The sequence below is a fragment of the Streptomyces sulfonofaciens genome (assembly GCF_014656295.1).
In the GTDB taxonomy this organism is placed as follows: Bacteria; Actinomycetota; Actinomycetes; order Streptomycetales; family Streptomycetaceae; genus Streptomyces; species Streptomyces sulfonofaciens.
On record NZ_BNCD01000034.1, the window covers coordinates 1 to 57,671 of the forward strand.

47 protein-coding genes, 1 rRNA gene, 1 pseudogene and 2 riboswitches (1 of these 51 running past the window's edge) are annotated in these 57,671 nt (G+C 72.4%); of the genes and pseudogenes, 23 read left to right on the forward strand and 26 right to left on the reverse strand.

The genetic code is table 11. The features are described 5' to 3' along the window. The 11 genes from rrf to IE313_RS32585 all read left to right on the forward strand — a co-directional run. Positions 1–65, forward strand: a 5S ribosomal RNA gene (rrf, locus tag IE313_RS36650); the annotation flags it as partial. A 230-nt stretch (positions 66–295) separates the two neighbouring features. Continuing rightward, positions 296–904 (forward strand): cardiolipin synthase ClsA, encoded by a 609-nt coding sequence (gene clsA / locus IE313_RS32540; protein WP_189938639.1) that lies wholly within the window; start codon positions 296–298, stop codon positions 902–904. Positions 905–1,018: 114 nt separating this feature from the next. Next, on the forward strand, positions 1,019–3,514 hold the full coding sequence (locus IE313_RS32545; RefSeq protein WP_189938641.1) for a mannose-1-phosphate guanyltransferase: 2,496 nt from the start codon (positions 1,019–1,021) through the stop codon (positions 3,512–3,514). A gap of 108 nt (positions 3,515–3,622) precedes the next feature. Then, positions 3,623–4,528 (forward strand): DUF881 domain-containing protein, encoded by a 906-nt coding sequence (locus IE313_RS32550; protein ID WP_189938643.1) that lies wholly within the window; start codon positions 3,623–3,625, stop codon positions 4,526–4,528. Next, positions 4,525–4,857 (forward strand): small basic family protein, encoded by a 333-nt coding sequence (locus IE313_RS32555; RefSeq protein ID WP_019708255.1) that lies wholly within the window; start codon positions 4,525–4,527, stop codon positions 4,855–4,857. Before IE313_RS32550 ends, IE313_RS32555 begins: the two co-directional genes overlap by 4 nt. A 5-nt stretch (positions 4,858–4,862) precedes the next feature. After that, a complete protein-coding gene (locus tag IE313_RS32560; RefSeq protein WP_229925141.1) occupies positions 4,863–5,873 on the forward strand; it encodes a DUF881 domain-containing protein in 1,011 nt (336 codons plus the stop codon). 499 nt (positions 5,874–6,372) lie between these two features. After that, a complete protein-coding gene (locus tag IE313_RS36260) occupies positions 6,373–6,906 on the forward strand; it encodes an FHA domain-containing protein (RefSeq protein ID WP_308439243.1) in 534 nt (177 codons plus the stop codon). Between the two features lie 14 nt (positions 6,907–6,920). Next, positions 6,921–7,694 carry a transcriptional regulator FtsR gene (gene ftsR, locus IE313_RS32570; RefSeq protein WP_189938645.1) on the forward strand — a complete coding sequence of 258 codons (774 nt, stop codon included), beginning with the start codon at positions 6,921–6,923 and terminating at the stop codon, positions 7,692–7,694. An 85-nt stretch (positions 7,695–7,779) separates the two neighbouring features. Further along, complete coding sequence (locus tag IE313_RS32575; RefSeq protein ID WP_006123076.1) at positions 7,780–8,253, forward strand: bifunctional nuclease family protein; 474 nt, start codon at positions 7,780–7,782, stop codon at positions 8,251–8,253. A 185-nt stretch (positions 8,254–8,438) separates the two neighbouring features. Continuing rightward, positions 8,439–9,071: a MerR family transcriptional regulator gene (locus IE313_RS32580; protein WP_189938647.1), complete on the forward strand. Its 633-nt coding sequence runs from the start codon at positions 8,439–8,441 to the stop codon at positions 9,069–9,071. Positions 9,072–9,282: 211 nt separating this feature from the next. After that, complete coding sequence (locus tag IE313_RS32585) at positions 9,283–10,722, forward strand: DNA polymerase IV (protein ID WP_189938649.1); 1,440 nt, start codon at positions 9,283–9,285, stop codon at positions 10,720–10,722. A gap of 40 nt (positions 10,723–10,762) precedes the next feature. Here IE313_RS32585 and IE313_RS32590 read toward each other — a convergent pair whose 3' ends face one another. Then, a complete protein-coding gene (locus tag IE313_RS32590; protein WP_189938651.1) occupies positions 10,763–11,134 on the reverse strand; it encodes a PRC-barrel domain-containing protein in 372 nt (123 codons plus the stop codon). Positions 11,135–11,247: 113 nt separating this feature from the next. Beyond that, positions 11,248–11,344, forward strand: a riboswitch (glycine riboswitch). Then, positions 11,345–11,458: riboswitch (glycine riboswitch) on the forward strand. It abuts the riboswitch before it with no gap. A gap of 59 nt (positions 11,459–11,517) precedes the next feature. On the opposite strand from IE313_RS32590, the gene gcvP reads away from it, so the two are divergent. Then, complete coding sequence (gene gcvP / locus IE313_RS32595) at positions 11,518–14,430, forward strand: aminomethyl-transferring glycine dehydrogenase (protein ID WP_189938653.1); 2,913 nt, start codon at positions 11,518–11,520, stop codon at positions 14,428–14,430. A 340-nt stretch (positions 14,431–14,770) separates the two neighbouring features. Here the strand turns inward: gcvP and IE313_RS32600 are convergent, their stop codons facing one another. Next, positions 14,771–15,004 carry a DUF5999 family protein gene (locus tag IE313_RS32600; RefSeq protein ID WP_189938722.1) on the reverse strand — a complete coding sequence of 78 codons (234 nt, stop codon included), beginning with the start codon at positions 15,002–15,004 and terminating at the stop codon, positions 14,771–14,773. A gap of 244 nt (positions 15,005–15,248) precedes the next feature. Further along, positions 15,249–15,830: a hypothetical protein gene (locus IE313_RS32605; protein ID WP_189938654.1), complete on the reverse strand. Its 582-nt coding sequence runs from the start codon at positions 15,828–15,830 to the stop codon at positions 15,249–15,251. Between the two features lie 543 nt (positions 15,831–16,373). On the opposite strand from IE313_RS32605, the gene IE313_RS32610 reads away from it, so the two are divergent. After that, the gene (locus tag IE313_RS32610; protein ID WP_189938655.1) at positions 16,374–17,897 is read left to right on the forward strand and encodes a glutamate-cysteine ligase family protein; all 1,524 of its coding nucleotides are present in this window, start codon (positions 16,374–16,376) and stop codon (positions 17,895–17,897) included. Between the two features lie 365 nt (positions 17,898–18,262). Continuing rightward, complete coding sequence (locus IE313_RS32615) at positions 18,263–19,072, forward strand: CPBP family intramembrane glutamic endopeptidase (protein WP_373317113.1); 810 nt, start codon at positions 18,263–18,265, stop codon at positions 19,070–19,072. A 152-nt stretch (positions 19,073–19,224) separates the two neighbouring features. On the opposite strand, the gene IE313_RS32620 is transcribed toward IE313_RS32615, so the two are convergent. The 8 genes from IE313_RS32620 to IE313_RS32655 all read right to left on the reverse strand — a co-directional run bounded on the left by IE313_RS32620 (position 19,225) and on the right by IE313_RS32655 (position 31,793). Continuing rightward, entirely contained in the window at positions 19,225–20,427 is a 1,203-nt protein-coding gene (locus tag IE313_RS32620; RefSeq protein ID WP_189938656.1) for a M20 metallopeptidase family protein, read from the reverse strand. Between the two features lie 74 nt (positions 20,428–20,501). After that, positions 20,502–21,566, reverse strand: a complete 1,065-nt coding sequence (locus IE313_RS32625) for a DMT family transporter (protein WP_229925143.1) — start codon at positions 21,564–21,566, stop codon at positions 20,502–20,504. A 45-nt stretch (positions 21,567–21,611) separates the two neighbouring features. Further along, positions 21,612–22,436, reverse strand: a complete 825-nt coding sequence (locus tag IE313_RS32630; RefSeq protein ID WP_189938657.1) for a methyltransferase domain-containing protein — start codon at positions 22,434–22,436, stop codon at positions 21,612–21,614. Next, positions 22,433–27,847, reverse strand: coding sequence for a non-ribosomal peptide synthetase (locus tag IE313_RS32635; RefSeq protein WP_189938658.1), 5,415 nt, complete (start codon positions 27,845–27,847; stop codon positions 22,433–22,435). Before IE313_RS32635 ends, IE313_RS32630 begins: the two co-directional genes overlap by 4 nt. Then, positions 27,844–28,671: a class-II aminoacyl-tRNA synthetase family protein gene (locus tag IE313_RS32640; protein ID WP_189938659.1), complete on the reverse strand. Its 828-nt coding sequence runs from the start codon at positions 28,669–28,671 to the stop codon at positions 27,844–27,846. The genes IE313_RS32635 and IE313_RS32640 overlap by 4 nt, the downstream gene beginning before the upstream one ends. After that, a complete protein-coding gene (locus IE313_RS32645) occupies positions 28,668–28,901 on the reverse strand; it encodes an acyl carrier protein (RefSeq protein WP_189938661.1) in 234 nt (77 codons plus the stop codon). The genes IE313_RS32640 and IE313_RS32645 overlap by 4 nt, the downstream gene beginning before the upstream one ends. Further along, positions 28,898–29,794, reverse strand: coding sequence for a diiron oxygenase (locus IE313_RS32650; protein WP_189938663.1), 897 nt, complete (start codon positions 29,792–29,794; stop codon positions 28,898–28,900). The genes IE313_RS32645 and IE313_RS32650 overlap by 4 nt, the downstream gene beginning before the upstream one ends. Before the next feature lie 13 nt (positions 29,795–29,807). After that, positions 29,808–31,793: an AMP-binding protein gene (locus IE313_RS32655; RefSeq protein ID WP_189938665.1), complete on the reverse strand. Its 1,986-nt coding sequence runs from the start codon at positions 31,791–31,793 to the stop codon at positions 29,808–29,810. A 715-nt stretch (positions 31,794–32,508) separates the two neighbouring features. Here IE313_RS32655 and IE313_RS32660 point away from each other — a divergent pair. Next, a complete protein-coding gene (locus IE313_RS32660; RefSeq protein WP_189938667.1) occupies positions 32,509–33,342 on the forward strand; it encodes a hypothetical protein in 834 nt (277 codons plus the stop codon). A gap of 117 nt (positions 33,343–33,459) precedes the next feature. On the opposite strand, the gene IE313_RS32665 is transcribed toward IE313_RS32660, so the two are convergent. From IE313_RS32665 to IE313_RS32685, 5 genes are all read right to left on the reverse strand, one after another. Then, positions 33,460–34,317: an HAD family hydrolase gene (locus IE313_RS32665; protein ID WP_189938669.1), complete on the reverse strand. Its 858-nt coding sequence runs from the start codon at positions 34,315–34,317 to the stop codon at positions 33,460–33,462. A gap of 43 nt (positions 34,318–34,360) precedes the next feature. Further along, on the reverse strand, positions 34,361–34,741 hold the full coding sequence (locus IE313_RS32670) for a hypothetical protein (RefSeq protein WP_189938671.1): 381 nt from the start codon (positions 34,739–34,741) through the stop codon (positions 34,361–34,363). Positions 34,742–34,777: 36 nt separating this feature from the next. Next, on the reverse strand, positions 34,778–35,467 hold the full coding sequence (locus tag IE313_RS32675; RefSeq protein WP_189938673.1) for an SDR family oxidoreductase: 690 nt from the start codon (positions 35,465–35,467) through the stop codon (positions 34,778–34,780). Between the two features lie 130 nt (positions 35,468–35,597). Continuing rightward, on the reverse strand, positions 35,598–36,308 hold the full coding sequence (locus IE313_RS32680; RefSeq protein ID WP_189938676.1) for a phosphoribosylaminoimidazolesuccinocarboxamide synthase: 711 nt from the start codon (positions 36,306–36,308) through the stop codon (positions 35,598–35,600). 1,159 nt (positions 36,309–37,467) lie between these two features. Beyond that, complete coding sequence (locus IE313_RS32685; RefSeq protein WP_189938677.1) at positions 37,468–38,673, reverse strand: MFS transporter; 1,206 nt, start codon at positions 38,671–38,673, stop codon at positions 37,468–37,470. A 528-nt stretch (positions 38,674–39,201) separates the two neighbouring features. On the opposite strand from IE313_RS32685, the gene IE313_RS32690 reads away from it, so the two are divergent. Further along, positions 39,202–42,054 carry a CHAT domain-containing protein gene (locus tag IE313_RS32690; protein ID WP_189938679.1) on the forward strand — a complete coding sequence of 951 codons (2,853 nt, stop codon included), beginning with the start codon at positions 39,202–39,204 and terminating at the stop codon, positions 42,052–42,054. A 26-nt stretch (positions 42,055–42,080) separates the two neighbouring features. Here IE313_RS32690 and IE313_RS32695 read toward each other — a convergent pair whose 3' ends face one another. The 7 genes from IE313_RS32695 to IE313_RS32725 all read right to left on the reverse strand — a co-directional run bounded on the left by IE313_RS32695 (position 42,081) and on the right by IE313_RS32725 (position 47,178). Beyond that, complete coding sequence (locus IE313_RS32695; protein ID WP_189938681.1) at positions 42,081–42,272, reverse strand: hypothetical protein; 192 nt, start codon at positions 42,270–42,272, stop codon at positions 42,081–42,083. Positions 42,273–42,311: 39 nt separating this feature from the next. Then, complete coding sequence (locus IE313_RS32700; protein ID WP_229925144.1) at positions 42,312–43,034, reverse strand: DUF6338 family protein; 723 nt, start codon at positions 43,032–43,034, stop codon at positions 42,312–42,314. 3 nt (positions 43,035–43,037) lie between these two features. Further along, on the reverse strand, positions 43,038–43,481 hold the full coding sequence (locus tag IE313_RS32705) for a hypothetical protein (protein WP_189938683.1): 444 nt from the start codon (positions 43,479–43,481) through the stop codon (positions 43,038–43,040). Positions 43,482–43,849: 368 nt separating this feature from the next. Then, complete coding sequence (locus IE313_RS32710) at positions 43,850–44,659, reverse strand: PhzF family phenazine biosynthesis protein (protein ID WP_189938685.1); 810 nt, start codon at positions 44,657–44,659, stop codon at positions 43,850–43,852. Positions 44,660–44,862: 203 nt separating this feature from the next. Then, a complete protein-coding gene (locus IE313_RS32715) occupies positions 44,863–45,054 on the reverse strand; it encodes a DUF1059 domain-containing protein (RefSeq protein WP_189938687.1) in 192 nt (63 codons plus the stop codon). A 44-nt stretch (positions 45,055–45,098) separates the two neighbouring features. After that, the gene (locus tag IE313_RS32720; RefSeq protein ID WP_308439244.1) at positions 45,099–45,917 is read right to left on the reverse strand and encodes a methyltransferase domain-containing protein; all 819 of its coding nucleotides are present in this window, start codon (positions 45,915–45,917) and stop codon (positions 45,099–45,101) included. Positions 45,918–45,921: 4 nt separating this feature from the next. After that, positions 45,922–47,178: an MFS transporter gene (locus tag IE313_RS32725; RefSeq protein ID WP_189938689.1), complete on the reverse strand. Its 1,257-nt coding sequence runs from the start codon at positions 47,176–47,178 to the stop codon at positions 45,922–45,924. A gap of 416 nt (positions 47,179–47,594) precedes the next feature. On the opposite strand from IE313_RS32725, the gene IE313_RS32730 reads away from it, so the two are divergent. The 4 genes from IE313_RS32730 (at position 47,595) to IE313_RS32745 (ending at position 51,453) form a co-directional block, all read left to right on the forward strand. Further along, entirely contained in the window at positions 47,595–48,197 is a 603-nt protein-coding gene (locus IE313_RS32730; RefSeq protein WP_189938691.1) for a PadR family transcriptional regulator, read from the forward strand. 343 nt (positions 48,198–48,540) lie between these two features. Next, complete coding sequence (locus tag IE313_RS32735; RefSeq protein WP_189938693.1) at positions 48,541–49,080, forward strand: Clp protease N-terminal domain-containing protein; 540 nt, start codon at positions 48,541–48,543, stop codon at positions 49,078–49,080. Positions 49,081–49,203: 123 nt separating this feature from the next. Then, entirely contained in the window at positions 49,204–50,217 is a 1,014-nt protein-coding gene (locus IE313_RS32740; RefSeq protein ID WP_189938695.1) for an EamA family transporter, read from the forward strand. A gap of 276 nt (positions 50,218–50,493) precedes the next feature. Next, positions 50,494–51,453 (forward strand): DMT family transporter, encoded by a 960-nt coding sequence (locus tag IE313_RS32745; RefSeq protein WP_189938697.1) that lies wholly within the window; start codon positions 50,494–50,496, stop codon positions 51,451–51,453. A gap of 94 nt (positions 51,454–51,547) precedes the next feature. Here IE313_RS32745 and IE313_RS32750 read toward each other — a convergent pair. Then, positions 51,548–52,211 (reverse strand): annotated as a pseudogene (locus IE313_RS32750) (pyridoxamine 5'-phosphate oxidase family protein). A 116-nt stretch (positions 52,212–52,327) separates the two neighbouring features. Here IE313_RS32750 and IE313_RS32755 point away from each other — a divergent pair. Next, complete coding sequence (locus IE313_RS32755; RefSeq protein WP_189938700.1) at positions 52,328–53,659, forward strand: aminotransferase class I/II-fold pyridoxal phosphate-dependent enzyme; 1,332 nt, start codon at positions 52,328–52,330, stop codon at positions 53,657–53,659. Here the strand turns inward: IE313_RS32755 and IE313_RS32760 are convergent. Further along, positions 53,650–54,600: a DMT family transporter gene (locus IE313_RS32760; protein ID WP_189938731.1), complete on the reverse strand. Its 951-nt coding sequence runs from the start codon at positions 54,598–54,600 to the stop codon at positions 53,650–53,652. The two genes, IE313_RS32755 and IE313_RS32760, sit on opposite strands and share 10 nt — an antisense overlap. A 341-nt stretch (positions 54,601–54,941) precedes the next feature. On the opposite strand from IE313_RS32760, the gene IE313_RS32765 reads away from it, so the two are divergent. Further along, positions 54,942–55,874: a LysR family transcriptional regulator gene (locus IE313_RS32765; protein WP_189938702.1), complete on the forward strand. Its 933-nt coding sequence runs from the start codon at positions 54,942–54,944 to the stop codon at positions 55,872–55,874. A gap of 269 nt (positions 55,875–56,143) precedes the next feature. Here the strand turns inward: IE313_RS32765 and IE313_RS32770 are convergent, their stop codons facing one another. Beyond that, on the reverse strand, positions 56,144–56,605 hold the full coding sequence (locus IE313_RS32770) for a Rieske (2Fe-2S) protein (protein ID WP_189938704.1): 462 nt from the start codon (positions 56,603–56,605) through the stop codon (positions 56,144–56,146). 1,032 nt (positions 56,606–57,637) lie between these two features. On the opposite strand from IE313_RS32770, the gene IE313_RS32775 reads away from it, so the two are divergent. Then, positions 57,638–57,671, forward strand: partial view of a hypothetical protein gene (locus IE313_RS32775; RefSeq protein ID WP_189938706.1) — the 5' portion only. It continues 182 nt past the right edge of the window; 34 of the gene's 216 nt are visible here — the first part of the coding sequence; it begins with the start codon at positions 57,638–57,640; the stop codon falls past the right edge of the window.

A 57,671-nucleotide genomic window follows, 5' to 3' on the forward strand; every position in this document is an offset into this window, starting at 1 on the left:
CTAAGCCTTTCAGCGCCGATGGTACTGCAGGGGGGACCCTGTGGGAGAGTAGGACGCCGCCGAACTCCTTTTGAAAGGGAGCCTTTATACCGGATCGACGATCCGGTATAAAGGCTCCCTTTTTGTTTGCCGCGCCCGGCCTGTGTGCTGGTCCCTGACGACGCCCCAAGGCGCTCCCCGCGGCCCCGTGCCTGTCCACATTCCACCCAAGACGGACCCTCCACACCACCTCGTCCCCTCTGACGGTAAGGTCAGGAGGCATCGTTGGCTCGTTTCACCCACAGGAGGCCCCCGGGTGGAGGTTCAAGAGACCCGCGTCCAGACGGACCGAGTCTTCACCATCCCGAACATCCTCAGCATGGCGCGCCTCGTAGGCGTGCCCGTGTTCCTGTGGCTGATCCTCCGGCCGGAGTTCGGCGGCCCGACAAGCGACGGGTGGGCTCTGCTCATCCTGGCGTTCAGCGGTGTCACCGACTACCTCGACGGGAAACTGGCCCGCCGCTGGAACCAGATCAGCAGCCTGGGGCGCCTCCTCGACCCCGCCGCGGACCGCCTCTACATTCTGTCGACATTGGCAGGACTCACCTGGCGGGACATTCTTCCGCTCTGGTTGACGGCTGTACTGGTCGCACGCGAACTGGTGCTCCTGGTGATGGTCGGCATCCTCCGAAGGCACGGCTATCCACCACCCCAGGTGAACTTCCTGGGCAAAGCGGCCACGTTCAACCTGATGTACGCCTTCCCTCTGCTGTTGCTCAGTGACGGAAGCGGATGGATCGCGTCAACCGCGACCGTCTTCGGATGGGCGTTCGCGGGATGGGGTACAACCCTGTATTGGTGGGCAGGGATCCTGTACATGGTTCAGGTCCGCCGACTCGTCAGTGTGGACACCACGGCCGATTGATCCCGCCGGTTGGAGTCCGCCACGGCTCGAGATGGCCCGCACCTGATATGTGCGGGAGAATCAAGACGGGTGAAGTCGGCCAGACCGTCGTCTCTCAAGGAGGACGCTTCCGACATGAAGGCCGTCGTGATGGCCGGGGGTGCAGGCACTCGCCTTCGTCCCATGACCTCAAGCATGCCCAAGCCGCTCCTGCCGGTGGCCAACCGCCCGATCATGGAGCATGTGCTACGGCTGCTCAAAAGGCACGGGCTCAATGAGACCGTCGTCACAGTCCAGTTCCTGGCGTCGCTGGTCAAGAACTACTTCGGTGACGGCGACGAACTGGGCATGGAGCTCGCCTATGCCAATGAGGAGAAGCCTCTCGGTACCGCCGGCAGCGTGAAGAACGCGGAAGCCGCGCTCAAGGACGACGCCTTCCTCGTGATCTCGGGTGATGCGCTCACCGACTTTGATCTCACCGATCTCATCAATTTTCACAAGGAAAAAGGTGCACTGGTCACGGTGTGCCTCACGCGCGTACCGAATCCCCTGGAATTCGGCATCACCATCGTCGACGAAGACGGCAAGGTGGAACGCTTCCTGGAGAAACCGACCTGGGGCCAGGTCTTCTCCGACACGGTGAACACCGGAATCTATGTGATGGAACCGGAAGTGTTCGACTACGTGGAAGCCGATGTCTCCGTGGACTGGTCCGGCGACGTGTTCCCCCAACTGCTCAAGGAGGGCAAGCCCATCTACGGCTACGTCGCCGAGGGCTACTGGGAGGACGTCGGCACGCACGAGAGCTACGTCAAGGCCCAGGCCGACGTACTGGAGGGCAAGGTCGACGTCGAGCTCGACGGCTTCGAGATCTCGCCGGGCGTCTGGGTCGCCGAAGGAGCCGAGGTCCACCCCGACGCCGTCCTCCGCGGGCCGCTCTACATCGGCGACTACGCCAAGGTGGAGGCCGGCGCCGAGATCCGGGAGCACACCGTCGTCGGCTCCAACGTCGTCGTCAAGAGCGGAGCCTTCCTCCACAAGGCGGTACTGCACGACAACGTGTACATCGGACCGCACAGCAACCTCCGCGGCTGCGTCGTCGGCAAGAACACCGACATCATGCGTGCCGCCCGCATCGAGGACGGCGCCGTCATCGGCGATGAGTGCCTGGTCGGTGAGGAATCGATTGTCCAGGGCAACGTCCGCGTCTATCCGTTCAAGACCATCGAGGCCGGCGCCTTCGTCAACACCTCGGTCATCTGGGAGTCGCGCGGTCAGGCCCACCTGTTCGGGGCGCGCGGGGTGTCCGGCATCCTGAACGTCGAGATCACCCCGGAGCTCGCGGTGCGCCTGGCGGGCGCGTATGCGACGACGCTCAAGAAGGGCTCCACGGTCACCACGGCCCGCGACCACTCCCGCGGTGCCCGCGCGCTCAAACGCGCCGTGATCTCCGCCCTGCAGGCCAGCGCCATCGACGTGCGCGACCTGGAGAACGTGCCGCTTCCCGTGGCACGGCAGCAGACCGCGCGGGGCAGCGCGGGCGGCATCATGATCAGGACCTCGCCCGGTGTTCCCGACTCCGTCGACATCATGTTCTTCGACAGCCAGGGAGCGGACCTCTCACAGGCCAGCCAGCGGAAACTCGACCGGGTCTACGCACGGCAGGAATACCGCAGGGCATTCCCCGGAGAGATCGGCGATCTGCACTTCCCCTCCAGCGTCTTCGACTCGTACACCGGTTCCCTGCTGCGGAACGTGGACATCTCGGGGATCGCCGAATCCGGTCTCAAAGTCGTCGTGGACGCCTCGAACGGTAGCGCCGGACTGGTACTGCCCAGCCTGCTGGGCAAACTCGGCGTCGACTCGCTGACCATCAACCCCGGCCTCGACGAGTCCCGTCCCACGGAGACCGCGCAGACGCGCAGGGCCGGGCTGGTGCGGCTCGGTGAGATCGTGGCCTCCGCCGGCGCGGCCTTCGGCGTGCGCTTCGACCCGGTGGGCGAGCGGCTGTCCCTGGTCGACGAGAAGGGCCGGATCGTCGAGGACGACCGCGCCCTGCTGGTGATGCTGGATCTGGTGGCCGCCGAGCGACGCAGCGGACGGGTGGCTCTTCCGGTGACCACCACACGCATCGCGGAACAGGTCGCTGCCTACCACGGCACACAGGTCGAGTGGACGACCACCTCTCCCGACGACCTCACCCGCGTCGGCCGGGACGACTCGACGATCTTCGGCGGCGACGGTCGCGGCGCGTTCATCGTGCCCGAGTTCAGCAGCGTCTTCGACGGCACGGCTGCGTTCGTACGGCTGATCGGCCTGGTCGCCCGCACCCAGCTCACCCTGAGTCAGATCGATGCCCGCATCCCGCGCGCGCATGTGCTGCAGCGCGACCTGGCGACGCCGTGGGCCGTGAAGGGGCTCGTCATGCGGCGGATCGTGGAGGCGGCAGGCGACCGCTTCGTCGACACCACGGACGGCGTACGGGTCGTGGAGGCCGACGGACGCTGGGTGATGGTGCTGCCCGATCCGGCGGAGGCGGTCACCCACCTGTGGGCGGAAGGCCCGGACGACGCTTCCGCGCAGGACCTGCTGGAGGAGTGGGCGGCGGTCGTGGACAGCGCGGGGCACTGACCGCTACGGTGCGCGCCGGGCGCTGCCCACCGTGCGCCGGGCAGCCTGCGGAGGCTGTCCGGCGCATTCGGTGGGGCCATTCGGAGGAAGCGGCCGCGACGTGCGACGATGTGCGGCATGCCGCAGCACCCCGTTCGGAGTACACCGCCGTATCCTGCGCGCCCGGACGCCTCCATGTCGCTGCTCACCAACGTCATGGACCACAGTCTCGACGAGGGATACGCCGAGGCGGCCCGGCGGCGCAGGGCCGGGACCGAGCCCGGTCTGCCGCGGGCGCTGCGCGGCAAGGTCGGGCTCGCCGCGGGTCTGGTGCTCGCCGCCGTCGTGGTGACGGTCGGGGCCGCACAGGCGAGGGTGGCGGCGCCGGTCGCCGCGAAGGAGCGCCAGGAGCTCATCGACCGCATCGACGCGGAGACCAAGGCGGCCGACAAGCTCGAAACGCAGGTCGACACCCTCCGTGACGAGGTGAGCGCGCGCCAGCGCGAGGCGCTGAAGAAGGACGGCGGGACCCGGGGCGATCTGGTGGAGCTGCTGTCCGGGGCCACGCAGACGCACGGCCCCGGGGTGAAACTCGTCGTCGACGACGCGAAGTCGGCGGACCAGGGCGGCGGAGGGCCCCGGGAGAGTGCAGGGTTCTCCGACACGGGACGGGTCCGCGACCGGGACATGCAGCGGGTCGTCAACGGTCTGTGGGAATCCGGTGCCGAGGCGATCTCGATCAACGGCCAGCGGCTGACGGCCCTGTCCGCGATCCGCGCCGCCGGTGACGCCGTGCTCGTCGACAACAGACCGCTGGTGCCGCCGTACACGGTGCTCGCGGTGGGGGACGGAAAGAACCTGAGCACCCGCTTCCAGAACAGCGGGGACGGTCGGTACCTCCACGCCCTCCAGGACAACTTCGGCATCCGGACCGCCATCTCCGTCCAGGGCGACCTCCGTCTGCCCGCCGCACCCAGCGTCATCGTACGAACAGCCAAGCCAGGATCACCGAGATCGGAGAAGGGCACATCGTGATCGCCGTACTGGGCCTCGTCGTGGGAGTCGTGGTGGGACTTTTGGTCAGGCCCGAGGTTCCCGCAGTGGTCGAGCCGTATCTTCCGATCGCCGTGGTCGCGGCGCTGGACGCCGTGTTCGGAGGACTGCGGGCGATGCTCGACGGGATTTTCGACGACAAGGTGTTCGTGGTGTCGTTCCTGTCCAACGTCGTCGTCGCGGCGCTGATCGTGTTCCTGGGCGACAAGCTCGGGGTCGGCGCACAGCTCTCCACCGGTGTTGTGGTGGTGCTCGGCATCCGCATCTTCTCCAACGCGGCCGCCATCCGTCGGCACGTGTTCAGGGCGTGAGGCCGATGAGTCCCGAGCGCACCCCCGGACACCACCTCCGCAAGGAACTGCCGGCCGAGGTGCCGGCCCCCGCGTCCGGCGACCGGCGTTCCGCCGGTGAGCGGGAGAGCGCCGAGAAGCGCACCGCGCCCGGCAACGGTGCGCAGCAGCGCGAGGGGCGGTCACGCACCGTACCCGGGCCGGCCGGGGAGGCGGGGCAGACGCCCGAGCCGGGGCCGGCGGGGCAGGGCTCGCCGGAGGACGGGCCGGCACAGCGCCCCCAAACGGACGGCGGCGACGAGCCGGGGGCGGCGGTGACGGGGCGGCAGCGGCTGGTGAAGTCGCTGTGGCCGCCGCGGGTGAGCAGGGCGCAACTCATCGTGGCCGTACTGCTGTGCGGACTCGGCTTCGGGCTCGCCATCCAGGTCGCCTCGACCAGTGACAACAGCGCACTGCGCGGCGCGCGCCAGGAAGATCTCGTACGCATCCTCGATGAACTCGGAGACCGTACACAACGTCTTCAAGATGAGAAGCAGAGCCTGGACGACCAGCGCACCGAGCTGGAGAACAGCTCGGACCAGGCCGAGGAGGCGCGCAGGCAGACGGCGGAGAAGGAGCGGCAACTCGGCATCCTGGCCGGCACCGTGGCGGCGCAGGGGCCCGGGATCACACTGACCGTCGACGACACGAAGGGGACGGTGGAGGCGGACATGCTGCTGGACACGATCCAGGAGCTGCGGGCGGCGGGCGCCGAGGCCATCCAGGTCAACGACGTGCGGATCGTGGTCAACAGCTATGTCACGGATCTGGACCACGGCGGTATCAGCGTGGACGGTCGCAAGATCGGAAAACCGTATCGTTTCAAGGTGATCGGCAAACCGGAGGATCTGGAGCCCGCGCTCAACATCCCCGGCGGCGTGGTGCAGACCCTGGAGAAAGAGCAGGCCACAGTGGCGGTGGAGCGTGCCAAGACTGTTGTCGTGGATGCCTTGCGACCGGCGAAGCGTCCTGACTACGCTCAGTCGTCCTCTCGGTGAGAGAACGGTGCATGGGGGCTGCTGACCGGGGGCAGGAGGATGCGGGGGGTCGGCGCATCGAAGAAGTGAAGTGTGGTGGAAACTGTCTGGTGCATACGGACGTTGTGAGGGTGTCTGTAGCGCCGACGTACGCCGGTGTGTGCAGTGAGGTTTGGTCCTGCCCCACGGGCGGGTCTGTATCGGTCAAGGGGAATCGCCCGTGAAGTTGTTTGCGAAGTTGTTCGGCAAGACCGCACGAGAGGGCGGTGGCGGTGCCACCTCCCGGCGTCGTGCACGCTCTGGGGAGGCGGGGGGGCAGGAGGCCGAGCGGCCGCTGTTCCGTGATCAGCTCGCTGCTCCAGGTGGTGACATTTCGGGCGAGCGGGGCGGGGCTTCTGTTGACCCTGGCGCATCAGGCCGCATAGGTTTCGGGGAATCGTCAGCCTCACGTGCGGGTGGAGGGTTTGCACCCGGCCCGTCCGGGGCTCCCGCGGGGCAGCCACGGCAGGAGGACCCCTCGATGTCGTCCCTGGTGTGTACGAGGTGCGGAAACCGCAACGCGGAGGCCAGCCGCTTCTGCTCCAACTGCGGTGCGCCGCTCAGGAGCGGCGCCGGCGAGCGTCCGTCCGAGACGACCTCCACGATCTCCATCTCCGGCCTTGAGGCATACGAGGCCGAGGCCACCGGCCAGACGCCGTCCCCTGCGCTGTCCTCCGAGGCCCAGGCCGCGGTGGATGCACTGCCGGTGGGCTCGGCCCTGCTGATCGTGCGCCGCGGCCCGAACTCGGGCAGCCGCTTCCTGCTGGACGGCGAGCTGACCACGGCCGGCCGTCACCCGCAGAGCGACATCTTCCTCGACGACGTGACGGTCTCGCGTCGCCACGTCGAGTTCCGCCGCGGCGCGGACGGCTCCTTCACGGTCGCCGACGTGGGCTCGCTGAACGGCACCTACGTCAACCGTGAGCGGATCGAGTCGGCTCCGCTCTCGAACGGTGACGAGGTGCAGATCGGCAAGTACCGCCTGGTCTTCTACGCGAGCCAGCGAGGCGTCTGACCGTAGGAAGGTCCATGCTGCAACCATCGGGCGGCGGCACCGGGGACGGTGCCGCCGCCGCGAACGACCGCCCGATGAGCATCGGGGCCGTGCTGAAGGTGCTGCGGGAGGAGTTCCCGGAGGTCACCATCTCCAAGATCCGCTTCTTGGAGTCGGAGGGGCTGATCGATCCCCAGCGCACACCCTCGGGCTACCGGAAGTTCAGCAGTGCGGACGTCCGGCGCCTGGGCCACGTGCTGAGGATGCAGCGCGACCACTACATGCCGCTCAAGGTGATCAGGACGCACCTGGACGCCCTGGAGCGCGGTGAGCCTGTGCTGGCCTCGTTAGGAGGCCGCCAAGACGACCAGACGGGCGGCGGGCCCCTTTCCGGGGTGTTTGCGCCCTACGAGCCCTACGGGGGCGCTGAGGCGCCGACAGCGGCCCGTGTCGGCCGCTCCGAGCTGCTGGCCGCGGCCGGGATCGAGGAGCGCGACCTCGAGGAGTGGGAGTCGTACGGACTGCTCGCCCCACTGCCGGACGGCGGCTACGACGCCGGCGCGGTGACCGTGGCCGCCCTGGTGGGCGAGCTGGGGCAGTTCGGTATCGAACCACGGCACCTCAGGGCGGTGAAGGCGTCCGCCGACCGGGCGGCCGGCCTGGTCGACCAGGTCGTGGCCCCGCTGCGGCGCCACAGGAACCCGCAGACCAGGGCCCACGCCGAGGCCCGCACCAAGGAACTCGCCGGGCTCACCGTGCGCCTGCACGCGGCGCTCGTACAGGGCGCCCTCGGTGTGCGTCTGCCCTGAATAGTGGGGTGTCTGCCCCGAATCATCTGGTGTGCGTCGGGTGCCCGACTACCCAAAGGTGGCAGGCACGGCCTAGGGTTGCTGTGTGAACGAGCTCGATGTCGTAGGTGTCCGGGTGGAGATGCCCTCCAACCAGCCGATCGTGCTCCTGCGTGAAGTGGGAGGCGACCGGTACCTCCCTATCTGGATCGGCCCAGGTGAGGCAACGGCCATTGCCTTCGCCCAGCAGGGCATGGCTCCGGCCAGACCGCTGACGCACGACCTCTTCAAGGACGTGCTGGAGGCCGTCGGCCAGGAGCTCACGGAAGTGCGCATCACCGACCTGCGGGAAGGCGTCTTCTATGCGGAGCTCGTGTTCGCGAGCGGCGTGGAGGTCAGTGCGCGTCCGTCCGACGCCATAGCGCTGGCGCTGCGGACCGGCACGCCCATCTACGGCAGCGACGGTGTGCTGGACGACGCCGGCATCGCGATCCCGGACGAGCAGGAGGACGAGGTGGAGAAGTTCCGCGAGTTCCTCGACCAGATCTCGCCGGAGGACTTCGGCACCAACAGCCAGTGACCGGCGGCGTCAGGTGACCCGCCGGTAGGCGGAATCCGAGCGCATTCGGCTAGCCTTTCCCCGCGGCGGAGCACGGGAAACCACTCCTGGGGTGATTATCACTCGGCGTGCCGAGTGTGGCGATCGTTGACGCACCCCTAGTGACTGCCTACCGTCGACAGGGCAGGTCAAGGACGGAGGTCGGCGTGAGAAGCAGCGGCGACGGCACGGCTGGGGGTCCCGGACGCAGTCCGGTGGAGAGCGGTCCGTTCTCGCTGCGGGACAGCGGGGCCGGCCACCTTCCCGACCGCCCCACGGCGATAGACCGCGGTGGCACGGCCCCCGAGGAGATCGGCTACCGGGGCCCGGCGGCCTGTGCGGCGGCGGGCATCACCTACCGCCAGCTCGACTACTGGGCACGCACCGGCCTGGTCGAACCGAGCGTGCGTCCCGCGTACGGGTCCGGTACCCAGCGCCTCTACAGCTTCCGTGACGTCGTCGTCCTGAAGATCGTCAAGCGCTTCCTGGACACCGGCGTCTCCCTCCAGAACATCAGGGCCGCCGTGCGCCATCTGCGAGAGCGCGGCTTCAGCGACCTCGAGCGCATGACGCTGATGAGCGACGGTGCCACCGTCTACGAATGCACCTCACCCGACGAGGTCCACGACCTGCTCCAGGGCGGGCAGGGCGTCTTCGGCATCGCGGTCGGTGTGGTGTGGCGGGATGTGCAGAGCGCGCTCTCCCAACTGCACGGGGAGCGCATCGACACCGGCGAGACGCTGATCGGCCACCACCCCGAGGACGAGCTCGCCACCCGCAGGCGCAACAGGGCGGTGTGAGCCCACCGGGCCGCCGCGCGGTGCAAGCCCCACCGGGACCGCAGGCACCAGCGCGCACCGGCCCCACCGGCGCCCACCACACGCGCCCGGTACCACTGGACAGCCCGGTAGGCGGCCACGGCAGGCGGCCACGGCACGGGCCCACGACACCCGGCACACCAGGAGCGCCGTTCATCCCCCGATGTCAGTGCCGTAGGGCAGCATCGACGGTGTGAGACGCGAGCCCACCATCCTGCACCTCGACATGGACGCCTTCTACGCCTCGGCGGAGCAGGCGGCCAAGCCGAGCCTGCGCGGAAAGGCCGTGGTGGTGGGCGGTCTCGGGCCGCGCGGGGTGGTCGCCACGGCGTCGTACGAGGCGCGCCGATTCGGAGTGCACTCGGCCATGCCGATGGGCCAGGCCCGCAGGCTCGCCCCGCACGCCGCGTACCTGGTCCCCCGCTTCGGCCTCTACCGCGACATCAGCGAGCAGGTGATGGGCCTGCTGCGGGAGCTGTCGCCGCTGGTCGAGCCGCTGAGCCTGGACGAGGCGTTCGTCGACCTGGAGGCCGCAGGAGCCGCCTGGGACGCCGCCTCGGCGCGCACCACCGGCGAGCGGCTGCGCACCGACATCAAGACCCTCACCGGCCTCACCGGATCCGTCGGCCTGGCCGCGTCCAAGATGCTGGCGAAGATCGCCTCGGAAGAGGCCAAGCCCGACGGTCTCGTCCTGATACGGCCGGGTACCGAGCGCGCCCTGCTCGCCCCCATGCCCGTGCGCACCCTGCCCGGCGTAGGCCCCGCCACCGGCGACCACCTGCGCCGTGCCGGTATCACCACCGTCGGCGAGATCGCCGAGGCCGGTGAGGACGAGCTGATCAGGCTGCTCGGCAAGGCACACGGCAGCGCGCTGCACGCCATGGCACGGGCTCAGGACGACCGCCCTGTGGTGGCCGAGCGCGACACGAAGTCCGTCTCCGTGGAGGACACCTACGACGTCGACATCCACGACCGGGTACGGGTGCGCACCGAGGTGCAGCGGCTCGCCGACCGGTGCGTGCAGCGGCTGCGTGCCGCGGGCCGCTCCGGCCGCACCGTCGTGCTGAAGGTGCGGCGCTACGACTTCTCCACCCTGACCAGGTCGGAGACGCTGCGCGGCCCCACCGACGACCCGTCCGTGGTGCGCGAGGCCGCCGCGCGGCTGCTGGAGGCCGTGGACACCACCGGGGGAGTACGCCTGCTCGGTGTCGGTGTCAGCTCTCTCGCCGACTTCACCCAGGAGGACCTGTTCGCCCAGGCCGCGGGGGAGCACCCAGCGGAGCCCGAGCCGGAGGCCGAGGAGGAGCACGAGGAGGCGCCCGCCCCGGCCGAGCGGCGTTGGCCGGCCGGCCACGACGTGCACCACACCGCCTACGGCCCCGGCTGGATCCAGGGCAGCGGCCTCGGCCGGGTCACGGTCCGCTTCGAGACGCCCGGCTCTTTGCCCGGCCGCGTCCGCACCTTCCGCACGGACGACGCGGACCTCACCCTCTCCGACCCGCTGCCCCTGGTACCGGAGGCGATGCGCAGACCACCACCGCAGCCGGTGGCCGAGGACGCGGCGGAGCAGGAGGACGAGAAGGATCCGGGCGCGATACCGGGCCCGGCCGCAGGGCCGAGGGACGGCGCCTGACCATCGTGGCCGGCGGTGGCCGGCGGTATCCGGCGTGGTGTCAGCCCTCGTCCTGTCCCGCCAGCCGCCCGAAGTCGCGGTCCTCGGGAGGCGGCGGTGCCGTCGTGTCGAGGCCGTAGTGGTGGTAGAGCTGCAGTTCCTGGGCGGGGGAGAGGTGACGGCCCACGCCGAAGTCGGGAGCGTCCTTGATCAGGGACCGGTCGAACGGCACGTGCAGCGTGCCGTCCTCCAGGCGGCTCGGCTCCAGGGGCACAAAGGCATCACGGCTGAAGAACCCGGTCCTTATGGCCGCCCACTCCGGGACGCCCGTCGCGTCGTCGAGGTAGACCTCGTCGACCGTGCCGATCTTCGTGCCGTTGCGGTCGAACGCCTTGCGGCCGATCAGGTGGCGCGGATCGATGTCGCTCTGCACGGTGCCTCCATCTGGTTGCACATCATCCGTAAACACTACGAAAGAGCACAATCCGCGAGGCGGCCACTCGAACGTTCTGCCGCGGCACCCGCTGGTACGCTGGCCATGGCTGCAGAACCCGTGCGGGAGAGCTCCCCGGCTGCGACCGTGGGGCGCCGAAGGAGCAAATCCTCCCCGGAATCTCTCAGGCCCCTGTACCGCACGGGCGAGGTCACTCTGGAAAGCAGAGCGGGAGCCCCTTGGCCTCCGTTCTCACCGACGGTGAAAGCCGGACGCGAGAGCGTTCCGGTGAAGCTCTCAGGTCGAGATGACAGAGGGGGAGGCCGGACGGGCACCCGTGTCGTGGTGTCCCTCGAAGGTCGTACAGACCAGGAGGCCTCCGCATGACCCCCAACCGCACTCCGCTCGCCCAGCTCGAAGAGGGCATCCCCTTCGCCCGGCGCCACATCGGCCCCGACGCCGAAGCCCTGGCCAAGATGCTGGCGCAGGTCGGTTACGGCTCCCTGGACGAGCTCACCGAGGCCGCCGTGCCGGGCGTGATCAAGGACACCGAGGCCCTTCCGCTGCCCGCCGCGCGCACCGAGGCTGAGGTGCTCGACGAACTGCGTGCCCTCGCCGGGCGCAACGACGTCCTCGACTCCATGATCGGGCTCGGCTACCACGGCACCTTCACGCCCCCGGTCATCCTGCGCAACGTCATGGAGAACCCCGCCTGGTACACCGCGTACACGCCCTACCAGCCGGAGATCTCACAGGGCCGCCTGGAGGCGCTGCTCAACTTCCAGACGGTGGTGTCCGAGCTGACCGGACTGCCCACGGCCGGCGCCTCGCTGCTCGACGAGGGCACCGCGGCGGCCGAGGCGATGGCGCTGTCCCGGCGGGTCGGCAAGGTCAAGGACGGTGTCTTCCTGGTCGACGCCGACGCCCTCCCGCAGACCATCGCCGTGATCCGGACCCGCGCCGAACCCGCCGGCGTCCAGGTGGTCGTCGCCGATCTCACCGCCGGGATCCCCGCCGAGGCGGCCGAGCGCGGTGTGGTGGGCGTGCTGGTGCAGTACCCGGGCGCCTCGGGCGCCGTGCGCGACATCCGGCCGGTCGTCGAGGAGGCCCACGAGCTGGGCGCCGTCGTCACCGTCGCCGCCGACCTGCTCGCCCTCACCCTGCTGCGCTCGCCCGGCGAGCTGGGCGCGGACATCGCCGTCGGCACCACCCAGCGGTTCGGCGTGCCGATGGGCTTCGGCGGACCGCACGCAGGCTACCTGGCGGTGCGGGAGCGGTTCGCCCGCAGCCTCCCGGGCCGGCTGGTGGGGGTCTCCGTCGACGCCGACGACCATCCGGCCTACCGGCTGGCGCTGCAGACCCGTGAGCAGCACATCCGCCGTGAGAAGGCCACCAGCAACATCTGCACCGCGCAGGTCCTGCTCGCCGTCATGGCTGCGATGTACGCCGTCTACCACGGACCCGACGGATTGCGCACCATCGCCCGGCGCACCCACCGGTACGCCACGCTCCTGGCCGAGGGCCTCAGGCGCGGCGGTGCCGAGGTCGTGCACGACGTCTTCTTCGACACCGTGACGGTACGGGTGCCGGGCCGGGCGGCCGCGGTGGTGAAGGCGGCCAGGGAGAACGGTGTCAACCTGCGCCTGACCGACGCCGACCACGTGGGCGTCGCCTGCGACGAGACCACCACGCGAGGCCACCTCGGCACGGTGTGGACCGCCTTCGGCGTGGAGGCCGACATCGAGTCGCTGGACGCCGCCCTCACCGACGCCGCGCCCGACGGCAGCGAGGGGGACGCGCTGCCCGAGGGCCTGCTGCGCACCGACGCCTACCTGACCCACCCGGTCTTCCACCAGCACCGCTCCGAGACGGCCATGCTGCGCTACCTGCGCAGGCTGGCCGACCGCGACTACGCCCTGGACCGGGGGATGATCCCGCTCGGCTCCTGCACCATGAAGCTCAACGCCACCACGGAGATGGAACCCGTCACCTGGCCCGGCTTCGCTGCCCTGCATCCCTTCGCCCCCGCCGAGCAGGCGCAGGGCTACCTCAGCCTCATCCAGGAGCTGGAGGAGCAGCTCGCGGGGATCACCGGCTACGACAAGGTCTCCCTCCAGCCGAACGCCGGATCGCAGGGCGAGTTCGCCGGCCTGCTCGCGGTGCGCGGCTACCACCGCTCCCGCGGGGACGACCAGCGCACCGTCTGCCTCATCCCGTCCTCGGCGCACGGCACCAACGCCGCCAGCGCGGTGATGGCCGGGATGCGGGTGGTGGTCGTGAAGACCTCGGACGACGGCGAGATCGACATCGCCGACCTGCACGCCAAGATCGAGCAGCACCGTGACCAGCTCGCCGTCCTGATGATCACGTACCCGTCGACGCACGGGGTGTTCGAGGAGCACGTCGCCGACATCTGCGCGGCCGTGCACGACGCCGGCGGCCAGGTGTACGTCGACGGTGCCAACCTCAACGCCCTGATGGGTCTTGCGAGGCCCGGCCGCTTCGGCGGTGACGTCTCGCACCTCAATCTGCACAAGACCTTCTGCATTCCGCACGGCGGCGGCGGGCCCGGCGTCGGCCCGGTCGCGGTGCGCGAGCACCTCGCGCCGTTCCTGCCCAACCATCCGCTGCAGCCCGGCGCCGGCCGGGAGAGCGGCATCGGGCCCGTCGCCGCCGCACCCTGGGGATCGGCGGGCATCCTCCCCATCTCCTGGGCCTTCGTGCGCCTGATGGGCGCTGCCGGGCTCAAGCGCGCCACCCAGGTCGCGGTACTCGGTGCCAACTACATCGCGCGCCGCCTGGAGCCGCACTACCCGGTGCTCTACACCGGCCCCGGCGGTCTGGTCGCCCACGAGTGCATCATCGACCTGCGGCCGCTGACCAAGGCCACCGGTGTGACGGTGGACGACGTCGCCAAGCGGCTGATCGACTACGGCTTCCACGCACCGACGATGTCGTTCCCTGTGGCGGGCACCCTGATGATCGAGCCGACCGAGAGCGAGGACCTGACCGAGCTCGACCGGTTCTGCGAAGCGATGATCGCCATTCGCGCCGAGATCGAGCAGGTGGCCTCGGGGGCCTGGCCCGCGGACGACAACCCGCTGCGGAACGCCCCGCACACGGCGGAGTCCGTCGGCGCCGCGTGGGAGCACCCGTACAGCCGCCAGGAGGCGGTCTTCCCCGCGGGGGTGGTGGCCGCGGACAAGTACTGGCCGCCGGTGCGCCGCATCGACCAGGCCTACGGCGACCGCAATCTGGTCTGCTCCTGCCCGCCGCCGGACGCGTACGAGGACTGAGCACACCAGGCGCCGGCCCGTCCCGTGCGGGCCGTGGTCGTGGCCGGCCCCGGGCGGTGTCGTGGCAGGGGCCCGGCGCGGCAGCAGGTCCTGCGTCGCCGCGGTTTTGTGCGCACGCAAGGGGGCCGCGCCGCGGTTCCGTATACAAGGAGAGGCCCGCGCCGCGCTTCCGTCCGGCATCGGCGGCCCGCACGGACAGAGGTCGGCCCGGGTCCTTCCGGGCCGGCCCCCTGGCGTGTCCAGCCGTCGCGCCCGTCGGCATGCCCAGTCGTCGCGCCCGCCGACGCCTCCGGCTGTCGCGCTCGTCGGTGCCGGTCGTCGGCGCGTCCAGCCGTCGCGCTCACGCGGCATCCCGCGCCGGGCGGCGCTGTGCGGCCGTCACCACCCGGCCCGAACCCAGTGGCCGGTGCGGGACGATGATCTGTCCGTCCGGCAGCAGCTCACCGGTGTCCTCGAAGAGCAGGATGCCGTTGCACAGCAGGCTCCAGCCCTGCTCCGGGTGGTGCACCACGGGGTGGGCGGCCTCCCGGTCGGCGGACTCGACTGACGGGCATGCCGGCCGGTGCCGGCACACGGCCGTGATCTCTCGCTGTGCTGCGGTGTCTGTCCTGCGGCTCGACGTCTTCATGCCGCCCCCCGTTTCAAGTCGGTCGTGTCGCCAGTGTCGCCCCGCGGGCGGTGATCCGCGGGGATTTCGCGGCAGTGCTCCTCACTTGTTGAGGACGCGTCACCCGGGTGGGCGGTTCGGCCCAACTGCCACGACCTGGAGAGGGGTTGACGAGAGCATGCGGAACCGGGCGGAAACGGTGGTACGGGGGTCAGGCGGACGAGCTGAGCAGGGGCGTCGGGGTCAGCCGCCGGGTGAGCAGGGGCAGCAGCTCCGCGAAGCGGTGCGCGCGGTGTGCGGCGATGCCGGGAGGCGCGGGCGCCAGCGGGACGAGCAGATCGGAGGGTGCGGGATGGCCGGTGGTGGCGTCCGCCGCGCAGTCCCCGTGCAGCCACAGCGTGAGCATGTACAGCTCGGGCACGGACAGCAGGCGCGGCTGGTACGCGGCCGGCAGGGCCTCGGCCTGCCGCAGGGCCTGCTCGGTGGCCGTGACGTACGGCCCCTCGAAGAAGTGGGAGAAGGCCCAGCCGTCCGGCGTGAGCATGGTGTCGGCGGCAGCCACCGCACGGCCGCCCGTGCGGAGCAGGAAGCGCCAGGCGGTGAGGCGGGTGGGTGCGTGGCCTGAGGGGGTGATCCGGTCCAGGACGTGCACGGACAGGGGGGACTCCGCGGTCACGGGCTGCTGGGCGGCCCTGAGGGCCGGGGTGGGGGCTTCACGGACGGCTGTGGGGGAGTTCAGTGCCGTGAGAACGCTGCGCTGGGCCGGCGCGGGAGCAGGGGGGACGTGCAGCATGGTGGGTCGCCTCTCATTCGACAGGCAGAGTGAAGCGGGGCACGTGCGGACGACGCTGTCGGCGGTCAGGGGTACCGGTGGCGGGATGGGCGTGGGACTCGCTCCGGTACCAACTCTCTGCCCCGTTCGCGAAGTTTATACGACACGTGTTCCCACGAGGTTTCGGCTAGCTGTCCCCGGTATTGCAGACAAGGTGCTATCCAGTCACCATGATGTGCTGTTCATCCTGCTTTCATGTGCCATCACGGCCGTGACCTCGAAAGCTTTACCATGAAAGGATGGCCGGTTCTTATCAGCGATTATCGGCGCATGCCCCACTGAATGCCGAATCAACCGTCGTAGAGTCTTTCATCGTGCATGCCCCGCAGTGAGCGAACGAGCACGCAGCGCTCATGCCCCGTGAATGTGCCGCCTGCCGTCTGCCGTCGACCCTACCCGTCCCGCGGTCCGAACCGGGCGTTACAGATCACACGGTCCGGGCATCATCCACCGTGACACACACCAGCCGGTCCCTGGGCCGCCCATTCGAGGAGGGACACTTCGATGGGGGAGAAGGTCGTGGCAGGCGCGTTCGACCTGTCCGATCGGCAGCAGTACCGCGAGAAGCTCGGGCAGTGCCTGGCGGCACTGCAGCGGCTGCTCCAGGAAGAGCGCTTCGACCGTCCCAGGAATCTCATGGGACTGGAGATCGAGCTGAATCTCGCGGGACTCGACGGCATGCCGAGGATGATGAATGCACAGGTGCTCGAACGCATCGCGAGTCGCGATTTCCAGACCGAGCTTGCGATGTTCAACCTGGAGGTGAACATCGCCCCGCGGCGGTTGGGCGACCGTGTTCTCGACCGCCTGGCGGAAGAGCTCCGCACCGGCCTGGGCTACGCCCACCGAAAGGCCAAGGAGGTCGACGCGGGGATCGTGATGATCGGCATCCTGCCGACCCTCGCACGCCAGGACCTGGTGTCCGCGAACCTGTCGGACGTCGACCGCTACGCACTGCTCAACGACCAGATCGTGGCGGCCCGCGGGGAGGACTTCACGCTGGACATCGAGGGCGTGGAGCGGCTGACGTGCACGTCGGCCTCCATCGCCCCGGAGGCCGCCTGCACATCCGTGCAGTTGCACCTCCAGGTGACCCCGAACCGGTTCGCCGGTGTGTGGAACGCCGCCCAGGCGGTGGCCGCCGCGCAGATCGCGGTGGGCGCCAACTCCCCGTTCCTCTTCGGCCGTGAGCTGTGGCGCGAGTCGCGCCCGCCGCTGTTCCAGCAGTCGATCGACACACGGCCGCCCGAGCTGCGCGCCCAGGGCGTACGGCCGCGCACCTGGTTCGGGGAGCGGTGGATCGATTCCGCGCAGGACCTCTTCGAGGAGAACCTGCGGTACTTCCCCGCGCTGCTGCCCATCTGCGACTCCGAGGATCCCGAGCAGGTACTGGACGAGGGAGGGGTGCCGAAGCTCGGCGAGCTGGTCCTGCACAACGGCACCGTCTACCGCTGGAACCGCCCCGTCTACGACGTCGCCGACGGTGTACCGCACCTGCGGGTAGAGAACCGCGTACTGCCCGCCGGGCCCACCGTCATCGACGTGGTCGCCAATGCCGCCTTCTACTACGGCCTGGTCAGGGCGCTCGCCGAGGAGCCCAGGCCGGTCTGGTCCAGGCTGCCCTTCGAGGCCGCGGCCGCCAACTTCGACACCGCCTGCCGCCACGGCATCGAGGCCCACCTGGAGTGGCCGCGGCGCGGCAGATACGGCGGCCTGGTCCGGCTGCCCGCCGTGTCCCTGGTCCGCGACGAACTGCTGCCGCTGGCCGCGGCCGGGCTGGACGCCTGGGGTGTGGAGCCGGCCGACCGCGACCTGTACCTGGGAGTCATCGAGGAGCGGTGCCGGCGGCGCCGCAACGGCGCCACCTGGCAGGCGGACACCTTCCACCGGGCGCTGGAGAGCGGGCTGGACCGCGAGGCCGCGCTCGCTGCCACCACCCGCCGCTACTGCGAGCTGATGGAGCTGGGCGAGCCGGTGCACAGTTGGCCGGTGGCGGCGCCTGCCGCGGTGCCGTCCACGGTGCCGTAGACCGGCTCCGGCGCGGGCCGGTCCCGGCGCGGGCCGGTCCCGGTGAGGACGGGTCCGGTGCCGATGGGTCCGGCGCGGACGGGTCCGGCGCGGACGCGTTGGTGTCGACTGTCCTGGCGGGGCGGCCGGGCACGGGCCCGCGCGCCTGCCCACCGGCCCGGTGGCCGGTGGGGTCCGGTCCGGCCACGCCGTGGCATGTGCGCGTGTCCGCCCCCGGTCCCCGCTGCACCGCCCCCTGCTGCCGCCCACCGGTGCCGTGCCGCATGATCGGCGGCGGCGTGCGACGATTCCGTCTGCGGGTGCGGACAGCCGCCCCGGTGGGCCCGGACGCGGGCGCGGGGAACGGGATCACCACGGGAGGCAGGGTGCGGGCGAAGGCGGAGGCGGACTCGGAGACCGGGGCCCCGCCCGTGGAGCGGCACTCACGGCGTGTCCTCGGGAGGGAGACGCTGCTGGTGCTCGGGCTCTCGCTCGGCGCAAGCGGGGTGTCCGCACTGATCAGCTTCGTGGGCTCGGTCACCGAACCGGGCGGCCTCAAGGACCAGGCGGCGACGCTGAACGCCTCCGCCGCACCGGGGCGCCCCTGGCTGGACCTCGCCTGGCAACTGTTCGGCATCGCCACCGCGCTGGTGCCCGTCGCACTGGTCGCGCACCTGCTGCTGCGCGAGGGCGCCGGGCTGCGCACGATCGGTTTCGACCGCGGCAGGCCGAGGCCGGACCTCCTGCGCGGCGCCGTGATCGCGGCCGTGATCGGCAGCGCGGGGATCGCCTTCTACCTGGCGGCCCGCGGCCTGGGCTTCAACCTGACGGTGGTGCCGGAGGCCCTGCCGGGCGTGTGGTGGAAGTACCCGGTGCTCGTCCTGTCCGCCGTGCAGAACGCGGTGCTGGAGGAGGTGATCGTGGTCGGCTATCTGCTGCGCCGTCTTGGCCAGTTGGGTTGGAGACCCGGGAACGCGCTCGTCGCGAGCTCGGTGCTGCGCGGGTCCTACCACCTCTACCAGGGGGTCGGAGGCTTTCTCGGGAACGTGGCCATGGGCACGGTCTTCGTGTTCCTCTACCGGCGTTGGGGCCGGGTCGGCCCGCTGGTGGTGGCCCATGCCCTGCTCGACATCGGGGCGTTCGTGGGATACGCGCTGCTCGCGGGCAAGGTGGGCTGGCTGCCGACCGCGCCGTGAGCGGCAGGTGGGCGCGCCGTTCGCCCACCTGCCACGGCGACCCGCCGCCCGGGAGGTGCCCTTGCCTCCCGGTTGCCCGCGCCCTCCGCACGGTCCGCCCCGGCCGCCCGCCGCCCGGCCCCCTGCCGCCCGCGGCCGTCCAGCGCCTGCGCTCAGTCCCAGGCGCGCAGCCGGCGCAGGGCCAGCTCCGCGTAGAGAGCCGCGCCGTCGGCGAGCACGGCGTCGTCGAAGACCGCGTCGGGCGAGTGGTTGCCCGCCGCGGTACCCGGGTCCCGGTCGTCCGGGCAGGCGCCGACGAACAGGTAGGCCCCGGGCACCTCGTCCAGCACGTACGAGAAGTCCTCGGACGCGGTGACGGGCCGGGGCACCTCGAAGTAGCGCTCGGGCCCGAAGACCTCCCTGACCACGTCCGCGGCGAACGCGCTCTGGGCGGGGTCGTTCACGGTCACCGGGTAGTCGAGGCTGTGCTCCGTCTCCACCGCCAGGCCGTGTGCCGAGCCGATCCCGGTCACCACCCGCCGCAGCTCCGTCAGCAGGCGGTCCCGGTGCTGCCGTGAGAAGGACCGGACCGTGACCGTGAAGCGTGCCTCCTCGGGTACGGCGTTCTCTGCGGCACCTGCGTGGAAGGAGGTGACCGTGGCGACCACGGGGTCGAAGGCGTCGAAGGACCTGGTCACCCACGTCCCGAGCGCGCCCACCATCTCGCACGCCGCCGGGATCGGGTCCTTGCCCAGGTGCGGCGACGCGCTGTGGCCGCCGGCCCCGCGCACCGTCACGCGCAGCGCGTCGCACGCGGCGAGCACGGGACCCGGCCGTGAGACGACCATGCCGCGCGGCAGCAGCGAGGGGGTCACATGGAGCGCGAACGCGGCGTCGGCCCGCCGGCCGCCCGCCTCCAGCACCCCCTCCTCGACCATCAGCCTCGCCCCGCCGTACCCCTCCTCGCCCGGCTGGAACATGAAGACCACGGTGCCGGCGAATTCCGCACCGCCCAGCAGCCGGGCCGCGCCGACCAGCATGGCGGTGTGCAGGTCGTGCCCGCAGGCGTGCATGGCCTCCGGGTTCCGGGAGGCGTACGGGAGGTCGTTGCGCTCGGTGAGCGGGAGGGCGTCCATGTCGGCGCGCAGCAGCACCGTGCCGCCCGGACGGGAGCCCCGCAGCACCGCGGTCACGGAGCTGAGGGCCTTGCCGGTGGAGATCCCAAGGCCCGGGCCGTCCAGCGCGGCCAGCACCTTCTGCTGCGTACGGGGCAGGTCGAGACCGGTCTCCGGCTCGGCGTGCAGGGCGCGGCGGAGCCGGATCAGGTCGTCCGCGAACTCCCGGGCGCGGGCCCGCAGCACAAGCGGCTCGGACATACGTGTCTCCTGTCGTGGTGGTGGCGGTCCGGCGCGGCAGCGGCCGTGGGCGGCGGCCGCGCCGGACCGCGGGCTCACTTCCTGCGTTGCGCGAAGGCCACACCGCCCAGGCACAGCAGCCCACCGCCCAGGGCCAGCCACGGCGGTGTCTCACCGAGGAAGAGCCAGCCCATGAGCACGGCGAACGGCGCCACCAGATAGGTCATCGCGCCCATCCGCCCTGCTGTGGAGCGCGCCAGGGCATAGGCCCAGGTGGTGAAGGCCAGGGCGGTCGGCAGCGCGCCGAGGTAGACCGTCCAGGCGATCGCGGAGGCGTCGGCGTCGGCGAGTTGGTCGATGAGCTGCGGTGCGAACGGCAGGCAGATCACCAGGCCGACGATGCACGCCAGCCAGGTGACCACCAGCGCCGAGGTGTTGGCCAGCAGTGGCTTCTGGCTGACCACGCCGCCCGCGTAGGTGACCGTCGCCACCAGGCCCAGCAGCGAACCCACTCCGGCCGAAGAGCTGTGCCCCGTGGTGGCGAGACCGATCAGGATCGCCCCGGCGAACGCGATCGCGCCGCCGACCACCAGGGGCTTCGGCAGCCCCTCCCGCAGGAGAACGGCGGCCAGCAGTGCGATCAGGATCGGCCCCAGACTGACGATCAGCGACGCGGTGCCCGCGTCGATGCGCTGCTCGGACGCGTTGAGCGCGAGGTTGTAGACGCCGAACCAGAGGATCCCGCACACCAGCAGCCGCGGGATGTCCGCCCGCGGCGGCATCGCCGCTCTTCTCGCCACGACGAACACGCCGAGCACGACCGCGCCGACGAATAACCGCCCCAGGGTCAGTGCACCGGGCGAGAGCGCGCGCCCTGCCGCCCGGATGCCCACGAACGCCGAGGCCCAGAGCAGCACGGTGACCAGCGCGGCGCCGATGACCAGCGGCGGCTCACCCGAAACGCCGGCCGCCGCGCCGCGTGCCGGCACGGCCGCCGAGGTGCCCCCGCCGGCGGCCGTGCTCTCCGCGGCGGCCGTGCTCTGCGCGGTGGCCGTGTTCGCGGCCGCGGTCGTGTGCTCGGCAGCGGCCGTGTGCTCGGCGCCCGTCTGCTCCTCTGCGTTCCGGGCGCCCTGCGGGCTGTCGGAGGTGTCTGGGGTCACTGATCCTCATCTCTTCGCACGGGGCAGGCGGTGGAGCGCCCGGGCTCAGGCGCCGCTCGGCTTCCGGCCGCCCGCCAGCAACATCACATTCAGGTAGAACGCTTCCCGGTCGGCGAGAACGGCATCCACCGCGTCACGCACCGCCTGCCACTCCTCCTCGGGCAGCAGGCCCTGCTCGACGAAGGGTTGCAGCCGGTCCGGGTCGAACTGCGTCGCGCACCACTCGATGCCCCTGACACCGCTGTGCAGCACCGCGGCCTCCAGGTCGATGTCCTCGAACCCGGCGTGCTCGAGCAGCTTGAACAGCCGCCGTCCCACGTAGGGGTCACCACCCCGCAGGGCGTGCGCCATGGCCGTCTTCTCCAAGATGGCCTCGACGGCGGGTTTCACGGGGTACACGAGATTAGCCGCCCGGTAGTCCACATCGACGACGACCAGCCGTCCGCCCGGCCTGAGCACCCGCAGGATCTCCGCCAGCGCCTTGGCCTGGTCGGGGATGTGCTGGAGGACCAGGCGGGTGACGGCGAAGTCGAAGGAGGCGTCGGGCAGGCCGGTGTCCAGCACCGACCCCTGCACGAAGGAGACCGGGCTCTTCGCCCGGGACGGCAGGTACTCCTCGGCGTGCTTGATCAGCTCGGGGTCGATCTCCAGGCCGGTGATGGAACCGTTCGGCACCAGGGTGCTCAGCCGCTCCGTGAAGAACCCGGGGCCGCTGCCGATCTCCAGGACCTTCATCCCGTCGGCGAGGCCCAGCGCCGCCAGCGCCCGTGCCTCCTTCTCGAAGCCCAGCGTGGCGAAGCGGTAGAGGCGCTTCAGCTCGCTGGGCAGGTCACGGTGGTACTGGCCGGCCTCGTACGGTCGGGTGGTCATGCCGGTGTCCTTCCTTCCCTGGGAGTACGGTCGCGCGGCGCCCGGTGCGTCACCTGGTCGAGCGCTGCCAGGAGGCGCGCCGCCGCCACGGCCGCATGGGGCGGCCGCAGCATCGTGAAGTGGTTGCCGGGGATCGTTTCTTCGTGGACCGGGCCACGGGTGTGGGCCCGCCAGTCGGTCCGCCGGCGGTGCAGCCGGGTCTCGGCCCACCAGACGCTGAGCGGGGCCTCGACGACCGGCGGCCGGTGCCCGAGGACGAGCTGCTCGTGCTGCTGGGCGAGGTCGGCCTGACGGCGGAAGACGTCGAGCGGCACATCGTCCGAAAGCAGCCCCTGAGACCTGGCCCAGGACCGCAGCCCCGCCAGCCGCGCAGCAAGCGGCAGGCCCCGCAGCTTCTCCCGCAGCGTGTCGAGGGCCGCACCGTCCACCCGCAGGTCCGGCACGGCGCCCGCGAGCGCCACCGCCGGCACGAGCAGCGGGTCGTGCTCGTCGTCGGTGGGCACCGAGGAGTCCAGCAGCCCCACGAAGGCGACCTCCTCGCCCGCGGCCTCCAGCAGCGCGGCCACGTTGACGGCGGTGGTGCCGCCCATGGACCAGCCCATCAGGTGGTAGGGCCCGGCGGGCTGGTGGCCGCGGACCGCAGCCGCGTACTCGGCGGCCATCTCCGCCAGCGAGGTGTGCTCGTCCGCCCCCGTCTGCGCACGGGACTGCACCCCGACCAGCCCCCGGGTCCCGAGCAGGGCGCCGAGCTGCCGGTACACCATGACGTCGCCGCCCGCCGGATGGAACGCGAACAGCGGTGCGTGGACGCCCGGCGCACCGCCGCCGTGCACGGGCACCAGCAGCGGCGACCCCGGCGCCGATGTGCTCACACCGCCCCCGACCAGCGCCGCGAACCGTGCCACGGTCGGCGCCCGGAACAGCGCCGCCAGGGGCAGCCGCACCCCGAAGCGGCGCTCCGCCGCCGTCACCAGCCGGGCGGCGAGCAGCGAGTGGCCGCCCAGTGCGAAGAAGTCGTCGTGCACACCGATGCCGTCACGGCCCAGCACCTCGGCCCACACTGCGGCGACGGCCGCCTCCAACGGGGTGCGGGGCGCGGTGAAGCGGGTGGCGGCCGCTGCCTGCCGGGGCTCCGGCAGTGCACGGCGGTCCAACTTGCCGTTGGCGGTGGTCGGCAGCCGCGGCAGCACCAGCACCGCAGAAGGCACCATGTGCTCGGGCAGCCACCGCCCGGCGTGCGCCTTGAGCTCCGCTGCGTCGGGCGGGTCGCCGGTGGGCACCACGTAGGCCGCGAGCCGCCCGTCCCACACCCCGGCAGCGGCGGCCGAGACCGCCGGATGCGAGGTGAGCGCGGCCTCGACCTCTCCCAGCTCGACCCGGAACCCGCGCAGCTTGACCTGCCCGTCGATGCGGCCCAGGTACTCCAGCGCACCGTTCGGCAGGTGGCGCACCAGGTCGCCCGTGCGGTACAGCCGCTCGCCCGGCCCGGCGCCCGGCAGCGGACTCGGCACGAAGCGCTCCGCGGTCAGCCCGGGCCGTCCCAGGTAGCCGGTGGCGAGCTGGACGCCGCCGATGTGCAGCTCCCCCGGGATGCCGGGCGGCAGGAGCTGGAGGCGCTCGTCGAGCACGTGCAGCGCGGTGTTGGCGACCGGCCGCCCGATCGGCACCACCGCGGTGTCCGCCGCGGTGCGCTCCACCGCCCAGTACGACACGTCCACGCCGGCCTCGGTCGGCCCGTACAGATTGTGCAGCTCCGCGGGGAGGGTGTCGTTGAACCGCCGCACCACGTCCGGCGGCAGGGCCTCACCGCTGCACACCACTCGGGTGATCCCCGTGCACGTGCGGACGTCCGGCGCCTCCAGGAAGACCCGGAGCATGGACGGTACGAAGTGCAGCGTGGTGATGCCCTCGCGGTTGACCACGTCCACCAGGTACGCCGGGTCCTTGTGCCCGTCCGGGCGGGCCACGACCAGGCGGGCCCCGGTCATCAGCGGCCAGAAGAACTCCCAGACCGAGACGTCGAACGTGTACGGAGTCTTCTGCAGCACCCGGTCGGCGGCGGTGAGGCCGTACTCCTCCTGCATCCACAGCAGGCGGTTGACGATGGCGCGGTGGGTGAGCACCGCGCACTTGGGCGTGCCCGTGGAGCCGGACGTGTAGATGGCGTAGGCGGGATCCCCGGGGCCCGCGCCGCGGTACTCGCCGTGCTCGGGCGGCTCGTCCGCCGTGTCCCTGGTGAGCAGGTCGGCGGCGGGCACCGGCAGGACCCGTGCCGGTGTTCCGGGCAGCCGCTCCACGAGCGCGGGCCGGCTGAGGACCAGGCCCACGCCGGCGTCCCCGAGCATGAACCGCAGCCGGTCCGGCGGATGGGCCGGGTCCAGCGGGAGGTAGGCACCGCCCGCTTTGAGCACCGCGAGCAGCGCGACGACCAGCTCCAGGGAACGCTCCATGAACACCCCGACCACCGTCCCGGCCGCCCCGGCCCCCTCGCGCAGGAGCCGCCGGGCCAGCCGGCCGGCCGCCGCGTCCAGCTCGGCGTAGCTCAGCCGGCGGTCCTCGAAGACGACGGCCACGGCGTCCGGGGTGCGGCGGGCCTGCCGCGCCACCAGGACGTGCAGCGGGGCGGTCAGGTCGTAGGCGCGCGCGGTGTCGTTGAGACCGGCCAGGTACCGCAGCTCGTCGGCCGAGAGCAGCGGAGCGCGGTCCACCGGTCGCCCGGGGTCGTCGAGCAGGCCGTCGAGCAGGTTGAGGTAGTGCCCGACGGTGCGGCGGCGCTGGTCCTCGTCGAAGTGGCCCTCGTTGAAGTCGAAGTCCAGGACGTAGCGGCCCTCGCCGGCGAAGTCCCGCACCTGGAGGGCGAGCCGGTCACGGGAGTGCCCCGTGCCGATGATCTCCGCTTCCACCGGGCCGCCGAAACCGCTGAACGCGGCGTTCTGGTAGTTGAGGTAGACGTCGTACACGGGAGCGTGCGCCGGATTGCGCACCGGGTGGTCCTGGTACCGCGCCGCCTGGAGGAAGCCGCGCTGCACCTTGCGGGCCAGAGTTCGGAAGTCCTCGTCGCCGTCGAACTCCACCTCCAGCGGCAGTACGTTCATGAACAGCCCGAAGGTGTCCCGGAAGGCTGCGGGACGGCCCGCGAAGGGGGTGCCGACCCGGACGAGGCGCGGTGCGCCCAGCCGCCGCAGAAGCGCGAAGAGCGCGGCGCCGAAGACGGTGGCCTCGGTGGTGAACCCCTCCGCGCGTGCGAAGGCGGCGATCCTCGCGCTGCGTCCTGCGCCGAGGTCCCGGCTGATCCGGACGGTCCTGGTGGTGCCGGCGGCGCTCTCGCGGCCGTAGAAGCCAAGCCGGCCGGCCGGCCGGGCAAGGCGCTCCTCCCAGTGGCGTTTCGCCCGCCGGTACGCGGGTGTGGCGCGCCGCTCCCGCTCGTGGCGGGCGTACTCCTCGAACGACGGCGGGCGCGGCGCGTCGGGCCGTCCGGTGCCGTCCTGCTCGTAGTACTCGCTAAGCCGGCGCAGCAGCAGCGACATCGACCAGGCGTCGCTCATCGAGTGGTGCACGTGCACGTACCAGGCGACCCGTCCACGGCCCAGGGTGAGGAGCGCGGAGTCGAAGACCCGTTCGCCGAGGTCGAGGTCCGGGGTGCTGCGCCGCACCGCCCAGTCGCGCGCCGCGGCCCGCGGCTGCGGCGCGCCGGAGAGGTCGACCCGGTCGAGGGGCGCCGGCATGTGGGCGCGGACCCGCAGGTACGGCACGCCGTCGGTCTCGTGCAGGGTGCTCCGCAGGGCGTCGGTGTGGTCGACCAGCCGCTGCCAGGCCCGGTGGAACCGGTCGGCGTCGACGTCCGCCCGGATGGTGAACAGCGCGGTGACGTACTCGTAGTACAGCCGCACGCCGGGGGTCAGCTCCCTGCCGAAGTACAGCAGTAGCTGGCTCTCCGTGAGGTTGGACTCCACCGTGCGTCCCTCGGCGGCGAGAGCACCGGCCGAGCGCAGGGGGGTCGCGGGGGCGGCCACCGTCTGGTCCAGCACCGCACGGAACGTCTCCGTCCACCGCGCGGCGCTCGCCGGCTCGAACAGGTCGGTGTTGTACTCGAAGCAGCCGCGCAGTCCCTCGCCGTCCTCCCACATGTGCAGGCTCAGGTCGAGGGGTGAGACCCCGAGGTCGATCTCGTCCGGGGCGAGCGGACGCACCGCGAGCGCGCCGGCGCGCCGCGTGCGGACGGGCACCGGCTGGAACGCGAAAGCGACCTGGCGCAGCAGGGGCCTGTCCGGGTGGCGCGGCGGGTTCAGGGCGTGGACCAGCCGATCGAACGGTGTGTCCTGGTGGGCCAGGCCGCCGCGCACCACCGCGTCCGTCAGCCGGGCCGCGTCGGCGAGGGTGTCCGCCGCCGACAGGTCGATCCGCAGGGCGAGCGTGTTGACGAAGAAGCCGATCAGCCCTTCCGCCGCGGGCGTGGTCCGTCCGGACACCGGCGCCCCGATGACCAGGTCGTCCTGCCCGGTCAGCCTGCCGAGCGCGACCGCGAGTGCGGTGAGCAGCCGGCTGTAGACGGTGGTGCCGGTGTCCTGCGCCGCCTTCCGCACGGCCGCTGACAGGTCGCCGGACAGGGCGAAGCCGTGCCGGCGGCCGTTTGTGGTGTGGGTGGCAGGACGCGGTCGGTCGGTGGGCAGTGCCAGCACCGGCAGCTCTGTGCCGAGCAGCTTCGTCCAGTGGGCCAGCCGCTCCGCCGGTGCCTCGTCCTGGCCCACCACCGCACGGTAGGGCCGGTGCAGGGGCGGCAGCGGCGAGGGGCGGCCCGCCGAGAACGCCTCGTACAGCGCTGTGAACTCCTCGGTGAACACCCCGAAGGACCAGCCGTCGGCGACCAGGTGGTGGGCAGCGAGCACCAGCAGGTGCCGCTCGTCGGCGAGCCGTACCAGCAGGAACCGCGCGAGAGGCCCCCGCTCCAGGTCGAAAGGCCGCCGCCCCGCCCGTACGGCAAGCTCCACGGCGCGCGGGTCCCGTTCGCCGTCGGGCAGCGCCCGCAGGTCGGCCAGCGGCACGTCGACGGTCCTCGGCGGGGCGATGTGCTGGACGGGGGTGCCGTCGACCGCGGGGAACGCGGTGCGCAGCGGCTCGTGTCTGCGGGTGATCTCCGTCAGGACCCGGCCGAGCGCGTCCGCGTCCAGCGGGCCGTCCAGGGCCAGTCCGGCGACGAGGTGGTGGGCGGGGCTGCCCGGATCGAGCGACTGCAGCAGCCACAGGCGGGCCTGGGCGGGTGCGACGGGCACCGGGCCCGTCGGCGCGGGGGACTCGGGACCGGGCTGGGGGACGGACCCGGAGCCGGGCTCGGGGCCGGCCGCCAGCCTGCTCATCAGCCGTGCCCGCTGCTGGGGGCTCAGCGAGGCGAGACGCGCGAGTATGTCGCTCATGCGGTCTGCTCCCGCACCACCGCGAGTGCCGCCCCGGCGCTGCCGTGGGTCTCCAGCAGTGCCGCGATCCAGCGCTCCAGGCCGAAGGCGACGCAGCCGGAGTAGGCGCTGCCGCCGTCGGGCAGCGTGATGCCGCACCGCTCGCCGAAGAAGTTGCGGTGGAAGTTGACCGAGGCGATGGCGAGCGAGCCGTCGTGGACGAACTCCTCCTTCACGGGGAAGAGCCGCTGGAGCAGGGCCCGCCCGCCGTCCGGTGCGAAGAACGGGTCGCCGGCCGGCTGGATGTCCGGGCCGAGGCCCAGGGAGCGGGCGAAGCCGAGCACCTTCGGCTTGAACGCGGCCACGTGCTCCTGCACCGCCTCGCGCGGGCCCACGCACACGATCTCCCGCATGGTGAAGCCCCGCAGCCTGCGCAGTCCGTCGTACTCGGTCTCGTTGCGGAAGCACTGCGCGACCGTGGTGACGTAGCGGGGCCCGTCGAGCCGGGTGCCGCGGTGGTGCAGGTAGACGTTGTAGCAGGCGGCGGAGGCCAGCCCCCACCCGCTGTCCGCGAGCCGCTCCGCCGGCACCGTCGCACCCTGCTTGACCGGGTCGCCCGCGGTGTGGGCACGCAGCGCCGAGGTCATCAGCACCAGGTGCGGGAAGTTCTCGAAGTAGTCGAACTCCGCCAGGTCGGCGGTGCTGATCAGCGGCGGGAACAGCATGGACGCCGCCCCGCACTCCGCGGCCCAGCCCAGGACGTGCCCGTCCAGCAGCGCCCGCACCTCCACCAACTCGGGGCCGAGGGTGGCGAGGCCGTGCCGGGCGCTGAACGCCCCGCTCACCGCCCCGCCCCCGCAAGGACCCGGTCGCGTATGCCGCGCAGGGTGCGGAACGCCACCACGCTCTCCTGGCCGAGGTCGAGTTCACGACCGGCCAGCTCCTCCAGGAAGAGCAGGAACTCCGGGAACCCGAGCGAGTCGATGAGCCGGCTGTCGATGAGGTCCTCGTCGAGACCGATGTCGGTGACACCGTCATTGCGCGCGAGCAGCCAGGACCGTACCTCGTCGATCACGTTGACTCCCTTGGTTGTTCCGTCGCGAACGGAGGCCTGGTGATGATCTTGCTGCTGAGCAGGAAGCGGGTGATCCGCTTGAGGAACGCCTCGTGGCGGGCCACCCGCGCCGGGTCGGCGAGCACCTCGTTGCGCAGCCCGTAGGGGTCGGCGAGGCCCGCGTCCCGGTAGGCGGCCGGGTTGTACAGCGACTGGATGCTGCCGGTCATGTAGCGGCGCAGATAGGTGTCCAGACGGTCGAGCAGCTCGGCGTCGCCGCGCTCGACCAGCGGCCGGTACAGGTGCTCCACGAGCTTGCGGCCCATGACGATGTGGCGCCACTCGTCGTCGTGGTGTGCCCGGTTGATGTCGACCATGAGCGGATGCAGCGTCTCGTCGCGGCCCATGCGGATGTTGAAGTGGTCGACGATCTCCTCGAAGATCAGGATCCGGGCGAACACCAGGAAGCTCGCGACCTGCGGGTCCTGGCTGTCGTCCCCGATGCGCAGCGTCCTGTCCGGGTAGATCTTCCCCGCGTAGCGCAGGCAGAACTGCGCGAAGAACCACATGTGGCCGTTCTCCTCGCCGAGGAAGCGGTGGAAGAACTCGGAGGGGACCTCGAAGCCGGGCGTGTGGATCCGGCGGGTGACCTCCATCAGCAGCTCGCGGATGCCGTGGATGTTGAGGCTGAAGAAGTTGACGCACTCCCATTTGCTGAGCGCCATCAACCGCTCGGTCCCGAGCCGCTCCCCGAGCGCCGTTCCGGCGACCGACAGCAGGTCGGGCGACATCCACCACTGCTCGTCGGCCAGCTCGTCGACCCAGTCGAAGCGCGTGTACGGGCTGTAGTGGTGGTCGGTGGCGTCGGCGACCAGGTGGTCGAGGGTCTCCGCTATGGAGTCGGTGGCGGTCATGCACGGCCCCCTTTCAGTTGGTTTCGAGGTCGGCGAACAGCTCACGGACCCGGTCCGGGTCGGCCGCCAGCGGGCGCTCGCCGATCAGGGCCGCCAGCGCGGCGACCGTGGGTGCTTCGAAGACGTCGCCGAGCTCGATCCGGACGGGAAGCTCGGCCCGGATGCGCGCAACGAGCCGGGTGAGGAGGAGGGACTGCCCGCCGGACGCGAAGAACTCGTCGTGGACGCCGACCCGCTCGACCCCGAGCAGCTCCGCCCAGATGCCCGCGATCAGCTCCTCCACGGGTGTGCGCGGCGGCGCGTAGCCGCCCGGTGTGCCGTCCCCGGCCCGCCAGGCGGCCACCTTCTTCAGCGTCCCTTCGAGATAGGCCGCGCGGGTCGCCCGACGCTGGATCTTGCCGCTGGACGTCTTCGGGATGCCGCGCGCCTCGATGAGCACGAGTTCGTGCACGTCCACCTCGCACTCCTCGCGCAGCGCGCGCCGCACGGCCACCGCCACCTCGTCGGCGTCGGCTCCGGCGGTGACCTCCTGCACGAGGACCAGCCCCTCCTCGTCGCCGACCGGTACGGAGAAGGCGGCACCGCAGCCGGGGCGGGCCGCGGGGTGGCTCTGCTCGGCGGCCAGTTCGACGTCCTGCGGGTGCACGTTCCGCCCGCGCAGCACGATCAGGTCCTTGATCCGTCCCGTCACCACCAGGCGGCCCGCCTCGTCCAGGCAGCCCAGGTCACCGGTGCGCAGATAGCGCCGCTCGTCGCCGGGCAGCCGGGCGCCGAACAGGGCCTCGGTCTCGGTGGGCCGCCCCCAGTACCCTTCGGCGACGCTCGGTCCCGACAGCCACACCTCCCCGGTCCTGCCGCGCTCCGCCGGCTCCAGCGAGGCGGTGTCGACGACGACGAGGTGCTGATCGCCGATGACCGGGCCGCAGGCGACCCGGGTCGTGCCGTCGAGTTCCACCAGCGCCGGGGGCAGGCCCGCGGCATCCGCGGTCACCAGCAGGGTGGCCTCGGCCAGGCCGTAGCTGGGGCGGAACGTTTCACGGCGGAATCCGGCCACCGCGAAAGCCCTGGTGAACCGCTCCAGGGTCTCGGCGCGCACCGGCTCCGCGCCGTTGACCGCCACCCGCCAGGACGACAGGTCGAGTGCGGCACGCTGCTCCGGCGTGGTCTTGCGCAGGCAGAGTTCGTAGGCGAAGTTCGGTGCCGCGCTGACCGTGCCCCGGTGGCGCGAGAGGGCGCTCAGCCAGCGGTGGGGCTTCTCCAGGAAGTGCAGCGGCGACATCAGGACGGCCGGGAAGCCGCCGTGGAGCGGTTCGAGGATCGAACCGATCAGCCCCATGTCGTGGTACGGCGGCAGCCAGCTCACCGCCACGTTGCCGGTGGTGCCCTCGAACCACCGGTGCATCAGGCCGAGGTTGTGCATCAGTTGGACGTGCGTCAGCATCACGCCGCGCGGGTCACGCGTGGAACCCGAGGTGTACTGGAGGAACGCCAGGTCGCCCGGCTGCACGGCGGGCAGGGCCCCCGTCGCGTCCTGACCGGGCCCGGGGGACTCGGCGTCGGCCCCGGTACCCGGCGTGTCGACGGCGAGCCAGCGCAGCCCCGGGTCCAGCAGGGGCCCGGCCAGGGAGAGCAGCCCCTGCGTGGTGAGCGCGACAGCCGCCCCGGCATCGGCCACGACGGCCGACAGCCGGCGCAGCCCCCGCTCGCCCTGCGGCGGATACGCGGGCACGGCAGCCACCCCTGCGTACAGGCAGCCGAAGAACGCACTGATGTAGTCCAGGCCGGGCGGGAAGAGCAGCAGCGCGGGCCGGCCGGCCGCGCCGGACGCCAGCAGCCGGCCGGCTGTCCGCCGCGCCCGGCGGTCGAGTTCGGCGTAGCCGATGCGGCTCTCGTGGCGTTCACCGTCCTCCAGAAACACGTACGCCGTTGACTCCGGCGTACTCGCCGCACGATGGCGCAGTAATTCGACGAGTGTGGCCGGAGCGGAGGTAACAGGCATGCTCAGTCCTTCTATTGGTCAACCTGCATACGCCACCGATATCCCCCCGGACGGTCGGCTCAGCACGGTCGCCCAGCCGATATCACCGACGGTGCGGTAAAGAGCCGCCGGCGGCAGGCGTTTGATGACTGCCGTCTCGAAGGACGCAGTCGGCAGTGTTCATGTGAGCACAAGAGTGACCGGTAGAACGAGGCGCCGGACAGAAATTCCGGGTCAACTGAAAGATATGGAGATCGCTTGAGTCGTGCGCTTGGACCTGTACTCCGTACATCGCACGGCCCGGTGACCGGGCCGGCGGGCCGGTGCGCGGCAGAAGCGGATTGCGGCCCCCCGAGCCGGGCACTCCGGCCGACCGGCCGGGTGACCCAACCCACACCCGGTCGTCCGCGTCCCACAGGCGCAACCCTCCCGCACGCTCTGGATCCTGCGTGTTCCACCCGGCTACGATCAACCGCCCGAGGGGTTCGTGAAGACGCACGGCGACAATACGAAGGGGTGACGGGTGAGACCTGTACCCGAAAGATCCGGTGAGCCGCCGCAGTCAGTGGATATCGATCTCTACACAGCACTGCTGCTTAGGGGTTCGACCCGTTACGATGAGGTGCTGGAGGATTCGACGGCCGTCACGGGTGGCCCGCAGGCGTTACAGGCAGCGCTGAGGCGGCTCGTCGACCGGGGATTACTCAGCGCCTCCGGACCCGAAGGGCGCGAATACGTGCCCGTGAATCCGGAGGCGGCGGAAAGCCTGCTGGCAACCGAGTTCCTGGGCCAGGCCTATCGGACCGCGGTATGCCTGCTCAAGATGCGTGAAGAACTCGCACCGGCCATTGCCGCACACCAGGACCGCAACCCGCGAACCGGTGACGGCTATACCGTGCACAAGGGCATTGCCGACATCAGGGCCGCCATCAGGTTGTCGGTACGGGAATGCCAGAGGGAGATCGTGGCCTTCCAGGCCGGCGGCGCCCGCCGCGCCGACGACCTGGCCGACGCCCAGCCGGACACCGTGGAGTTGCTGGACCGCGGCGTCGAGATGAAGGTGATCTACCAGCACAGCGCCCGCTCCAACGCCGCCGTGCGCCGGTACGTGCGCACGGCCCAGGAGCACGGAGCTCAGGTGCGCAGCCTCGACGAGAGCTTCGAGAGCGCCCTCGTCTTCGACCGGCAGGTGGCGTTCGTGCCCAGTGCCGGGGACCGCGGCACCGTCGTCGAGCTCCGGCTCCCACCCGTCGTGTCCTTCCTGACCGGCCTCTTCGAGCGGCACTGGCGCCGGGCCCGCCCCTTCACACCGCCCGGTCGCGACAGCGGAACGCTCCAGATCACCGACGAACTCGAACTGGCGATCATGCGCTATGTGGTCGCCGGCGAGAAGGATTCGGTGACCGCTCAGCACCTTGGCATCAGCGTCCGGCGCTGCCAGGACTACATCGCCCGCATGTCGCGCCGGCTCGGCAGCAGGAGCCGGGCCCAACTCGGCTACCTGATCGCCAAGTCGGGCGTTCTCGACCGCGAACCCCCGAGCCGGTGTCAGGTCCTCGAACCCGTCTGAGACGGCCGCGAGGCCGACAGCCGGTCGTCGCACCCGCCTCCCGGCCCGTTTCCGGGCCGCGCTTGCGGGTCCCGCCCCGAGCCGCGGCCCCGAGCCCCGGTCCAGGCGCGCCTGGCCCTAGCCGCGTGTCACGGGATGCTCCGTGCCGGGGGCGTGCCCGTCGGGATCCGGCCCCGTGAGCAGCAGGTCCACGAGCGCGGCCACCGCGTCGTCGTCGTTGGAGGGCAGCACCAGGTCGGCGGCGCGGCGCACCTCCTCGGGCGCGTTGGCGGGAGCGGCGGCGGTACCGGCGGCGCTGAGCATGGCGAGGTCGTTCAGCCCGTCGCCGACCGCCACCGCGTCGCGGGGCTTCAGCCCGAGGCCGGCGCAGATCCGGGCGAGCGCGTCCTGCTTGGTGGCGCCGCGCGGGCCGAGTTCGGCGAACCGCCCACCCGAGGCGGTGGCCACCGCACGGTCGCCGACCGCGCGCTGCAACCCGCTCACGAGCGCGGCGTCGCAGGCCGTGCCGGTGCGGACGAGGATCTTCGAGACGGGCTCGCCCAGCGCCGCCACGGCGGGCCAGTCGCACACCGCCACGTCGTTCCAGTACCGGGCCTCCGCCACCGGGAACGGGTCGACGAGCACCGTGCGCCCGGTGAGGTCCAGCGCGAACGACCACGCGGGGCCGGCCTCCCGCACCGCGGCCATGAGCCGTGCCGCCTGCCGCGGCGCGAAGCCGCCCAGCCGCACGGGCACGGGGGAGGCGGGGCGGAACAGCAGGGCGCCGTTGCTGTGCGCCCAGTGGGCCGAGGCCGGTACCCGGGCCAGCACGTCCGGCGGTACGTCACGCCGCGGCCGCGCGGTGATGACGGCGACCGCGATGCCCGCCGCCGCGGCCCGGTGCAGGGCCGCGGAGACGGTGCCGGTCAGCTCTCCCGCCGAGGTCAGCAGGGTGCCGTCGAGATCACAGGCGAGCAGTCGCCGGTAGCCGCTCATCCGGGCCCGGCCGATTCGGCGGCGCACCTGCCGGTCACGGCCGTCACGACGCCTCCGCCTCCGCCACGAAGCGCAGCGAGAGGCTGGCGACGCCCTCCGCGGTCATGCAGAGGTCGACGTCCGCGGTGCCTCTTCGTTCGCGTACCGGGCGTTCGTCGGTGAGCGGTATCCACAGCCAGCCGCTGTCCAGCCATGCGTGCCCGACGATCTGGCCGTCCTGGGCGGCCGGGATGGCGGGCACGACCTGCTGCGGCAGGTCCGGTACGTCGACGGCGCAGGTGCGGCCGTCGGGAGCGAAGCTCACCCAGGCCACGGTGCGGAATCCGAGGCGGGTGACCGCGGACCCGTCCCCGGTCGGCAGCAGCGCGGCCCGCAGCGAGCCGGTGCTCTCGTTCCACTCGGACACGGGGGTGTGCGACGCCATGACAACACTCCTGTCGGTAGCAGGTCTTGCTCCGTTTCACACGTGCTGCAGACGATCGATTCCGATCGCCGGCGGGGTGCCGAGCCGTGCGGGTCGCAGCTCGACCTCCCCGAGTACGGTGTCCGCGGGGGCCGAAGCGACCCAGGACACCACGGCGGCCACCGACTCGACGCTCATCTTCTGATCGGAGAAGTCGTCGTCGAGATTGCTGATGGCGCCCGGATTGAGCAGGGTCGTCCGTACGCCGTGCGGCCGCTCCTCCATGAGCAGCACCTCGGCGACGGAGCGCAGTGCGGCCTTGGTCGCGCAGTAGGCAAGGCCGCCCTCGAAGGCGCGCTCACCTGCGTGCGAGCCCATCAGGACGATATGGCCGCCCGCGGCGCGCAGCAGCGGCAGCGCGGCCTGGATGATGCGGACGTTGGCGGTGAGGTTGACCGCCACGGCCGTGTCCCAGTCGCGCGGGCTGAGTTCGCCGACGGTGCCGAGACTGCGGGTCACCGCGTTCAGCACCAGCAGGTCGAGCCCGGGCGCGCCGTCCAGCACGGCGCGCGCGCCGTCGAACGCGGCCTGGCCGTCGCCGAGGTCGGCCGTCACCGGGTCGGTGTGGTCGTCACAGGAGCGCCGGTTGAGGCAGCGTACGGTGTAGCCGTCCTTGCCGAGCCGCTCGCGAATGGCGCGGCCGGTGCCCCGGTTTGCGCCGGTGACCAGGGCGATGCGGTCGGGCACGGCCCCGGGCCCCGGGTCCGGTGGCCCCTGCGGCTCGTGGGCGGCCCCCGGCCCCGCGCCCGACGCGGCCCCGGGTGCGCCTGTGGGCGCGGGCCGCGGCGTGGCAGTCGGTGCGGGCCGTGGTGCGGGCTCAGGCATGGGTGATGATCCGCATCAGCTCGGTCCACCGGCCGAGGATGTCCTCGCGTTCGGCGCCCTGGCGGAACATGTCCTTGTCGTAACTGGTGCCGTCGGCCGAGCGCAGCCGCATGCAGTCGGGGGAGATCTCCGAGTTGATCACGACGCCGTGTTCCTCGTCGTCGGCGATGACCAGACAGAAATCCCACAGATCCAGTGGGCTCAGGAGATTCCGCAGCAGGGCATTGCACCGCAGTGCCGCGTTCCGGTATTGCTCGACGTCGACGCCGAGCAGCCGGAGATAGTCCTCGCCTATGGGCTGGTCCTCGGGGTCGGTGCGGTAGTCGAATTTCACCACCGGCCGCTCGAATACCTGCCCCTCCGTGAAGAGCCCCGGGTATTTGCGCATCGTGGAACCGGTCGCGCGATTCTTGACGATGACCTCGAAGGGCGGTGCCGGGCGGTAGTCGGCCAGATAGCTGATGGGTCCGAGGCGCTCACGGAAGACGGTGTGGACGCCGTCCTGCGCCAGTCGGCCAGAGACGTACTCGAAGAAGTCGAGGCGGAGTTCCGCGGTGCCGTCCATGAGCTCGTCGCGGTCATAGGTGAAGCTGCGCAGCGAGGGGATCATCTCGACCACGCAGGCGCCCGGCCCCGCGAACCAGACCTTCTTGCTGCGGCCCTGGATGTCGGGCTCCCGAGCGGATACATCCGTGTACGTCACTCGCGTTCACTCCTTACGTGTGCGCGTGGCCGCTGTCAGGCGCGGATGCGGCGGCCACAGACAGGTGAAGCGGTGGAGCAGGCCGGCTCCGCGGGCGCGGAGACGGGGCCGGTTCCGGGTCGGAGCCGGCATGGTGGTGGACGGTTGCGGCGGCGGGTCCTGCCGGGTGGCGGACACCGCAACATGTGCGGGTCCGGCTCCCGTGCTTGCGGCAGCGGGAGCCGGTGCGGGAGGCCGGTGGGCTTCCGCACCGGGCGGCGGGCCTGCGAAGGCCCGACGGCACGGGGGAGCCCCGGTGCCGCACGGCGGGCGCGGGCGACGGGCTCGTGCGCCGCTCCGTTCCATGACGTGGATACGGGTACGGGCACGGGCGCGGGGAAGGGGAAACGGTGCCTCACCGGGGTCGGGGGCCAGGGGGCCCCTCCCGCGGGTCCCGTCTCCCGGCCCCCTGTGCGCGGGGCGGGTGCGAGGGGCCGGGGCTCGCCCGGGTGCACGTCCCGCCGGCCTGCCACCGGGCGCCCCGGCACCGATGCCTGCGCGGCGCCGGACGCCGTTTTCCGGGAGACGCGGTCGAAGGGGACGCCATGAAATGTGGAAAGCCCGACCGGAGCCATGCGTTCCGTACCGACGGAAATTCCTCGGCATGCCGGCGGCCCGTGGCCTCTTCGCCGTTTTTCGGTTCGTAATCGGCCGGCACTTCGGCAGGGGAGCTTGTCACCACGGATACGTCCCCCCTGCTGCTGTACCGATAATGGCGTCAATCACTCGACGACGACGGTAGTGATGCGACCACTGATCGTCAACCATCGTGACTCTGGCCGGAAACGCTGTGGTGGTGGCTGAAAATGGCTACACCTCGGCCGCTTTTCGGTCTTTCTCCTGTACGGACCAGGGATCGTCGGCACGCCGAGGTGATTGCCTGCCGGTGAGAAGCAGTTGAACGGGGTCGCCGGTTGAACTCGTGCCACCGGTCGAATGAACGAGCCGCCGGTGGCGAGGGCTGTCCCGTAGTCCCCGGCGGGCTCCCGACGCCGGCTACGGCCACTCGCCGCGTTGTCGGGATCGCCCGCGTACGACCCGGTACGAGGACGACCCTCCGCCTTGCGATTGACCGCAACTGACGCCGCTCGCCGATCCACGGGCGATTACGGGACAGCCCTCAGGCGGCGTCGGCGACCGGCGGTCGGTGCGGCTGGGCCACGGGTGCTGCGGCCAGTTTCCGCTGGCCCGCGAGCACGATGAGCAGGGTGGTCGCCACGCCCAGGGCACCGCAGGAGGCCGCCCAGTGCTCGTCGGCCCCCTGGAGCACCGCTCCCGTGGCGGCGGAGCCCAGGGAGGTGCCGGTGGCGAAGAGGGTGACCAGCCAGGCGAACGCCTCGGTGGTGGTACCGGGCGGCGCGAGTTCGCCCACCAGGGTGAAGGCGACGGTGAGCAGGGGCGCGAGGAACATGCCGGTCGCCAGCATCAGCGGCACCATGTACGGCGGCGCAGGCAGCAGGATCAGCAGCGTGTACCCGACGACCAGGCCCGCGGCGAACGCCAGGGCCCTGCGCGGCGCAGGGAGCGTCCACTTCATGGCGCCGTACACCAGGGCACCGATGAGGGCCCCCGCGGAGTTCAGGGCCAGCAGGGTGGGCGAGCCGCCCCAGATGTGCCGGTTCTCGGCGTAGTGCACCGCCAGGATGTTGAGGGTGCCGATCGCGAAGCCCATGCCGATCATGCCGGCCAGCAGGATCGCGAGCCCGGGGCTGCGCAGCGGGCCGAGCCAGTGGGTGGACCTGGCCTCCGCCCTCCAGCGCCGGGAGGGCGCCGCGGTGGCCACGACCAGGACGCCGACGACACCGAGCAGCGCCTCGGCCCACAGCACCGAGGTGGGCGAGGCCACGGCGATACAGGCCGCCACCACCAACGGGCCCGTGACGAAGATGAGTTCCTGGGCACTGGAGTCGAGCGCGTACGCGGACTCCAGATTCCGCGCGGGGACCAGATCCGGCCACAGTGCGCGCAGACAGGGCTCGATCGGGGGTGTCGCGGCGCCCGCGAGGACGGCCCCGGCGAGCACGATCGCATGCCGCCCGGGGGCGAGGGCGATGGCGGCGAAGCCGGCGCCCGAGAGGACCGCCGTCGCGGCCAGCACAGAGGTCTGCCCGATCCGGTCCACCAGCCGCCCGAGCAGCGGTGAGCCGACCGCCGACGCGATGGCGAAGGCTCCCGCGGCCGCGCCGACGAAGTCGTACGAGGCGCCGGCGTCCCTGAGTGCCAGAGGGATCGCGAGCGCGGCCATCGCCGGGGGTAACCGGCCGACCCAGCTTCCCAGCAGCAGTCGTGTCACGAAGGGGCTGCGCAGTATGTGCAGGTAGGGCATGGGGGGTACCTCGCCTCGTGCTGGACGGTGCCCGACGGAGCCCGCGTGCGGGCCGCGCGGCACGGGTGCCTTCCGTGGGGCCGGTCGGTGGGGCACGGCGCTGACGCGGTGCGCCGGCCGGGGCGCACCATGCGGACGGCTCGTCACTCATGCCGCAGGACACACCCGCACTTACGGTAGCCACGGCATCGCGGTTCGCGACGGCGAATCATCGATCTTGGCGCATTCCCACACCCTGCCATGGCGCCGGACCGGCCCCGGGCAGGTGGTCGGTGGCCGGTGGCGGGTGGCCGGTGGCGGGTCCGCCGCCCGCCCCCGCGCCGGCCACCCGGGCCGCGAACACTGGCTGACGGACCTCGCGGACGCGGACGCGGGCCGCCCGCTGCGGGGCGACCGGGAGGCCGCCCGTACAGCAGGCGGGGCACCCGTTTCTCGCGGATCACGTTCTTTCCCACGTGTGAAGTACCCGCCGACCGCAATGCCGACGATGCGCACCACCGGGGCCCGCGCGCCACCTAGCCTGACTCCATGTGGCTGGGGTTGGAGATGCTGCTCTCCGGGTTCTGCATGCTGATCTGCGGGGTGGTGGGGGACCGTCACGTCAACCGGAACATCCGCAGATCGGGCCTCATGGCCGGAGCGGTCGGCCTCTCCACCGTGCTGACCCGTCCGATGCCGTACCCGTGGATCGAACCGGTCGCCGCTGCCATGGGGATGACCGGTTTCTATGTGTTCGCGGGCCGGAACCTGCGTACGTACCTCCGGCAGAACCGCGATCCGGCCCTGGACCCGACCGCGGCCGCGGAGGCGTACGAGGAAGGCCATGCGCACCTGCGGCGCTACGACCTCACCGGCAGCGTGCAGACGCTGGACCACAGTGTCGGCAGGCTGCGCTCCGCCGTCCGGTCGAGCGCGGGCGAACGGGCCAGGCCGGAGTACGCGGCGGGCCTGGTGATGGCGCTGCGCGGCAGGTACGAGCGCCTGCGCAACACCGAGGACCTGGACGAGGCCATCGCAACGGGGCGTGAGGTGGCCCGGCACCCGGCCGGCCCCGCGGTCCACCGCGGTGCCCTGCTCGCACAGCTCAGTTGCGCCCTGCGGGTGCGCCACGACCACTTCGGGGACGCCGCCGACCTGGAGGAGGCGCTGGAGAGCAGCCGCGAGGCGGTGCGCGTCACCCCCGCCGGCCCGTCCGGCGCCGGCAGCGCATGCCTCAGCGAGCTGAGCGCCGTGCTCCGCAGCAGGTACGAGCGCACCCGGCACCAGGACGACCTGGACGAGGCGATCGACACGCTCGAACAGGCCGTGCGCATCACCCAGGCGGGCGACCGCCCGTATGTGCGGGTGGTCCACCTGACGACCCTCTGCCGGCTGCTCGTCCAGCGCCACGGCAGAACCGGGCGGTGGGCCGACTTGGACCGGGCGTTGGCCGTCGGCCGCCAGGCGGTGCAGCGCATGCCGGCGGACTACCGGCTGCACGACACCTGCCTCGACAATCTCGCCCTGGTGCTGCGCGTACGGCACGAGCACGCCCCGGACGCCGCGGAACTGGACGAGGCGATCGGCCTGGCCCGCACCGCCGTCGACAAGGCCCCCGCCGACGGCCCCGGCCGCGCCGGCCACCAGCTCAACCTGGCGCTCGCCCTGCGCAGCCGCCACCGCTCAGCAGAACGGCGCCCCGGCGATCTGGACGACGCGGTGGCACTGGCCCGGCAGGCGGCGCGGAGCCCGGTGGCCGACGTCCCCGCCAGGGTGACCGCCGGGGTGGCCTGGGGCGACATCGCGGCGTCAGCCGGTCGGTACGGCGAGGCGGTCGAGGCCCTGGAAGGCGTGATCGAGCTGCTGCCCAGGCTGGCGGCCCGCGAGTTGCACCGCACCGACCAGGAGCACCGGCTCGGCCAGTGGTCCGGGATCGCCGCCTCCGCCGCGGCCTGTGCGCTGGCCGCCGGAGCACCCGGCAAGGCGGTCACCCTGCTGGAGCAGGGCCGCGGGGTCCTGCTGGCCCGCGCCCTGGACAGCCGCGCCGACCTGACGGCGCTGCGCCTGCACCACCCCCGACTGGCCGACGAGTTCGAGGAACTGCGGGACGCACTCGACGCCATGCACGACCCCGAGCCGCTCCTCGACCGGAGCGAGGACGGCGGCGAGCAGACGGGCGGCACCGACCCGGGGGCCGAGCCGGACTGGGCCCGCGAACGCGCCCTGAAGACGCGGCGGGAACTGACCGCCCGCTGGGAGGCGCTGATGGCACGCATCCGGAGCCGGCCCGGCTTCCAGGCGTTCGCGCGCGGCCCGGAGCAAGCGGGGCTGCACGCGGCAGCCGAGGAAGGACCGATCGTCTTCCTGAACGTCAGCGCCCACCGGTCCGACGCGATCATCCTCGGTCCCGACGGCACCCGGACGGTGCCGCTGCCCGCCGTCACGCTCGAAGCCGTGGACGCGCGGGTGCGCGAGACGGCCGACGCGGTACGGCCCGGCCATGTTCTCGACCCCGGGAGGCAGGAAGCCCTCACCGAGGTGCTGGCCTGGCTGTGGGACGCGGTGGCCGCACCTGTCGTGGCGGCCCTCGGCCTTGACGGGCCGCCGCCCGGAACCGCCCCGCCGCGCGTGTGGTGGGTGCCGACCGGTCCGCTGGCCCTCCTGCCCGTGCACGCCGCGGGACACCACGGCACCTGCGGTGACGACGACCCGAGGACCCTGCTCGACCGGGTGGTCTCCTCCTACGTCCCGACCGTGCGCGCGCTGCGGGGCGCGCGCGCACGGCGGCCCGCCCGCACCTCGCCCCGGCCCCTGGTCGTCGCCCTCCCGGAGACACCCGGCGCGGCGCCACTGAGCGGTTCGCCCGCCGAGGCCGAGGCGGTGCGGCGGCGCTTTCCCGGCACCCGGGTGCTGTCCGGCGATGACGCGGTCGCCGACCGGGTGCTCGCCGAGCTGCCCCGCAGGACCTGGGCCCACTTCGCCTGCCACGCGGTGGCGGAACCGGACGCGCCGTCCCGCGGACGGCTGCTGCTCCACGACCACGAGCACCGCTCGTTCTCCGTCGCCGACATCTCCCGGCTGCGGTTGCGCACCGCCGAACTGGCCTACGTCTCCTCCTGCTCGACCGCCCGGCCCGGCAACCGGCTCTTCGACGAGGCGATCCACCTCGCCTCCTCTTTCCAACTGGCCGGCTTCCGGCAGGTGATCGCCACGCTCTGGCTCCTGCAGGACCGGGTGGGCGCGGAGTTCGCGACACACGTCTACGAGCACCTGGCCGCACCGGGCAGGTCGCGCGGTGCCGCGGACGCCGCCGTGGCCGTGCACCGTGCGACGCTCACCGCACGCGAGCGGTATCCGCACTTCCCGGCGCTGTGGGCCGGGCTCATCCACGTGGGGCCCTGACGCGGCGGCCTACCGGCCCGGTCGGCTCACTCGTCGGTCGGCGGGAGCGGGAGCGGAAGCGTGCGGTCGGGCTCCGTCCGCGCCGGGGGAGGCGCGGAGGCACCGGCGGGCCCGGTGGGGCCCTGGTCGGGCTCGGGCACGTCGTCGCGCGGGGTGTAGCCGCGGAACTGGGCCGCTTCCGCCAGCAGTTCCAGCTCGTGGGGAGTCAGGTCGGGCATGGGGTGCCTTCCGGGTGGTCGGTCGATCCGGTGCGCGGGTCAGCGCCTGCCGGGCGGGCGGCCGCGGCGGATCGGCAGGCGCCGGGTGCGCCGGGCCGGGGCACGGACTTCCCCCGGCACGGGGCCGGTGGTCAGGTCCGGCGGATGGACGAGCTCGAAGATGTCGGCGTCGGCGGCGCGCACGTGCAGCCCCGCGGTCCGCTCGATCCGGCCGGCGAAGCTGCCGTCCGGGTTCATGCGCCACGCCGACTCCAGGAAGAGCTCCGCGGGTTCCGGATACGAGGTGGCGTACGACCCGGACCCGTACCAACCGCCCACCCAGGTCCCGTCCTTCAGCCGGACGCGTACGAAGCACGAGCCCCGGTGCCGGAACATGTGGTCCCAGGCGCTGGGCGCGGCCCGGTACCGGGCGGGCAGCCGGCGGTGCTGCCACAGTGACACGCAGCCGGCCGCGGCGGCGGGGACGGCGACGAGCAGGAGCAGCGCCAGCAGCCCCGCGAGCCGCGGCTGCCGGACGGCACCGTCCCAGTGCTGCTGCCCGCCGCCGCGCACCACGCGCACCAGCAGCGGACCGAGTACGACCGCGTACACCGAGTCGAGCACGATGGACGCGGTCACGGCCCGCAGTACCCGCTCGCCCAGGTTGCTCTCCCGGGCGACGGGTCCGCGCAGCCGCTCGCGGAGGAACTGGTAACTGATGCCGGGCAGGACGAAGACCACGAGCAGCAGCACCTGGAGCGCGGAGGACGGAGTGTGGCCCATGGGTCACAGGCCCGACAGGTCGTGCGGGTCGTACCGCACGGTGTCGCGCAGCCGCCTGCCGCGCACCGCGAGCGGGACGAGCAGGAGCGCCGCCACCGCACAGCCGATGACCAGCGGTGACCGGGTCGCCTCCGTCCACGCGATCAGTTCGTCGCGCCGCCAGATGAGGAAGAAGGTGCCGGCCAGTCCCACGACGGCCCACATCAGCGGGACGAGCGGGCTCTGGCTGCTCGATGCGATCTCGGCGAGGAACAGCAGACCCGAGGCGAGCAGCACCAGGGCGTTGAGCAGGACCGCCCCGTCGGCGCCGCTGAGGAGGAGCCCCTCGCCGAGGGGGACGAAGACGGCGGCGATGAGGGCCTTCAGCCCGTACCGCCCCTCCCTGGGCACGAACAGCACCAGCCACACCTGTGCCGTCGTGACGAAGGACGACCAAGACCAGTGCACGTCCCGCCCCTTCCCCCACCCGCGCTGCCGGCTCCATCCTGCCGGAGCGTCCTGACGGCCGGCGGGTTTCGGCTATCTTCCCGGCCGCACGCGGGACCGGTCCCGGGGCGACGGAACCGGGTGCGGCACCTCCGGGGAGGGCGTGCCTTCGCGCCTGGCTGCCGGCTGCACGGAACTCCTTGTGCTCCGTCCTCTCGCCCGGGCCGGTGACGCCGGCCATGAGCAGCCTGGTCCTGTGTCGACGATCCACGATCGTCGGTGAAGGAGCGGGCACCACGGGCAGACCAGCCGTTCAGGATGCCGTAGACCGCCGCCCGCCCCGCGCCGGAGCCCCGGCGCGGGAGCCCGGCGGTCGGCCGGGGGCGGGCTCAGGCGAGCAGGTCACCGTCGATGACGGTGACCGCGCGCCCCGTGATCAGGGTGCGCTCGGCGCGCAGCTCGGTGTGCACCAGGCCCGTACGGGAGGACGCCTGCAGGCCGGTGAGGGCCGGGCGGCCCAGGCGCCGGGACCAGAACGGGGCGAGAGCGGTGTGCGCGCTGCCCGTGACCGGGTCCTCGTCGATGCCGACCAGCGGGAAGAAGCAGCGTGAGACGTAGTCGTAGGCGCAGGACGGATCGGCGGCCGGCGCGGTGGCGACGATGCCGCGGTCCGAGTGGCGCATGAGGGCGCGCAGATCAGGAGCGAGGCCGCGCACGGTCGCCTCGTCGGCCAGCTCGATCAGCAGGTCGCCGATGTGGGGACCGGTGTCGTGGGCGCTCAGCGGCTTGGCGCCCAGTGCGGCATCCAGTCCCTCGGGCACGTCGACCTCGGTCAGCGGGGCGGTCGGGAAGTCCATCGTGATGCTGCCGTCCGGGCGCGGCTGAGTGGTGAGCACGCCGCAGCGGGCGGCGAACCGCACCCTGCCGCCGGCCGCGCCCGTGGTGTGCAGCACGTGTGCGGTGGCCAGCGTGGCGTGCCCGCACATGTCGACCTCGGTGACGGGTGTGAACCAGCGCAGTGCCCAGTCCGCCTCGCCGCCCGCGGGCAGCGGGTGCGCGAACGCGGTCTCGGAGAGGTTCACCTCCGCGGCCACCTGCTGGAGCCTGGCGTCGTCGGGGAAGCTGTCCAGGAGGAGCACGCCGGCCGGGTTGCCCGCGAACGGCCGGTCCGTGAAGGCGTCGACGATTCGAATCCGCATGAGCAGACGGTAGAACGCGGCGAGTGCGGTCGGCCAAGGCCAATTCGGGAGTGCTGGCCTCTCCCCGGTGCCGGCTCCCGGATGCGGCGGGGCGCTCCGCCGCGGGGGCGCCCTTCGATGCCGCCACCCGCCGGGCCCGCGCCCGCGGGGCCACCGGGCAGCCGCGCCCGCCGTCCCGCGGGGAGACGGACGCGGCCGGCCGGTCAGGCGTGCTGAGGCGTCTCGTCCTTGAGCCCGGAGCGGATCTGCTCCCGCAGCTCGGGGGTGTCCGCGTGACCGTGCACGGATGCGGCGTGCTCGGCAGCGGCGCGCACCACTTCCTCCTCCTCACCGGAGATGGCGAGAGTGCAGTTCATCTCGCTCGGCATATCGCGGCAGTCGACGACCTTGCGCATGACACACCTCCTCTGCCTCCAGCGTAGATCCGCCCGGCCGGCCGTCACAGCGCAGCCGGCGCCGGAGCCTCGGCGGTCGGGGTCGCGGTTGTGGTCGAGGGCGAGGGCGCCGCGCGCTGGTCGCGGCGCGCGACGGTGACGATCTCCACGCTCTCCCCGGTGACCGGCCCACGGTGCCAGTCGCCGTACCGTGCCTCGACCGTGAAACCGGCACCGGCGAGGAAGGCGTCCAGTGCCGGGGGATCGAGGAAGCGCAGGACGGCGCGGGCCACGTGCAGTACGCCCCCGCCGGGGCCGAGGACCGACTCGGTGAAGGTGACCACGTCATCCGCGACCGACTCGACCTCGTGGCACACGCGCAGCTCGCGGCCCGACCAGTCGATGACGGCGGTCGCGTTCGACGGCCGCCACTCCTCCCAGGCGCGCGCCTGCGGATGACGCGTCTCGAACACGAAGCGGCCACCCGGGCACAGCGCCCCGTTGACCGCGGCGAGCGAGGTGCGCAGGTCGTCGTCGTCCACGAGGCACTGGAAGGCGTGGCCCGTCATCGTCGCCAGCTCGACCACGCCCTGCCCGGCCGCGTCCGCCGCGGTGCCCGCCACCCACTCGACGTCCTCCCGGCGCCGCGCCCGGGCGAGGGAGGCGCGGTCCGGGTCGAGGCCGACGAGGCGTCCGGCGTGCCCCTCGCCGCGTGCGTGGTGCAGCATGGCGCCGGTACCGCACCCGACGTCCAGGACCGAGCCCGCCGCCATGACCAGACCGTGGTAGAAGGCGTCGCCGGGGCGCCGCCCGGGGTCCCAGGGGTTCAGCAGGTCGTAGAGGGCGGCGGCGTCGGCGTCGGTGAACATCGCGGCTGGATCCACGGCATCATCCTTGTCTCAGGCGGGAAGGTCGCCGTCGCCCCGACAACCGCAGCCCGGCGCCGACGACGGCGAGCAGGACGGTCGAAAGGCCCGAGGCGGTCAGTACGAGGCGCGGGCCCAGGGCCGCGGTCAGGGGGCCGCCCAGGGCGGTGCCCACCGGGGCCGCGGTGAGGAGGGCGGCGCCGCGGGCCGCGAGGACGCTGGTCAGCCATGCGGCCGGCGTACGGTCCTGGAACAGCGTGAAGGACAGCGCGGGGAAGGGGCCGTAGACCAGCCCGCCCAGAACGAAGCACGCGAGGGTCACCGGCACCGGCGCGCTCAGGCCGAAGGGTACGAGGGCGAGACCCCAGCCGGCGACGATGCCGAGGGTGACCGGCCACAGCGGGAGCCTGCGCAGGGCGCCCGCGGCCAGCCCGCCGAGCACGGCCCCCACCCCGAAGAGCATCCAGTACAGCCCGAGCAGGCTGGGCCCGGCGTGCAGGTCGTCGATGACGTGCAACGGGAGCGCGACCTCCACCGGCCCGTACAGGAAGGCGAAGAACCAGGTGAGCGCGAGCACCCCGAGGAGCTCGGGCTGCCGGCGCAGCAGGCGCAGACCGGCCGCCGACTGCTCGGCGCCGGCCGGCGCCGCCGTCTTGGCCGCTCCGTCGGCGCTGCCCGACCTGCGGAGCTGGAGGGCGAGGACGGCGAAGGACACGGCGTCCAGGCCGAGGAGCCAGGCCGGGCTCATGGCCGTGGACAGGAACCCCGCGATGGCGGGGCCGGCAATGACGGATGCCGATGTGCTGGTGCTGACCAGCGCGTTCGCGGCCAGCCGCTGATCCGGCGGCAGCATCTGGGCCAGCAGCGCGTACTTGCCCGCGCTGCCCCAGGCGTGCAGTACGGAGGAACCGGCGAGCAGGCCCACGTAGAGGGCCGGGCTCAGCATCCCGGCCGCCCAGGCCAGGGGCACGCAGCCCAGCAGGACCGCGCGGAGCCAACTGTCCGCGACCAGCAGCCGGCGGGCCGGCAGGCGGCGCAGCCAGCGGCCGAAGACCAGCGCCCCCACCGCTCCCGGAAGGGCGTAGGCCGCGACCGCGGCGCCCACCAGCAGGCCGGTCCTGCCCGGGGGCGCGATCAGCACGGCGAGCCACGCCACGGCGACCCCGCTCATGCCGTCGCCCAGGTCGGAGGCCGCGAGGGTGGGAAGGAGCCGCCGGAATCCGGAGTGGGCGAACACCGGTCTGTACGCGCGCGGTATGCGCGGTCGCAGGCGTGTCATTGGTGGTTGAGTCACCCGGTCAGACTCGTCGTTCGACCATGCCCGGGGTCAAGAGGTGTTCCGGGCGGATTGCCGCGGCGCCACCGGCCCCGCCGCGGGGCCGTCCGGCTCGGGACCCGTGCCCCGGTGCGGTGCCCCGCGCGGCCGCCTCCACGGTGGGATCCGGCTGCACGTCCCCTGCGATCTCCGGAGCCGGGTCGGGTGCGTCCGGTGGTCCCGCCCGTGCGCTCCTCCCCACCAGGCTCTCGGATCCGGCTCTCGAACGACTGCCCGGTGCCGCTGTGCCTGCGGCCCTCCGCATGGCGCGGGCCCTGCCGGACATATCGGGTCCACCGGGCGCGACTGTTGCCTGCCGGCTCTTTGCGATATATCGTTGACGCATCACGACCGATCAACGATGGAAGGAGCGCATGGTGATGCGTGCCCATGGATTCGAACACGGACCTGGTGAGTGCGGGCCCGGCCATCACGGTCGGGGCGGCTTCGAGAGGCGGCGGGCGGCCTTCGGCGGCTTCGGACCCGGTTTCGGACCGGGCGGCCCCTGGGGTGGCCGCGGCGGCCGCGGTGGGCCGCGCGGCCGGGCGCGGCGGGGTGACGTCCGCGCCTCGATCCTCGCCCTCCTCAAGGACCGCTCCATGCACGGGTACGAGATGATCCAGGAGATCGCCGAGCGGAGCGGAGGGGTGTGGAAGCCCAGCCCGGGCTCGGTCTACCCCACCCTCCAGCTACTGGAGGACGAGGGCCTGATCGACAGTGCCAGCGAAGGCGGCAAGAAGCTGTTCTCGCTGACCGAGTCGGGCCGCCAGGCCGCGGACGAGGGGCCCGAGGCGCCCTGGGAAGAGGCCGGCCGCGGAGTCGACTGGGAGTCGCTGAACGAGGTCCGGCAGGCCGGATTCGGCTTGATGGAGGCATTCGGCCAGGTCTGGAAGACCGGCAGCAAGGACCAGCGCGACAAGGCGCTGGCCGTCATCAACGACACCCGCAAGCGGCTCTACCGGATCCTCGCCGACGAGGACTGACCGACCGGCCCCCGGGCTCCGCCCGGATGGCGGGAAGGGCCCGCCCCTCATGGCGGGAAAGTGAGCAGGAGGTGGGGGAGGAGTGGGCGAAAACGCACGCTCCGTATGGCGTCCCGGCAGGCGTCCCGCGAGAATATGCGGGGTGCCTGCCGCTCCGGCAAACCCCGCGGCCCCCGGTGGCGTTCGCGGTCCGTGGCAAGGCGGCGCGCGCGGGCAGTGGCAATGAGGGCCGGATGTCATCCTTGAGAAGGAGATCCCACGTATGGATGCCCACCCTGTGTCGGACGTGAGAATGCTCCCCGCCGCTGATGTCCTGACCCTCCGGGGCTGATGGGGTAGGGGAGTGCCACCCCGTATTCCGCGTCAGCCCGCCGAGCGCGGACCCAACCGTGTCGAACTCGACGCCAGGCTCAGTGCCGAGCTGCTCTCCGCGATGGCCGGCGCCCGCCGCCGTGCCGCACGGGACGGGGACCGCCAGATCGACACCGCCCACCTGCTGCACTCCCTGCTGGAGTGCGACCCGCAGGTGAGGCTCGTCTTCGACGGTGCCGTCCTCGCGCGCCTGCTCGGCTACCTCGTGCAGCGGAGCATCGGCTACGGGCTCCAGTGGCAGAGTGCCGTGGAGGACTCCGGCAGTGTGCCGGTCGTGCTGGAGGCAGGGTGGTCGCCCGCCGCCGCCTTCGCCATGGACGCCGCCAGGAAGCGCTCCGAGCAGCGCGGTGACACACGGGCGCGCGGACTCGACCTGCTCGTCGCCATCGCAGCCGACGCGGAGTGCCGCGCCGTCGAGGTGCTCGGCCGGGCCGGCGTGCGGGCCGCCGAGCTGGAGTCGCGGATCGAGGCCGCCGAGGACGAGGGCGGCCTCGACGAGCTGCCGTCCTGAACCCGTACGCGGCCCGGGCCTGCCCGCAGGGACCCGGGCGCACGGCTCCGGTCACGGCACCCCCTCACCCGGACAGGTGTCAACGGAGATGACGCTCATGACGCCGTTTGCCATCATGAGCGGGTGCACAGTGCCCGAGAGAGCTCGCCCGGCCGGAGCAAGAGCGTCGGCCTCGGTCTTGCGCTGGTGTCCGCGGTCGCGTTCGGCGGCTCAGGTGTCGCCGCGAAACCGCTGATCACCGCCGGAATCGCGCCGCTGCACGTGGTCTGGCTGCGCGCGGCGGGTGCCGCGCTGGTGATGCTGCCCGTCGCCTGGCGCCACCGGTACCTGGTGCGCCGGCGGCCCGTCCTGCTCGCCGGTTTCGGACTGCTCGCCGTCGCCGGGGTCAAGGCGAGCTACTTCGCGGCCATCTCACGCATCCCGGTGGGCGTCGCCCTGCTCATCGAGTACCTGGGTCCCGCACTGGTGCTCGGCTGGGTCGGGATCGTACAGCGCCGCGCGGTCAGCAGGGCCGCGGCCCTCGGGGCCGTACTCGCGGTCGGCGGGCTGAGCTGCGTCGTCGAGGTCTGGTCGGGGCTGCGCTTCGACACCGTGGGGCTGCTGCTCGGCCTTGCGGCGGCCTGCTGCCAGGCCGGGTACTTCCTGCTGGGCGACCACGGCAGTGACGAGGGCGACGCCTCACCCGACCCGCTCGGTGTGATCGCCTACGGCCTCCTCGCGGGCGCCGCCGTCCTCACCGTCGTCGCCCGCCCCTGGAACCTCGACTGGTCGCTGCTGGCCTCCAGCGCCCGGATGGACGGCACCCCGGTCCCCGCAGCCGTGCTGATCGGCTGGATCGTCCTCGTCAGCACGGTCCTCGCCTACGTCACCGGGATCCTCTCCGTGCGCCGGCTCTCCCCGCAGGTCGCCGGCGTCGTGGCCTGCCTGGAGGCGGTGATCGCGACCGTGCTCGCGTGGTTCCTGCTGGGTGAGCACCTCGGCGCCGCGCAGTTGGCGGGCGGTGCGGTGGTGCTCGCGGGTGCGTTCATCGCCCAGTCCGCCGCACCCGCCAGGCCGCCCTCGGCTCCCGTTGCCGGCGGCCGCCCGGAAGCCGCCGGCAGCAAGGCGCCCGCCGGCCACGGCACCGCGGCGGAGTGAGCGCCTGCGACGGCCGCACAGCCGGTCCCCGGCGGAGCGCGGCGCGTCGGGCGGACGGCGGGCCCGGCCCGCGGGGGCGCTGGCGGTGGGCAGCACCGCACCGTAAAGTACCGATCATGCATTCGGACGCACTCGTTCTTCCGCCCCCGGCCCGCTGAGGCGGGCTTCCGGACGACAGCCCGGCCGCTCGGCCGGGCCGAGCGGTGCTGCCCGCAGAAGAAGTCCACGCACCCCTCGCGGTGCCTTCCCGAACTTCTGCACCCCTGCGGAGAACACGTGTCGAATGCCGTATCCCCTGTTGCCCCCGCCCTGTCCGTAGGCCGGGGCCTCAGCTATCTGTTCGTCGCCGGCGTCGCCTGGGGGACCGCGGGCGCCGCCGCGTCCCTGCTCTACCGGGCCGGTGACCTGGGCCCCGTCGCCCTCTCCTTCTGGCGGTGCCTCGGCGGGCTCGTCCTGCTGCTCGCCGCCCGGTGCCTGCGGCGCCGCCCGCGGGCGGCCGGGTGCGAGCCGTGGCGGAGCAAGGCCGTGCGGATCGTGGTCACCGGGCTTGCGCTCGCCGTCTTCCAGACCGCCTACTTCGCGGCCGTGGAAGCAACCGGGCTCGCCGTCGCGACCGTGGTGACCCTCGGAGCCGGGCCCGTCCTCATCGCGCTCGGAGCCCGCTTCACCATGGGCGAACTCCTCGGCCGCAGCGGCACCGCCGCCGTCGCGGGGGCCCTGACCGGGCTCGCCGTACTGGTGCTCGGCGGCAGCCACGCGACCGTCCGCCCCTGGGGCGTCGTGCTCGCGGTGCTGTCCGCCGCCGGATACGCCGTCATGACGCTGGTGACGCGCCGGTGGGGGCGGACCGGGACCGGTGACGGGACGGGCACGACCGCCTGGGCGTTCGGCGTGACGGTGCTCTGCCTGCTGCCCTTCGCCCTCGCCGAGGGGATGGTGCCGCACACCGCGCACCCGGGCCGGGTGGTGCTCCTGCTGGTGTACGTCGCCGCGGTGCCCACCGCACTCGCCTACGGGCTGTACTTCGCGGGCGCGGCCGTCGTACGGTCCGCCACCGTCTCCGTGATCATGCTGCTGGAGCCGGTCAGCGCGGCCGTGCTCGCCGTGGTGCTGCTCGGCGAGCGGCTGACGCTGCCCACCGTGGCGGGGACCCTGCTGATGCTGGCCGCGGTCGCGGGCCTCGCCGTCGCCGAGGCCAGGGGTGCGGCTGCACGGCGGGAGTCGGTTGCGGCCTGAGCGGGCGGTGCCGCGCTGGTGCGGTGGCCACGGGCCCGGCCGCCGCACCGCGGGTCCTGCCGAGCGGCACGGGAGTGACGGCGTCCGCCCGGGCTCACAGGACGGTCAGGTAATCGGGTACGGCCGTCGCGCCGTCCAGGTCGTCCGACGGTACGGGCGTCCCGTATCCCTTGCGCAACGGCAGGACCCCGGCCCAGTGGGGGAGGGAGAGGTCGTCCGGCTCGTCGTTGGGGCCGCCGGTGCGGAGTTTCGCCGAGACCTCGTCCAGGTCGAGCCGGAGCACCGCGGTCGCGGCCAGCTCCCTGGTGTTCGCGGGGGCGTGCGTCCGCCGCCCGACCCGGCACGACGTGGTCGACCAGGGCGTTGAGGACGGCGCTCTTCTCCTGCGGGTCCGTCACGGGGCGGGCGGTGCCGTGCACCACCACCGAGCGGTAGTTCACCGAGTGGTGGAAGGCGGACCTGGCGAGGACCAGGCCGTCGACATGGGTGACCGTGACGCAGACCGGCAGGCCGGGGTCCTCGCGCCCCGCCATCTGCAGCGGACGCGAGCCGGTGGATCCGTGCAGGTACAGCCGGTCGCCGACGCGGCAGAACAGCGTCGGCAGCACCACCGGCGCGCCGTCGCGCACGAAACCCAGGTGGCAGACGTACGCCTCGTCCAGGATCGCGTGCACCAGGGCACGGTCGTACGCGGCGCGCTCGCGGGCACGGGTGGGCACGGTGCGGTCGGTGGGCGGATAAGCGGACTGCTCGGTCATGGCGTCCTCCTCGCGGGCCGGGGACTGCTCGGTCTCGGGATGGTGCGGTGGGCGCCGGGCGCACCGTCCGCCTCGATCACTTGCCTCGATCTTTGCGCTAGTACAAAATATGTTTTGTGCTAGAAGAGTATCGGATCACGGGGCGCCGTGCAGCGGACATCGCCGGCAGCATCGAACGCGCGGTCGGCACCGGCGAGTTGGAGCCCGGCCGTCCGCTGCCGCCCGTGCGGGAGCTCGCCGAGCGGCTGGGCGTCAACCCGCACACGGTGGCGGCGGCCTACCGCGTCCTGCGTGAGCGCGGAGTCGTCGAGACGGCGGGCCGCCGCGGCACCCGCATCCGCCCCAGACCGCAGACGACGGCCCGCGACCTGATCCGCGTCGACGCCCCGCCCGGCGTCCGGGACGTCTCCCAGGGCAACCCCGACCCGGCCCTGCTGCCTCCGCTCGCCGGGGCCTTCGCGGCCGCCGCCGCGCTGGCCGACGCCCACCCCGTGCTCTACGGCGAGAGCCCCGTCGAACCCGAGCTGGCCCGCCGGGCGCGCTCGGCCTTCGACGCCGACGGCGTCCCGCCGGGCCCCGTGGCAGTCGCCTCGGGCTCGCTCGACGCCATCGAGCGGGTGCTCGCCGCACACCTCAGAGCAGGAGACGCGGTCGCGGTGGAGGACCCGGGGTGGGCCGCCCTGCTCGACCTGGTCCCGGCGCTCGGGCTGCGCACCGTACCCGTGCGGGTCGACGACGAGGGTCCGCTGCCTGACGCGGTGGCGCGGGCGCTGCGTGGCGGGGCGCGGGCACTGGTCGTCACCGACCGGGCGCAGAACCCGTTGGGCGGCGCCGTCGGGGGCGAGCGGGCACACGCCCTGCGGGCGGTGCTCGCCGATCATCCGCAGGTGCTGCTGATCGAGGACGACCACGGCCACGGCATCACCGGCCTGCCCCTGCACCCGCTGGCGACCGCCGCGGGCAACTGGGCACTGGTCCGCTCCGTCGCCAAGGCATACGGCCCCGATCTCAGGCTCGCCGTCCTCACCGGTGACGCGGTGACGCTCGACCGGCTGTCGGGGCGGCAGCGGCTGGGCCCGGGCTGGGTCAGCCGCCTCCAGCAGCGTGCCGTCGTCCATCTCTGGTCCAGCGGCGCGGTGCGTCCCTCCGCCGTCGCCGCCGCCTACGACACGCGCCGCACGGCACTGATCGCGGCGCTCGCCGAGCGCGGGGTACCCGCCCTGGGCCGCACCGGGATGAACGTCTGGGTGCCGGTGCGGGACGAGACGGGTGCGGTGGCGCGGCTGCTGCACGCCGGATGGGCGGTGGCCCCGGGCGCGGCCTTCCGCATCGAGGCCCCACCCGGCATCCGGATCACCGTCTCGGGGCTGGGCGAGGACGAGACCGGCCGGCTTGCGGACGCCGTCGCCGCCGCGCTCGGACCCGCGCCCGCCAGGCGTTACGACTGAGGCCGCCGCCCGGACGCGGTCGCACCCCCGTCCCGTGCGGTCGCATCACCGTCCGGTGTGGACGGTGTGTTCCGCCGCGGCCGGGACTGGGTGAGGGCGGCACCGATGATCACGATCACCGCGCCCACCGGCGTCGACCAGGCCAGGGACTCGCCCAGCACCGCCACGCCCGCGGCGGTGGCGATCACCGGGACGAAGTAGGTGACCATCTGCGCGGTCGTCGGGCCCACCTCGTGGACGAGGCCGTACTGCACCAGCAGTGCGAGTCCCGTGCCCAGCGCGCCCAGGGTGACGACCGCGAGTATCGGCACCACCGGGAAGTGCGCGGGGATGGAGGTGAACACCGGAGTGACGACAGCCAGTTGCACCGTCGCGAGCAGTAGCTGGCCGCCGGTCATCGAAAGGTGCGAATGGTGCGAGCCGGCCAGCGTGCGCCGGACGTGGATCCAGCCGACGGGATAGCTCAGCGAGGCGAGCAGGGCCAGGGCGGTGCCCCGCGCGTCCAGGCCGCTGAAGCCCTGCCAGGCGCCGAGCACCGTGAGCACCCCGAGGAAGCCGAGGCCGAGTCCCGCCACCCGGCGCCGGGTGGGCCGGTCCTCGGACAGTGCGACCAGCGACAGCACCATGCCCCACAGGGGCGAGGTCGCGTTGCAGATCCCGGCCAGTGTGGAAGGGATGGTCAACTCGGAGAAGGCGAAGAGCGAGAACGGCAGGGCGTTCAGCAGGAAGGCCGCGACCGCCAGATGGCCCCAGGTGCGCACCCCGTGCGGCAGCCGCTCACGCTTGACGACCATGGCCACGGCGAGCACGGCGGTGCCGAAGAACAGCCGTCCGAGGGTCACCTGGAGCGGTGCGTACGCCTGTGTACCGACCTTGATCAGAAGGAAGCTGAAACCCCAGATCAGCGACAGCAGACCGAAGCGCAGCCGCCAGTCGAGCACACCTCGACCGGGTCGGGTGCCGGTACGCCCCGTGCCCGTGGGGCCGGACGCGGGCGGTACCGCGGCGGCGCTGGCGGAGGCGCTGGCGGAGGCGCCGCCGGGAGTGCCGGGAGAGCCGGGAGAGTCAGAAGTGCCGAGAGGGTCGGAAGTGCTGGGAGATTCAGAAGTGCCGGGGGCGGCGGGAGCGCTGGGGAAGCCGGAGGTGCCGGGGGCGGCGGTGGTGCAGGGGGTGCGGAGGTGGGGGGTGGCGCGGGGCGTGGCGGTCATGGCCCTCAGCATGGGGCCGACGATCTCGTAGTACAAGCGAGTTTGTGTGCCAGGTATCGCGTAGCATTCCTTACATGTTGAACCTGGAGCGCCTTCGTACGCTGGACGCCCTCGCCAGGCACGGCTCGGTCAGCGGCGCCGCGGCCGGCCTGCACGTCACGACGTCCGCTGTCTCCCAGCAGATGACCAAGCTGGAGCGGGAGGTGGGCCAGCAACTCGTCGCCAAGAACGGCCGGGGCGTGCGCCTCACCGACGCGGGCCGGCTGCTGTCGGAACACGCCGCGCGCATCCTCTCCCAGGTGGAGCTGGCCCAGTCGGACCTGGAGGCGCATCGTGGCCAGCCCGTCGGCGAGCTGCGTATCGCCGCGTTCCCCACCGCTGCGCGCGGCCTGCTGCCGTCCGTGCTCGCCTCGCTCGGCGAGCGGTGCCCGGGGCTGCGGGTGCGCACCGAGGAGCAGGATCCGGAGTCGGGGGTGCGCGGTGTCATCCGCGGTGACCAGGACCTCGCCGTCGTCCTCGACTGGCAGAACAAGCCGCTGCCGCTGCCCGAGGGCCTGCTCAAGGCCGACGTCCTCGACGACCCGGCCGATATCGCCGTGCCCGAGGCGCACCCGCTCGCTGACCGCCGCGAGGTGGATCTCGAGGACTTCGCGGACGACGAGTGGATCACCTGGCCCGAAGGGCAGTTCTGTGACGAGTGGCTGCTCCACACGCTGCGTGCCAAGGGTTTCGAGCCCCGTATCGCGCACCGCGCCGAGGAGCACCACACCCAGCTCGCGCTGGTCGCCGCGGGGCTCGGCGTGTGTGTCGCGCCGCGTCTGGGCCGTGATCCGGTACCCGCGGGGGTGCGCACCGTCCCCGTGCGCCACCGGGTGTACCGCCATGTCTACGTCGTCTGGCGGGCCGACGCCGATCGGCGTCCGTCGATCCGGGCCGCGGTGACGGCGCTGCGGGAGGCCGCGCACGCCACGGGCGGTCAGGATGCGGGCGGCCCCCCGCCGTCCTGACCGCCGCCTCCGGCCGACGTGTCAGGTTCGCCTGCCGGTGGTCCCGGCGCCAGCCGGTGGCCCCGTCGCCGAAGGCTCCGGGCGGTCTCCACGCGACCGCCCGGAGCCGACGGTCCCGCAGCCCGCGCCGTACGACCCGGCCGGGCCGGGGCCGCTTCCGCTCCGCGCCTGGGCCGGTCCGGGCCTCCGGGCCCACGGCCCCGGGGGCTTACGGGCCAGGAGGCCAACGGGATGCGGCCCGCGGACCGGACGGCACCGGAGCCGTGGGCTCAGGCGAGTTTGATCTCGTCTCCCGAGACCTGGATCTTCATGGCCGCCAGCGCCTCCGTGGCCGGCGGGTGCTTGACGCTGCCGTCCTCGATCGAGAACTTGCTCCCGTGGCAGGGGCAGTTGATGGTGCCGCCGGACACGCTCGACACCGTGCAGCCCTGGTGCGTGCACGTGCTCGTGAACGCCTTGAACTCGCCCTTGGCCGGCTGGGTGACCACAACCTGCTGGTCCTTGAAGATCTTCCCACCGCCCTCCGGGATGTCGGCGGTCTTGGCCAGGGGCGCCGCGCTGCCCTTGTCGGGGCTCTTGGCGGAGTCGGAACCCGCGGACCCGGAGCTGACGGTGCCGGAACCACCGGAGTCGCCGCAGGCGGCGAGCGTGGCGGCCAGCCCCACGGCACCCGCCGCGGTGACCACCGCCCGGCGGGACGGAGAGGAGAAGGACTCCCGTGAAAGGCTCATGCGTGCATGCCTCCAGGTTCGTGCGTGTGCTTGTGCGTGTGCTTGTGCGTGCGCCGTGTGGGTCGCCGTGCCTGGGGCGGCACGGTCCTCCTTGTCCATACGCACGGCGGCGGTCCGGTGTTCAACGTGCCGTCCGTCTCTTTCGGCACGGGATGCGCATCCGCGCGCCTGCCAGGCCCGCCCCGCACTCCGGCGACCGACCCTACGCCGCGTTCGTAGCACCATCTGCGCCGGCCGTGACGTGCGGTGGAAAGCACCGGTCAAGCGCCCCGCGCGGACCCACTGCCCTGGGTCGATGCGCACGGAAGTCACGGCGCTGCGCTGCGCCGCCCCCCTGCGCGAGGGCGGCTCGCCGCCCGGTCCGGTCGAGGCCGACGACCGGATCACCTGTGTGGTGAAAGGGAATGTCGTCCTCACTGGCAGCGGTGGCAGACGTGACCACCGCTGCTCTGGGTACGCTGCGTGACTGCGTGACTGCGTGACTGCGTGACTGCGTGACTGCGTGACTGCGTGACTGCGTGACTGCGTGACTGCGTGACTGCTGCTCGGGCGGGGCGACGCGCCAAGCCCACTCCGTCCTGGCCGGTTGCCCCAGAAGATACCGATGAGCCCCTGACCTGCCGCGATAGGTAGCTGTAGATCGCTGCCTGTGCGATGGCCTTTCGGCTGTTCTACGTGCGTACCTGTCGGTTCAAGCGAAGGTTGGGCAGGCCACACGAGACCTCCACTGTGGGCGGGGCCTGTCTCGGCTCTACGCGGAGACGTGGGAGGCGCTGTGGCAGGGCCGGATGCTCGGAGGCCGAGGGCTTCCGGTGGCGGCCGCTGGGTACCGGGCACGTTCGTGTCGTACAGCGCGGCGAACCGCTCCGTGCTGCAGGCCCCAGCGGGTCCGAGGACCATGCGCCGGGCGGTGTTTGCACGATGGCATCAAGGTCGTCCTGCTCCTTCGGCATACGTAGGACGGCGTCGTCGGCGCAGTGCTGCGAGGTGACGTCCAGTTCGACGGTGTGAAGAGGCACCTCGCTGTGGTCCGTGCTCGTCCAGGCGGCGTTCGACCATGGTCTGC

What these genes read in the sequence shown, in the direction of transcription:
- IE313_RS32545 (WP_189938641.1), top strand. Translation starts at nt 1,019, where the DNA reads ATGAAGGCCGTCGTGATGGCCGGGGGTGCAGGCACTCGCCTTCGTCCC.
- IE313_RS32550 (WP_189938643.1), top strand. Translation starts at nt 3,623, where the DNA reads ATGTGCGGCATGCCGCAGCACCCCGTTCGGAGTACACCGCCGTATCCT.
- IE313_RS32560 (WP_229925141.1), top strand. Translation starts at nt 4,863, where the DNA reads ATGAGTCCCGAGCGCACCCCCGGACACCACCTCCGCAAGGAACTGCCG.
- IE313_RS36260 (WP_308439243.1), top strand. Translation starts at nt 6,373, where the DNA reads ATGTCGTCCCTGGTGTGTACGAGGTGCGGAAACCGCAACGCGGAGGCC.
- ftsR (WP_189938645.1), top strand. Translation starts at nt 6,921, where the DNA reads ATGCTGCAACCATCGGGCGGCGGCACCGGGGACGGTGCCGCCGCCGCG.
- gcvP (WP_189938653.1), top strand. Translation starts at nt 11,518, where the DNA reads ATGACCCCCAACCGCACTCCGCTCGCCCAGCTCGAAGAGGGCATCCCC.
- IE313_RS32605 (WP_189938654.1), bottom strand. Translation starts at nt 15,830, where the DNA reads ATGCTGCACGTCCCCCCTGCTCCCGCGCCGGCCCAGCGCAGCGTTCTC.
- IE313_RS32610 (WP_189938655.1), top strand. Translation starts at nt 16,374, where the DNA reads ATGGGGGAGAAGGTCGTGGCAGGCGCGTTCGACCTGTCCGATCGGCAG.
- IE313_RS32620 (WP_189938656.1), bottom strand. Translation starts at nt 20,427, where the DNA reads ATGTCCGAGCCGCTTGTGCTGCGGGCCCGCGCCCGGGAGTTCGCGGAC.
- IE313_RS32630 (WP_189938657.1), bottom strand. Translation starts at nt 22,436, where the DNA reads ATGACCACCCGACCGTACGAGGCCGGCCAGTACCACCGTGACCTGCCC.
- IE313_RS32635 (WP_189938658.1), bottom strand. Translation starts at nt 27,847, where the DNA reads ATGAGCGACATACTCGCGCGTCTCGCCTCGCTGAGCCCCCAGCAGCGG.
- IE313_RS32650 (WP_189938663.1), bottom strand. Translation starts at nt 29,794, where the DNA reads ATGACCGCCACCGACTCCATAGCGGAGACCCTCGACCACCTGGTCGCC.
- IE313_RS32655 (WP_189938665.1), bottom strand. Translation starts at nt 31,793, where the DNA reads ATGCCTGTTACCTCCGCTCCGGCCACACTCGTCGAATTACTGCGCCAT.
- IE313_RS32665 (WP_189938669.1), bottom strand. Translation starts at nt 34,317, where the DNA reads ATGAGCGGCTACCGGCGACTGCTCGCCTGTGATCTCGACGGCACCCTG.
- IE313_RS32670 (WP_189938671.1), bottom strand. Translation starts at nt 34,741, where the DNA reads ATGGCGTCGCACACCCCCGTGTCCGAGTGGAACGAGAGCACCGGCTCG.
- IE313_RS32685 (WP_189938677.1), bottom strand. Translation starts at nt 38,673, where the DNA reads ATGCCCTACCTGCACATACTGCGCAGCCCCTTCGTGACACGACTGCTG.
- IE313_RS32690 (WP_189938679.1), top strand. Translation starts at nt 39,202, where the DNA reads ATGTGGCTGGGGTTGGAGATGCTGCTCTCCGGGTTCTGCATGCTGATC.
- IE313_RS32695 (WP_189938681.1), bottom strand. Translation starts at nt 42,272, where the DNA reads ATGCCCGACCTGACTCCCCACGAGCTGGAACTGCTGGCGGAAGCGGCC.
- IE313_RS32700 (WP_229925144.1), bottom strand. Translation starts at nt 43,034, where the DNA reads ATGGGCCACACTCCGTCCTCCGCGCTCCAGGTGCTGCTGCTCGTGGTC.
- IE313_RS32710 (WP_189938685.1), bottom strand. Translation starts at nt 44,659, where the DNA reads ATGCGGATTCGAATCGTCGACGCCTTCACGGACCGGCCGTTCGCGGGC.
- IE313_RS32715 (WP_189938687.1), bottom strand. Translation starts at nt 45,054, where the DNA reads ATGCGCAAGGTCGTCGACTGCCGCGATATGCCGAGCGAGATGAACTGC.
- IE313_RS32725 (WP_189938689.1), bottom strand. Translation starts at nt 47,178, where the DNA reads ATGACACGCCTGCGACCGCGCATACCGCGCGCGTACAGACCGGTGTTC.
- IE313_RS32730 (WP_189938691.1), top strand. Translation starts at nt 47,595, where the DNA reads ATGCGTGCCCATGGATTCGAACACGGACCTGGTGAGTGCGGGCCCGGC.
- IE313_RS32765 (WP_189938702.1), top strand. Translation starts at nt 54,942, where the DNA reads ATGTTGAACCTGGAGCGCCTTCGTACGCTGGACGCCCTCGCCAGGCAC.
- IE313_RS32770 (WP_189938704.1), bottom strand. Translation starts at nt 56,605, where the DNA reads ATGAGCCTTTCACGGGAGTCCTTCTCCTCTCCGTCCCGCCGGGCGGTG.